This window comes from Streptomyces iranensis (genome assembly GCF_017874715.1).
GTDB lineage: Bacteria > Actinomycetota > Actinomycetes > Streptomycetales > Streptomycetaceae > Streptomyces > Streptomyces iranensis.
On sequence record NZ_JAGGLR010000040.1, the window covers coordinates 1 to 56,317 of the forward strand.

Annotated in this window: 52 protein-coding genes and 3 tRNA genes (1 of these 55 cut by a window edge); 21 read left to right on the forward strand and 34 right to left on the reverse strand. The window is 71.6% G+C overall.

The window, feature by feature from the left end; genetic code table 11:
• Nucleotides 1–640: 640 nt before the first annotated feature.
• Nucleotides 641–1,681, forward strand: a complete 1,041-nt coding sequence (locus tag J2Z30_RS46370; RefSeq protein WP_044572479.1) for a phosphotransferase — start codon at nucleotides 641–643, stop codon at nucleotides 1,679–1,681.
• Nucleotides 1,682–1,915: 234 nt separating this feature from the next.
• Here J2Z30_RS46370 and J2Z30_RS46375 read toward each other — a convergent pair whose 3' ends face one another.
• Nucleotides 1,916–3,499 (reverse strand): protein kinase domain-containing protein, encoded by a 1,584-nt coding sequence (locus tag J2Z30_RS46375; protein ID WP_078956772.1) that lies wholly within the window; start codon nucleotides 3,497–3,499, stop codon nucleotides 1,916–1,918.
• Between the two features lie 314 nt (nucleotides 3,500–3,813).
• Here J2Z30_RS46375 and J2Z30_RS46380 point away from each other — a divergent pair, with 314 nt between their 5' ends.
• Nucleotides 3,814–5,496, forward strand: coding sequence for a protein kinase domain-containing protein (locus J2Z30_RS46380; protein WP_044572484.1), 1,683 nt, complete (start codon nucleotides 3,814–3,816; stop codon nucleotides 5,494–5,496).
• A 168-nt stretch (nucleotides 5,497–5,664) separates the two neighbouring features.
• Here the strand turns inward: J2Z30_RS46380 and J2Z30_RS46385 are convergent, their stop codons facing one another.
• The 9 genes from J2Z30_RS46385 to pdhA all read right to left on the reverse strand — a co-directional run bounded on the left by J2Z30_RS46385 (nucleotide 5,665) and on the right by pdhA (nucleotide 15,643).
• Entirely contained in the window at nucleotides 5,665–6,234 is a 570-nt protein-coding gene (locus tag J2Z30_RS46385) for a bacterial proteasome activator family protein (RefSeq protein WP_044572485.1), read from the reverse strand.
• 108 nt (nucleotides 6,235–6,342) lie between these two features.
• The gene (locus J2Z30_RS46390) at nucleotides 6,343–6,810 is read right to left on the reverse strand and encodes a hypothetical protein (RefSeq protein ID WP_209469138.1); all 468 of its coding nucleotides are present in this window, start codon (nucleotides 6,808–6,810) and stop codon (nucleotides 6,343–6,345) included.
• A 314-nt stretch (nucleotides 6,811–7,124) separates the two neighbouring features.
• Nucleotides 7,125–8,102, reverse strand: coding sequence for an NAD(P)H-quinone oxidoreductase (locus tag J2Z30_RS46395; RefSeq protein ID WP_044572487.1), 978 nt, complete (start codon nucleotides 8,100–8,102; stop codon nucleotides 7,125–7,127).
• Nucleotides 8,103–8,112: 10 nt separating this feature from the next.
• Nucleotides 8,113–9,168, reverse strand: a complete 1,056-nt coding sequence (locus J2Z30_RS46400; protein ID WP_044572489.1) for a potassium channel family protein — start codon at nucleotides 9,166–9,168, stop codon at nucleotides 8,113–8,115.
• Entirely contained in the window at nucleotides 9,165–10,601 is a 1,437-nt protein-coding gene (locus J2Z30_RS46405; protein WP_078957348.1) for a molybdopterin molybdotransferase MoeA, read from the reverse strand. Before J2Z30_RS46405 ends, J2Z30_RS46400 begins: the two co-directional genes overlap by 4 nt.
• A 572-nt stretch (nucleotides 10,602–11,173) precedes the next feature.
• Nucleotides 11,174–12,001, reverse strand: a complete 828-nt coding sequence (locus J2Z30_RS46410) for an NTP transferase domain-containing protein (RefSeq protein WP_078956773.1) — start codon at nucleotides 11,999–12,001, stop codon at nucleotides 11,174–11,176.
• A gap of 29 nt (nucleotides 12,002–12,030) precedes the next feature.
• On the reverse strand, nucleotides 12,031–13,452 hold the full coding sequence (locus J2Z30_RS46415; RefSeq protein ID WP_044581674.1) for a dihydrolipoamide acetyltransferase family protein: 1,422 nt from the start codon (nucleotides 13,450–13,452) through the stop codon (nucleotides 12,031–12,033).
• A complete protein-coding gene (locus J2Z30_RS46420) occupies nucleotides 13,452–14,501 on the reverse strand; it encodes an alpha-ketoacid dehydrogenase subunit beta (RefSeq protein WP_044572494.1) in 1,050 nt (349 codons plus the stop codon). The genes J2Z30_RS46415 and J2Z30_RS46420 overlap by 1 nt, the downstream gene beginning before the upstream one ends.
• Nucleotides 14,501–15,643: a pyruvate dehydrogenase (acetyl-transferring) E1 component subunit alpha gene (gene pdhA, locus J2Z30_RS46425; protein ID WP_044572496.1), complete on the reverse strand. Its 1,143-nt coding sequence runs from the start codon at nucleotides 15,641–15,643 to the stop codon at nucleotides 14,501–14,503. Before pdhA ends, J2Z30_RS46420 begins: the two co-directional genes overlap by 1 nt.
• A 182-nt stretch (nucleotides 15,644–15,825) precedes the next feature.
• Here pdhA and J2Z30_RS46430 point away from each other — a divergent pair, with 182 nt between their 5' ends.
• The gene (locus tag J2Z30_RS46430) at nucleotides 15,826–16,314 is read left to right on the forward strand and encodes an Lrp/AsnC family transcriptional regulator (RefSeq protein ID WP_044572499.1); all 489 of its coding nucleotides are present in this window, start codon (nucleotides 15,826–15,828) and stop codon (nucleotides 16,312–16,314) included.
• 52 nt (nucleotides 16,315–16,366) lie between these two features.
• Here J2Z30_RS46430 and J2Z30_RS46435 read toward each other — a convergent pair whose 3' ends face one another.
• Nucleotides 16,367–16,960 (reverse strand): TetR/AcrR family transcriptional regulator, encoded by a 594-nt coding sequence (locus J2Z30_RS46435; protein WP_044572502.1) that lies wholly within the window; start codon nucleotides 16,958–16,960, stop codon nucleotides 16,367–16,369.
• 2 nt (nucleotides 16,961–16,962) lie between these two features.
• On the reverse strand, nucleotides 16,963–18,516 hold the full coding sequence (locus J2Z30_RS46440) for a 3-hydroxyacyl-CoA dehydrogenase (protein ID WP_044572505.1): 1,554 nt from the start codon (nucleotides 18,514–18,516) through the stop codon (nucleotides 16,963–16,965).
• Nucleotides 18,517–18,645: 129 nt separating this feature from the next.
• On the opposite strand from J2Z30_RS46440, the gene paaN reads away from it, so the two are divergent.
• Entirely contained in the window at nucleotides 18,646–20,370 is a 1,725-nt protein-coding gene (paaN, locus tag J2Z30_RS46445) for a phenylacetic acid degradation protein PaaN (protein WP_044572506.1), read from the forward strand.
• Between the two features lie 290 nt (nucleotides 20,371–20,660).
• Here the strand turns inward: paaN and J2Z30_RS46450 are convergent, their stop codons facing one another.
• From J2Z30_RS46450 to J2Z30_RS46460, 3 genes are read right to left on the reverse strand one after another with little or no spacing between them, the layout of a single operon-like run.
• Nucleotides 20,661–21,422, reverse strand: coding sequence for a TrmH family RNA methyltransferase (locus J2Z30_RS46450; protein ID WP_044572508.1), 762 nt, complete (start codon nucleotides 21,420–21,422; stop codon nucleotides 20,661–20,663).
• Nucleotides 21,423–21,426: 4 nt separating this feature from the next.
• A complete protein-coding gene (locus J2Z30_RS46455; RefSeq protein ID WP_044572510.1) occupies nucleotides 21,427–22,659 on the reverse strand; it encodes an HTTM domain-containing protein in 1,233 nt (410 codons plus the stop codon).
• Nucleotides 22,656–23,393, reverse strand: coding sequence for a DUF5819 family protein (locus tag J2Z30_RS46460; protein ID WP_078956774.1), 738 nt, complete (start codon nucleotides 23,391–23,393; stop codon nucleotides 22,656–22,658). Before J2Z30_RS46460 ends, J2Z30_RS46455 begins: the two co-directional genes overlap by 4 nt.
• Nucleotides 23,394–23,616: 223 nt before the next feature.
• Between J2Z30_RS46460 and paaA the strand changes: the two genes are divergently transcribed.
• The 6 genes from paaA to J2Z30_RS46490 all read left to right on the forward strand — a co-directional run bounded on the left by paaA (nucleotide 23,617) and on the right by J2Z30_RS46490 (nucleotide 28,445).
• Nucleotides 23,617–24,567 (forward strand): 1,2-phenylacetyl-CoA epoxidase subunit PaaA, encoded by a 951-nt coding sequence (gene paaA / locus J2Z30_RS46465; RefSeq protein WP_044572512.1) that lies wholly within the window; start codon nucleotides 23,617–23,619, stop codon nucleotides 24,565–24,567.
• Nucleotides 24,564–24,860, forward strand: a complete 297-nt coding sequence (gene paaB / locus J2Z30_RS46470) for a 1,2-phenylacetyl-CoA epoxidase subunit PaaB (protein ID WP_044572514.1) — start codon at nucleotides 24,564–24,566, stop codon at nucleotides 24,858–24,860. Before paaA ends, paaB begins: the two co-directional genes overlap by 4 nt.
• Nucleotides 24,857–25,558: a 1,2-phenylacetyl-CoA epoxidase subunit PaaC gene (gene paaC, locus J2Z30_RS46475; RefSeq protein ID WP_044572516.1), complete on the forward strand. Its 702-nt coding sequence runs from the start codon at nucleotides 24,857–24,859 to the stop codon at nucleotides 25,556–25,558. The genes paaB and paaC overlap by 4 nt, the downstream gene beginning before the upstream one ends.
• Nucleotides 25,552–26,097 (forward strand): 1,2-phenylacetyl-CoA epoxidase subunit PaaD, encoded by a 546-nt coding sequence (gene paaD, locus J2Z30_RS46480; RefSeq protein WP_044572518.1) that lies wholly within the window; start codon nucleotides 25,552–25,554, stop codon nucleotides 26,095–26,097. Before paaC ends, paaD begins: the two co-directional genes overlap by 7 nt.
• On the forward strand, nucleotides 26,097–27,203 hold the full coding sequence (locus J2Z30_RS46485; RefSeq protein ID WP_044572519.1) for a 2Fe-2S iron-sulfur cluster-binding protein: 1,107 nt from the start codon (nucleotides 26,097–26,099) through the stop codon (nucleotides 27,201–27,203). Before paaD ends, J2Z30_RS46485 begins: the two co-directional genes overlap by 1 nt.
• Nucleotides 27,204–27,296: 93 nt before the next feature.
• Nucleotides 27,297–28,445, forward strand: coding sequence for an acyl-CoA dehydrogenase family protein (locus tag J2Z30_RS46490; RefSeq protein ID WP_044572521.1), 1,149 nt, complete (start codon nucleotides 27,297–27,299; stop codon nucleotides 28,443–28,445).
• 97 nt (nucleotides 28,446–28,542) lie between these two features.
• On the opposite strand, the gene J2Z30_RS46495 is transcribed toward J2Z30_RS46490, so the two are convergent.
• The 4 genes from J2Z30_RS46495 to J2Z30_RS46510 all read right to left on the reverse strand — a co-directional run bounded on the left by J2Z30_RS46495 (nucleotide 28,543) and on the right by J2Z30_RS46510 (nucleotide 32,025).
• Nucleotides 28,543–28,896: a rhodanese-like domain-containing protein gene (locus tag J2Z30_RS46495; protein ID WP_044572524.1), complete on the reverse strand. Its 354-nt coding sequence runs from the start codon at nucleotides 28,894–28,896 to the stop codon at nucleotides 28,543–28,545.
• A 49-nt stretch (nucleotides 28,897–28,945) separates the two neighbouring features.
• On the reverse strand, nucleotides 28,946–29,770 hold the full coding sequence (locus J2Z30_RS46500) for a hypothetical protein (protein WP_044572527.1): 825 nt from the start codon (nucleotides 29,768–29,770) through the stop codon (nucleotides 28,946–28,948).
• A gap of 96 nt (nucleotides 29,771–29,866) precedes the next feature.
• Nucleotides 29,867–31,402: a DUF2252 domain-containing protein gene (locus J2Z30_RS46505; RefSeq protein WP_078956775.1), complete on the reverse strand. Its 1,536-nt coding sequence runs from the start codon at nucleotides 31,400–31,402 to the stop codon at nucleotides 29,867–29,869.
• A 245-nt stretch (nucleotides 31,403–31,647) separates the two neighbouring features.
• Entirely contained in the window at nucleotides 31,648–32,025 is a 378-nt protein-coding gene (locus tag J2Z30_RS46510) for a winged helix-turn-helix transcriptional regulator (protein ID WP_044572528.1), read from the reverse strand.
• 114 nt (nucleotides 32,026–32,139) lie between these two features.
• On the opposite strand from J2Z30_RS46510, the gene J2Z30_RS46515 reads away from it, so the two are divergent.
• Entirely contained in the window at nucleotides 32,140–32,796 is a 657-nt protein-coding gene (locus J2Z30_RS46515) for an FMN-dependent NADH-azoreductase (RefSeq protein WP_044572531.1), read from the forward strand.
• Between the two features lie 265 nt (nucleotides 32,797–33,061).
• On the opposite strand, the gene J2Z30_RS46520 is transcribed toward J2Z30_RS46515, so the two are convergent.
• Nucleotides 33,062–33,148, reverse strand: a tRNA-Leu gene (locus J2Z30_RS46520).
• A gap of 326 nt (nucleotides 33,149–33,474) precedes the next feature.
• Here J2Z30_RS46520 and J2Z30_RS46525 point away from each other — a divergent pair.
• From J2Z30_RS46525 to pknB, 6 genes are all read left to right on the forward strand, one after another.
• Complete coding sequence (locus J2Z30_RS46525; protein WP_044572533.1) at nucleotides 33,475–34,326, forward strand: FHA domain-containing protein; 852 nt, start codon at nucleotides 33,475–33,477, stop codon at nucleotides 34,324–34,326.
• Between the two features lie 10 nt (nucleotides 34,327–34,336).
• Entirely contained in the window at nucleotides 34,337–34,867 is a 531-nt protein-coding gene (locus tag J2Z30_RS46530) for an FHA domain-containing protein FhaB/FipA (protein ID WP_044572536.1), read from the forward strand.
• Between the two features lie 75 nt (nucleotides 34,868–34,942).
• Entirely contained in the window at nucleotides 34,943–36,538 is a 1,596-nt protein-coding gene (locus J2Z30_RS46535) for a PP2C family protein-serine/threonine phosphatase (protein WP_044581677.1), read from the forward strand.
• A 22-nt stretch (nucleotides 36,539–36,560) separates the two neighbouring features.
• Nucleotides 36,561–37,973, forward strand: a complete 1,413-nt coding sequence (locus J2Z30_RS46540; RefSeq protein ID WP_044572539.1) for an FtsW/RodA/SpoVE family cell cycle protein — start codon at nucleotides 36,561–36,563, stop codon at nucleotides 37,971–37,973.
• Nucleotides 37,970–39,442 carry a peptidoglycan D,D-transpeptidase FtsI family protein gene (locus J2Z30_RS46545; RefSeq protein ID WP_044572540.1) on the forward strand — a complete coding sequence of 491 codons (1,473 nt, stop codon included), beginning with the start codon at nucleotides 37,970–37,972 and terminating at the stop codon, nucleotides 39,440–39,442. Before J2Z30_RS46540 ends, J2Z30_RS46545 begins: the two co-directional genes overlap by 4 nt.
• A gap of 165 nt (nucleotides 39,443–39,607) precedes the next feature.
• Entirely contained in the window at nucleotides 39,608–41,626 is a 2,019-nt protein-coding gene (gene pknB / locus J2Z30_RS46550) for a Stk1 family PASTA domain-containing Ser/Thr kinase (protein ID WP_044572543.1), read from the forward strand.
• A 115-nt stretch (nucleotides 41,627–41,741) separates the two neighbouring features.
• On the opposite strand, the gene J2Z30_RS46555 is transcribed toward pknB, so the two are convergent.
• The 6 genes from J2Z30_RS46555 to J2Z30_RS46580 form a co-directional block, all read right to left on the reverse strand.
• A complete protein-coding gene (locus J2Z30_RS46555) occupies nucleotides 41,742–42,536 on the reverse strand; it encodes a class E sortase (RefSeq protein ID WP_044572546.1) in 795 nt (264 codons plus the stop codon).
• Nucleotides 42,533–44,179, reverse strand: a complete 1,647-nt coding sequence (locus J2Z30_RS46560) for a class E sortase (protein ID WP_044572548.1) — start codon at nucleotides 44,177–44,179, stop codon at nucleotides 42,533–42,535. Before J2Z30_RS46560 ends, J2Z30_RS46555 begins: the two co-directional genes overlap by 4 nt.
• Complete coding sequence (locus tag J2Z30_RS46565; protein WP_044572549.1) at nucleotides 44,176–44,826, reverse strand: aminodeoxychorismate/anthranilate synthase component II; 651 nt, start codon at nucleotides 44,824–44,826, stop codon at nucleotides 44,176–44,178. The genes J2Z30_RS46560 and J2Z30_RS46565 overlap by 4 nt, the downstream gene beginning before the upstream one ends.
• The gene (locus tag J2Z30_RS46570; protein WP_044572551.1) at nucleotides 44,823–44,999 is read right to left on the reverse strand and encodes a hypothetical protein; all 177 of its coding nucleotides are present in this window, start codon (nucleotides 44,997–44,999) and stop codon (nucleotides 44,823–44,825) included. Before J2Z30_RS46570 ends, J2Z30_RS46565 begins: the two co-directional genes overlap by 4 nt.
• An 84-nt stretch (nucleotides 45,000–45,083) precedes the next feature.
• Nucleotides 45,084–45,761 (reverse strand): class E sortase, encoded by a 678-nt coding sequence (locus J2Z30_RS46575; RefSeq protein ID WP_044572553.1) that lies wholly within the window; start codon nucleotides 45,759–45,761, stop codon nucleotides 45,084–45,086.
• 53 nt (nucleotides 45,762–45,814) lie between these two features.
• A complete protein-coding gene (locus J2Z30_RS46580; protein ID WP_044572554.1) occupies nucleotides 45,815–46,585 on the reverse strand; it encodes a DUF881 domain-containing protein in 771 nt (256 codons plus the stop codon).
• 145 nt (nucleotides 46,586–46,730) lie between these two features.
• Between J2Z30_RS46580 and crgA the strand changes: the two genes are divergently transcribed.
• Nucleotides 46,731–46,988: a cell division protein CrgA gene (gene crgA, locus J2Z30_RS46585; RefSeq protein ID WP_044572556.1), complete on the forward strand. Its 258-nt coding sequence runs from the start codon at nucleotides 46,731–46,733 to the stop codon at nucleotides 46,986–46,988.
• A gap of 318 nt (nucleotides 46,989–47,306) precedes the next feature.
• Here the strand turns inward: crgA and J2Z30_RS46590 are convergent, their stop codons facing one another.
• Nucleotides 47,307–48,191, reverse strand: coding sequence for a rhomboid family intramembrane serine protease (locus tag J2Z30_RS46590; RefSeq protein ID WP_044572558.1), 885 nt, complete (start codon nucleotides 48,189–48,191; stop codon nucleotides 47,307–47,309).
• 111 nt (nucleotides 48,192–48,302) lie between these two features.
• Nucleotides 48,303–48,836, reverse strand: coding sequence for a peptidylprolyl isomerase (locus J2Z30_RS46595; RefSeq protein WP_044581678.1), 534 nt, complete (start codon nucleotides 48,834–48,836; stop codon nucleotides 48,303–48,305).
• A gap of 296 nt (nucleotides 48,837–49,132) precedes the next feature.
• Here J2Z30_RS46595 and J2Z30_RS46600 point away from each other — a divergent pair, with 296 nt between their 5' ends.
• A complete protein-coding gene (locus tag J2Z30_RS46600; RefSeq protein ID WP_044572561.1) occupies nucleotides 49,133–49,855 on the forward strand; it encodes a DUF5324 family protein in 723 nt (240 codons plus the stop codon).
• A gap of 102 nt (nucleotides 49,856–49,957) precedes the next feature.
• On the opposite strand, the gene J2Z30_RS46605 is transcribed toward J2Z30_RS46600, so the two are convergent.
• A complete protein-coding gene (locus J2Z30_RS46605; RefSeq protein ID WP_044572564.1) occupies nucleotides 49,958–51,109 on the reverse strand; it encodes a response regulator in 1,152 nt (383 codons plus the stop codon).
• A 184-nt stretch (nucleotides 51,110–51,293) separates the two neighbouring features.
• Nucleotides 51,294–51,369 (reverse strand) — tRNA-Ala (locus J2Z30_RS46610).
• Between the two features lie 118 nt (nucleotides 51,370–51,487).
• Here J2Z30_RS46610 and J2Z30_RS46615 point away from each other — a divergent pair.
• Nucleotides 51,488–52,033 (forward strand): helix-turn-helix domain-containing protein, encoded by a 546-nt coding sequence (locus tag J2Z30_RS46615; RefSeq protein ID WP_044572566.1) that lies wholly within the window; start codon nucleotides 51,488–51,490, stop codon nucleotides 52,031–52,033.
• A 45-nt stretch (nucleotides 52,034–52,078) separates the two neighbouring features.
• Nucleotides 52,079–53,800 (forward strand): serine/threonine-protein kinase, encoded by a 1,722-nt coding sequence (locus J2Z30_RS46620; RefSeq protein ID WP_044572568.1) that lies wholly within the window; start codon nucleotides 52,079–52,081, stop codon nucleotides 53,798–53,800.
• A gap of 43 nt (nucleotides 53,801–53,843) precedes the next feature.
• Here the strand turns inward: J2Z30_RS46620 and J2Z30_RS46625 are convergent, their stop codons facing one another.
• From J2Z30_RS46625 to J2Z30_RS46640, 4 genes are all read right to left on the reverse strand, one after another.
• On the reverse strand, nucleotides 53,844–55,196 hold the full coding sequence (locus J2Z30_RS46625) for a hypothetical protein (protein ID WP_044572571.1): 1,353 nt from the start codon (nucleotides 55,194–55,196) through the stop codon (nucleotides 53,844–53,846).
• Between the two features lie 300 nt (nucleotides 55,197–55,496).
• Nucleotides 55,497–55,631, reverse strand: coding sequence for a DLW-39 family protein (locus J2Z30_RS46630; protein ID WP_003958712.1), 135 nt, complete (start codon nucleotides 55,629–55,631; stop codon nucleotides 55,497–55,499).
• Between the two features lie 191 nt (nucleotides 55,632–55,822).
• Nucleotides 55,823–55,896, reverse strand: a tRNA-Ile gene (locus tag J2Z30_RS46635).
• 62 nt (nucleotides 55,897–55,958) lie between these two features.
• Nucleotides 55,959–56,317, reverse strand: partial view of a DUF3566 domain-containing protein gene (locus J2Z30_RS46640; protein ID WP_044572572.1) — the 3' end only. It continues 412 nt past the right edge of the window; the window shows 359 of its 771 coding nt (coding positions 413–771); its start codon lies beyond the right edge, outside the window; it ends in the stop codon at nucleotides 55,959–55,961.

The following is a 56,317-nucleotide window of genomic DNA, read 5'->3' on the forward strand; positions in this document are numbered from 1 at the left end:
GGAGACGCGCAAGCCGAGACGCGTTGTCCCCTGGCGGAGGCACGGCGCAGGCCGAGACGCACTGCCCCCCGGCGGAGACGCGCAAGCCGAGACGCGCTACCCCCCGGCGGAAGCGCGCAAGCCGGGACGCGCTACCCCCCGGCGGAGACGCAGCGCAAGCCGAGACGCACTGCCCCCCGGCGGAGACGCGCAAGCCGAGACGCGTTGTCCCCTGGCGGAGGCACGGCGCAGGCCGAGACGCACTGCCCCCCGGCGGAGACGCGCAAGCCGAGACGCACTGCCCCCGGCGGAGGCACGGCGCAAGCCGAGACGCGCTACCCCCCGGCGGAGACGCGCAAGCCGAGACGCACTGCCCCCCGGCGGAGGCGCGGCGCAGGCTCGGAAGCGTTACGGGGTGCCCGGTGGGCCGCGCGGCGGAGCCGCATATCGCGACTCCTCCTGGCACCCCGCCACCCCGGCGTGCCAGGGCGGCGGGGTCTGGGGCGGAGCCCCAGTCGTGGGAAGGGGCGGGGAGGGGAACGGCCCGCCGCAGGCGCCGAGACGCCCCGCCCCCGTCCCGGTCAACCGGCCGTACCCCAGGGCGCCGTGCTCCGTCTTCGCGGGCCGTGGCGGTGATGTCCGGTGATCTAACATCTGGCAGGTGCCGCGCTCACATGTACACTCCGCCGAGGCCGCTCCCGACGGGGAAACCCTGAGCGCCCTGCTCCGCCGCTATGACACCGCCGGTGAAGCCGTCTCCTGCGAACCGCTCACCCAGGGACTGCTCAACCGGGGCTACCGCCTCGCCACCACCCGCGGCTGGTTCTTCCTCAAACACCACCTCGACGGCGACCGCACCGCCATCGCCCGCCAGCACCGCGTCACCCAGCGGCTGGAGGCGCTCGGGGTGCCCGTCGCCCCGCCGGTTCCCGACGCCGACGGCCGTACGGTCGCCGTCATCGGCGGCCGCTGCTACGCGTTACATCCCTGGATCGACGGGCGGCACCGCGACGGCGGTGAGCTGACCGCCCCGCAGTGCTGGCGGCTGGGCGGGCTGCTCGGGCTCGTCCACACCTGTCTGGAGCGCGTCATGCGGGCCCGTACGGGCGACCGCAGGCCGCCCGTGGAGGCCGCCGCCAACCCCGAGGACACCTTCGCCGTCATCGACGAACTGCTCACGCTGATCCGGGGGCGCCGGAACCGCGACTCCTTCGACGAGCTCGCCGAGCACCGGCTGGTCGAGCGGCGGACGCTCGTGGAGCGGCACGCCCACCGCCGCCCGGAGGCGGACGCCGTCCCGGTCGCCGGCTGGGTGCACGGCGACTTCCACCCGCTGAACCTGCTCTACCGCGACACCGAACCGGCCGCCATCGTCGACTGGGACCGGCTCGGGGTGCAGCCGCGCGCCGAGGAGGCGGTCCGCGCCGCCGCGATCTTCTTCGTACGGCCCGACGGCACCCTGGAGCTCACCAAGGTTCGGTCCTACGCGCGGGCGTACCGCTGCGCGGCGGGGGCCGGGACCTCGGAGATGGCCGCGGCCGTGCACCGGGTGTGGTGGGAGCGGCTCAACGACTTCTGGATGCTGCGCTGGCGCTACCAGCGCGGGGACCGGCGCGCCGATCCGCAGTTCCCGGCGGCCGCCGCACTGGTGGTGTGGTGGACCCGGGAGTACGACGCGGTCCGCGACGCCTTCTGCGGGTGACGGGGGCGCTTCCCGTGGCCGGAGCGGGCCTTCCCGCGGCGACCGGAGCGGGCGTTCCCGCGACGGCGGAGCAGGCGTTCCCGCGACGGCGGAGCAGGCGTTCCCGCGCCGCCGGAGCAGGCGTTCCCGCAACTACCCGAGCGGGCCTTCCTACGACTGAAGGGCCGCCTTCCGCGGGGAAGGGGCCCTTCTTACGGCTGAGGCCGAGGGGGTACCGTGGGGCGCCCCCGGCCGTCAGGGGGTGCCGGCGCCGCCGTCCGTGGCGCCCGCCGTGCCACCGGTGGGCTCGGTGGTGCCCGGGTCCGTCTCCGGGTCCGTCGGCGCGGTGGTCTCCTCGCCGCCGCCCGGGGTGGTCTCCTCGCCGGTCGGCTCGCCGGTGCCGGGGTCCGTCTCCGGGTCCGTCGGCTCGCCCGTGGGGTCGTCCTGGTACGTCGGCGTCGGGTTCGCGGTCGGGGTGTAGTCGCTGCCCGTGTCCCCGGAGGTGTTCTCGTCGTCGCTCGGGACCGTCTCGTCGCCCGAGTCGTCGCTCGGCTTGTCGGTCGGCTTCTCCGTCTTCTCCTGGGTGACCGACGTCTGGTGCTTGCCCGGCTGCTTCCCGCCGCCCTTGTCGCCCATCTGGAGGGCGAAGGCGACCCCCGTCGCGACCGCGATCACCGCGAGCACCGCGATCAGCCACATCCTGCCGCGGCCCTTACGGCGGCCGGAACCGCCGTGGTGGCCGCCGCCACCGCCGCCGGGGCCGGTGACGATCGGCTGCTGGGAGGTCTCGCCGTGGCCCGGGTGCGGCAGCGCGGTGGTGGCCCCGACGCCGGGCATGCCCATGGCGGGGGTGGCGGCGCCCAGGTGCTGGGTGACCGGGCCGGTGTTCCACATGCCGGTGTGGCCGCCGGCCTCGTGGAGCATCTGGAGCCCGTACTGGACCAGTCCGCGCATCTCCTCGGCGCTCTGGAACCGGTCGTCCGGGTCCTTGGCGAGGGAGCGCATGACCAGGCCGTCCAGCTCCGGCGGCACGGTGCCGGAGGTCTCCGACGGGGGCACCGGGGTGTCCTGGACGTGCTGGTACACCACCGACAGCGGGGTCTCCCCGGTGAACGGCGGGCGCAGCGCCAGCAGCTCGTAGAGCAGACAGCCGGTGGCGTACAGGTCGGAGCGGTGGTCCACGGCCTTGCCGAGGGCCTGCTCCGGCGAGAGGTACTGCGGGGTGCCCATGACCATGCCGGTCTGGGTCATGGTGGACTGCGCGCCGTGCAGGGCGCGGGCGATGCCGAAGTCCATGACCTTGACCGCGCCACTGTGGGTGATGATCACGTTGGCGGGCTTGATGTCACGGTGCACGATGCCGTGCTGATGGCTGTAGGCGAGCGCTTCCAGCACCCCGGAGACGATGATCAGCGCCTGGTCGGGCGGCGGGGCCTCGGCGTTGAGCAGCAGATCACGGATGGTCCGGCCCTCGACCAGCTCCATGACGATGTACGGCACGGTGTTCTGGCCGACCGTGTCCTCGCCGGAGTCGTAGACCGCCACCACGGCGTGGTGGTTCAGCCCGGCCACGGACTGTGCCTCGCGGGTGAAGCGGGCCTTGGACACCGGGTCCTCGGCCAGGTCGGCGCGGAGCAGCTTCACCGCGACCGTACGGCCGAGCCGGAGGTCCTCCGCGGCGAACACCTCCGCCATACCGCCGCGGCCGAGTCGACCGGTAAGCCGATATCGGCCATCGCCGACAAGCCCTCCATTACCCCACACCTCGGGCATATCCGGCATTCCGGACCCGCTGGCGTCAGGTTCGGAGGGCCCCTGAGCGCCCTGGGTCTGTGCCATCGGTCCTCGCCGTCTCGTTCTCGGTGGGGGGGTCGGGTCGAGATCGCCCCGCCCACGGGCGGTACGGTTCCCGCTAGGCACGCTACAGCCTTCGCGCCGTGTATCGGTTGGTGATGGACCGGCCATCAAACCTGTTGACGGTGAAGCGATGCAAATCGCGTGACGGGTTCTTGCGCATCCGGTCACGGAACGGGCAACGCGGCTTGACGTGTCCGTGGCCTGGGGCAGACTTGGCCACGATATCCAGAACATCAAGATCAATGCGTCGAAACGTGCGCGTCAGAGTAGTGAGTGCGCCAAGGGGGAAGTACGAAATGAGCCAGTACGGCGCATCGGGCAGGTATCAAGGCCACTCTCTGGCGAACGGCCGGTATCAGCTGCGCGACCTGCTGGGCGAGGGCGGCATGGCATCCGTTCACCTGGCCTATGACACCGTGCTGGACCGCCAGGTCGCGATCAAGACGCTCCACACCGAACTGGGACGCGAGCAGTCCTTCCGCGAGCGGTTCCGCCGCGAGGCCCAGGCGGTGGCGAAGCTCACGCACACCAATATCGTCTCGGTCTTCGACACCGGCGAGGACGCCATGGACGGCTCCCTGATGCCGTACATCGTCATGGAGTACGTCGAGGGGCAGCCGCTGCGCTCGGTTCTGGACGTCGATGTCCGGCAGTACGGCGCGATGCCGACCGAAAAGGCGCTGAAGATCACCAGCGATGTGCTGGCCGCGCTGGAAATCAGCCATGAGATGGGGCTGGTCCACCGCGACATCAAGCCAGGTAACGTGATGATGACCAAGCGTAATGTGGTCAAAGTCATGGACTTCGGCATCGCCCGCGCCATGCAGTCCGGGGTCACCTCCATGACCCAGACCGGCATGGTCGTCGGCACCCCGCAGTACCTCTCGCCCGAGCAGGCGCTGGGCCGCGGCGTGGACGCCCGCAGCGACCTGTACTCGGTCGGCATCATGCTCTTCGAGCTGCTGACCGGCCGGCTGCCCTTCGACGCGGACTCGCCGCTGGCCATCGCTTACGCGCACGTCCAGGAGGAGCCGGTCGCGCCCTCCTCGATCAACCAGTCCATTCCCCCGGCGGTGGACGCGCTGGTCGCCCGCGCTCTGAAGAAGAACCCGAACGAGCGCTTCCCGAACGCCGAGGCCATGCGCGACGAATGCGCACGAGTCGCCCGTACCGGGCAGACCGGCGCCTCTCCGATCATCATCAGCGGCGGGCCCCCGGCCCGCAGCGGCTCCGGTGTCGGCTCGGCGGTCTTCCCGCCGATCGACCAGCAGACGCCCGCCCCCGGTCCCGGCAGCGTCCAGACGCCGTACCAGCCGCAGCACTCCCCGGGACAGTTCGGCGCCTTCGGCCCGTCCACCCCGCCGCCCCCGGTCGGCCAGGGGCCGTCCACGACACCGCTGGGGCAGCAGGGCTACCAGACCCCGACGCCGTCGTACCAGGGCCCCAGCACCCCGCCGCCGTACAACATCTCGCCCTCGACGCCGTCCGGAAGCGGCGGCGGCAGCGGCAGCGGCAGCGGCAGCGGCAACAAGCGCGTGATCATAGGCTCGGCCGTCGTCGCGGCGATCGCGGTCATCGCCGTGATCCTGGTCATCGCGCTCCAGGGCGGGGGCGAGGACTCCAAGGACGAGAGCAAGGGGGGCGGTGGCGGCAAGTCGGCGTCGCCGACTTCCCCCGACAACGCCGCGGGCTTCCGCATGGGCGACAAGACCAAGACCATCGAGACCAAGAAGTGCACCGACGCGTACGAGGACACCGACGAGAAGGGCACGTACTCGGTGCCCGACTTCCAGAACCTCTACATCGACTCGGTGAAGAAGTGCATCCGCGCGGCGGGCTGGAAGTACCGCGTGGTGCCCCAGGACGAGAATCTGTGGGGCAAGGGCACCGTCCTCAATTACACGTACCGGAACTACGAGCCGTACAACCCCAAGACGGACACCATCGAGCTGACCGTCTCCACCGGCAACCCGGAGTAGGAGCGGCTCCCGCTCGCTCCGCTTCCGGCACGACGACGCCGCGGGCCTCATCGGAAGGTGAGGCCCGCGGCGTCGTTTCGTTGTGTCCGGTGCGTGTCCGGCACGTGTCCAGTGCGTGCGTGTCCGGTCGTGGTGTCCGGTGCGTGGCTCGGGGAGCCGTTCAGCGGCTCAGAGGTACGGCCCCGAGCGGGCGCCGCCCGGCTTGGGCATGTCCTCGTCCTCCTCGCCCCCGCCGATCCCCGGCGGCAGCGCCCTGCGCATCTGCTCCAGCTGGGCGCGCGCCGCCATCTGCTGGGCGAACAGGGTGGTCTGGATGCCGTGGAACAGCCCCTCCAGCCAGCCGACCAACTGCGCCTGGGCGATGCGCAGTTCCGCCTCGGTGGGCACCGCCTCGTCCGTGAAGGGCAGCGACAGCCGCTCCAGCTCCCCGATCAGCTCGGGCGCCAGCCCGTCCTCCAGCTCCTTCACCGAGCTGGAGTGGATCTCCTTGAGCCGGACCCGGCTTGCCTCGTCGAGAGGTGCGGCACGGACCTCCTCCAGCAGCTGCTTGATCATGCTGCCGATCCGCATGACCTTCGCCGGCTGTTCGACCATGTCCGTAACGGGAACCTCGCGCGACTCGTCGTCACCACCGCCCTCGCCGGAAGCAGGAGCGACGCCGCCGAGTGCCATGCCGTCCGGACCGACGACCAGGACGTGCGGGCTCTCCTGCGCTCGTTCGTTCATCGGCTGGTTCATACCCCTATTGTTCCGCACCGGCACCCGGGACGACGGGCGAGGGTCGAGGATTCGGCGGCGATCACCGGCGAGGGCCGTCAGCGGCGGCCATCAGATCAGTGGCGGTGATCAGCGGCGGCGCAGTCGCAGACCGAAGAACGCCAGGCCGAGGCCGAGACCGGTGAGCGCGAGACCGGTGCCAAGCGGCAGCACCCGCATCGCCCGCCCGCTGGGCTCGGTGGCGGTCCGCTGAGCACCGTAAGGCTGTCCGGACGGGAGCGGTTCACGCGCCTGGTGCCGGTCCGGCCGCTGCGGGACGGGGAGGGAGGACGGCGTCCACTCGGGCACCACCGAGAACCGCCCGGTGCCCTCGTCGTCCCCGGTGTCGGCCGAGGGGTCCCCGTCCGGCGACGTGGGGGTCGGCGTCCCGGTGCGGCCGGGGTGCGCACGGCCCTCGCCCGCGCGGGTGCCCGCCAGCCCGCCGCCGTCGTCGGCGGGGGTGGCGGCGGGGGTGGCGGACGCGGCGGGGGCCGCGGCCAGGGCGGTGCCCGCCAGCAGGGCCGCCGCGGGGAGTGTGCGAAGCGTCGCAGGGTTCACGGTGGTCACCCTCCCGTGCCGAACCGTTGCGTAACGGGATCAGCGTCACATGAGGGTAGGAACCGGGCACCCTGAACGCCGCCGTACGGACTCCGGTACGACCGTAAGGACCGCGGCGCGACCGTAAGGACCGCGGCGCCCCGCCGTAACCACCGTAAGGACCACCGTAAGGACCGCGGCGCCCACCGTAAGGACTGCGACAGCGCCATGGGGACCGCGACAGCACCGTAGGGGCCGTGGCGGCGCCGTAGGGATCGCGGCGGCGCCGTAGGGATCGTGGCGGCGCCGCCGTACGGACCCGGGACCCGCGGCGCTCAGGTCGTCAGGAGGATCTTGCCCACATGCGTGCTGGACTCCAGCAGCCGGTGGGCCTCCGGGGCCTCCCGCATCGGGACGGTACTGTCGACGATCGGGCGGACCCGGCCGCCCCCGATCAGCGGCCAGACATGCTCCCGTACCGCCGCGATGATCGCCGACTTCTGCGCCAGCGAGCGGCCCCGCAGCCCGGTGGCCGTCACGGCGGCGCTCTTGGACAGCAGGGTGGCCAGGTTCAGCTCGGCCTTCACCCCGCCCTGGAGTCCGATGATCGCCAGCCGTCCGTTGAGGGCGAGCGTCTCCAGATTCCGGGTGAGGTACTTCGCGCCGACGATGTCCAGGATGACGTCCGCGCCCGCGCCGTCGGTGGCCCGGCGGATCTCCTCGACGAAGTCCTGCTCGCGGTAGTCGATCAGGATGTCGGCGCCCAGCTCCTGGCAGGCGGCCAGCTTGTCCGGGCCCCCCGCGGTCACCGCGACCCGCGCCCCGACCGCCTTCGCCAGCTGGATCGCCATGGTGCCGATGCCGCTCGATCCACCGTGCACCAACAGCGTCTCGCCCGGCCGGAGATGGGAGATCATGAAGACGTTGGACCATACGGTGGCGGTCACTTCGGGCAGCGCCGCGGCCGTGACCAGGTCCACGCCCTCGGGAAGGGGCAGCAGCTGGCCCGAGGGAACCGCCACCTTCTCGGCGTATCCACCGCCCGCGAGCAGGGCGCACACCTCGTCGCCCACCGCCCAGCCGGTGACGCCGGGGCCGAGCGCCGAGATCCGGCCCGAGCACTCCAGGCCGGCGTAGGGCGAGGCTCCGGGCGGCGGCGGGTAGTGGCCCTGGCGCTGGAGCACATCCGCGCGGTTGACGCCGGCGGCCGCCACGTCGACCAGGACCTCGCCCTCACCGGGCACGGGATCGGGGACCTCCGCCCATACCAGGGCTTCGGGGCCACCGGGTTCGGGAATCGTGATCGCATGCATGGCCGCGAGGCTACTCCTGGACCATCGGCGCGCGAACGATCGTGATCAAGCGGTCTGCCGCCTGCAGCGGGCTGGCGGCGGGGTCGTCGTACGCGAGGAGGCGATGGCCGCGCAGCACGGACACCACCAGATCCTCCGTGTCCCGCACCGACTTGCCCACCTCGGCCTTCACCACCGTGCGCTCCACCAGGTCCAGGCCCGTGCCCTGCTGGATCAGATCCTCGATCACCGCACCGGCCGTCGGACTCTGCACGCTCATGCCCAGCAGACGGCCCGCCGCGCTGGCGCTGGTGATCACCGCGTCGGCCCCGGACTGGCGCAGCAGCGGCGCGTTCTCCTCCTCGCGCACCGCCGCCACGATGTTGGCGCCCCGGTTGAGCTGCCGGGCCGTCAGCGTCACCAGGACGGCGGTGTCATCGCGCTGGGTGGCGATCACGAACTGGCGGGCGCGCTGCGCCTCCGCCCGCAACAGCACATCGCTGCGGGTCGCGTCGCCGACCACCCCGGCGAACCCTTCCGCGTTGGCCGCCTCGATCACCTCTTGGTTGGGGTCCACCACGACCACCCGGTTCTTGGGCAGCCCCGTCGCGCAAAGGGTCTCCACCGCGGACCGCCCCTTCGTACCGAAGCCCACTACGACGGTGTGATCGCGCAACGCTGACCTCCAGCGGTTCAGGCGGTACTGCTCGCGGGTGCGTTCGGCCAGGACTTCCAGGGTGGTGCCGACCAGGATGATCAGGAAGAGCACGCGCAGCGGCGTGACCAGCAGGATGTTACTGAGCCGCGCGCTGTCGCTGTACGGCACGATGTCGCCGTATCCGGTCGTGGACAGCGTGACGGTCGAGTAGTAGACGGAGTCGAGGAAGTCGACCTGCTCGTCGGCGTTGTCGTGGTAGCCGGCGCGGTCGACGTACACGATGGCCACCGTCAGCACCAGCACCAGCAGCGCCAGCAGCAACCGCCGGGCGACCTGGCGCAGCGGGCCCGCGGGGAAGTGGGGCAGATGGACGCGGTGGCCGCCGTCCCCGGGGGTCCGGGCGGCCGCGTCATGGCTGGGCAGCTTCACGCCGGGCCCTCCTGGGGGGATATGCCCTCGCCGTCGGTCGCCCGGTCGGTGCGTTGGCGCGCTTGGTCCGCATGGCTCGGTTGCTCTGTCGCGCTCGCCGACCACGGGAGATCCAGTACGTCGACCTCCGTGCCGCGCTTCGCCCCGCCGGGCGGGATCACGGCGAGACCGTCGGCCACCGCGATGCCGCGCAGCATCGCCGGGCCGTTGAAGCGCAGCGGCACCGCCGCGTCCTGCCGGAAGGTCACGGGGACCAGCCGGGTGTCCCGCGGATGCCCCTGCACGGCCTCGGCCAGCGGGGCCGGGCCGGGGTCCGGGGCCGGGCGGCCCGTCAGCGTCCGCAACAGGGGCTCCGCGAGGGTCAGCAGACCGGACACCGCCGCGAGCGGATTGCCCGGGAGCCCCACCAGGTGCCGGGCGGGGCGGGATGGGCGTTCGGGGGTTTCGGCGTTTCCAGGGGTTTCGGCGCTTCCGGGGTTTCCGGGGTTTCCGGGGTTCTCACGGTTTGTATGGCTTGCATGGTTTGCGCGGTTTGCGCGGGCGAGACGGGCCAGCAGCATCGGGTGGCCGGGGCGCACCGCCACCCCGTCCACCAGCAGTTCGGCGCCCAGGCGGCGCAGGGTGGGGTGGACATGGTCCACGGGGCCCGCGGCCGTGCCCCCGGTCGTCACGACGACGTCGGCGGACGACTCCGCCACCGCCGCGTACACGGCGTCCGCCTCGTCGGCCAGCCGCCGGGTACCCAAGACCTCGGCGCCGAGCGCCCGCAGCCACGGCCCGACCATCGGCCCCAGCGCGTCCCGGATCCGGCCGTCGTGCGGCAGCCCCTCGGTGAGCAGCTCATCGCCGAGGACCAGCACCTCGACGCGCGGCCTGCGCACCGTCGGCAGCTCGTCGTACCCGGCCGCGGCGGCCAGACCCAGGACGGCGGGGGTGACCAGGGTCCCGGCGGGCAGCAGCTGATCACCGCTGCGGCACTCCTGGCCCCGGGTGCGGATGTCCTGGCCGAGGACGACGGGGTGGGCGGGGGACGCGTGGAGCCAGCCGTCGCCCGCGTCGGTTCCGTACTCGCTGCGCAGTACGGCGGTGGCGCCGGGCGGGACGCGGGCGCCGGTGGCGATGCGGACCGCGTGGCCGTCGGGGAGGGGGGCCGTCTCGCCGTGTCCGGCGAGGATGCCCTGGTGGCCCTGGTCTTCTGTCCCGGCCGGCAGCCGCCAGGGGCCGGGGCCCGAGAGCGCCCAGCCGTCCATCGCGGAGGTGTCGAAGGGCGGCAGATCGGTGAGCGCGGCGAGCGGCGCGGCCAGGACCTGGCCGAGCACCTCGGACAGCGGCCGCAGCACCGGGGCGGCGTGGGCGGCCTCCTTGACGGCGGCGCGGGCGGCGATGGCGCGGGCGTCGGGCCAGGAGGTGGGGCTGCGGTGCGCTGCGTTCATGGAGGGATGTGGGTTGGGCGTCGGTGCACCGGGGGTGCGTTTCGGGTGCGGGGCCGGGGTCTGATGGGCGGGGGCCCTGGACCGCGTGCCGTTGGTGCCAGTGCCCTCCGATGTCGGACTACCCGAAGATCGGCTCCTCGAATACACCTCTGGCCTTCGGCGTACGTGATCCTGGCCATCCAGGACCGCCGCGGGCTCTTCCGCCGCTTCCCGGGCCAGGTCGAGCGCGGTCTCGACCCAGTCGGTCCGGGTCGGGTCGCCGGTGTCGGCGATACCGGCGATGTCGCCCGTGTTGCCCATGCCGCCGATGCCGCCGATGCCGTCGGCGTCGTCGGCGTCGTCGGCGTCGTCGGCGTCGTCGGGCTCGCGGACGCCGTCGGTGTCGTCGGGGCTTCGCTCCCGGGTGGGCTGGGCCGGGCGGCCATTGGCCAGGCTGAGGGCGGCGTCGGCCCAGTCCTCCTCCGATTCCGTTCCGGGTGGCTGCGGGCCCTGCGGCGGCGATTCATTGGCCAGCGCCAGCGCCTCGTCGACCTCGCGGTCGAGCGGGTCCCCGTCCCGGGGGCGGCGAGGTGTCACTGCTCCTCGGCCCAACGCGCCGCCAGCGCCGCGGCCTTCTCGGTGGCGGCGGCCAGCGCCTCGGGGCCACCGCCCTTCTGGGCCGCGGCGTAGCCGACGAGAAAGGTGGTCAGGGGGGCGGCGGGCCGGGCGACGCCATGTGCGGCGTCACGGGCCAGATCCAGTAGGGCCGCGGTGTCGACATCCAGGTCGATCCCGAGCTCGGCCTTGACTGCGGCAATCCATTCGTCCAACACGTGTCCATGCTCCCTGATGCGCGCTCGAGCGGTGGTGATGTCTTCCCAGGTGTCGCAGTCGAACGAAGCGGTTGGGTGCTGGAGGCGGGCCAGGGCCAGCTCGGAGACGAGGAGGCGGAGGGGCAGCCCGCCGAGGCCGCCGTGTTCGGTGGCGAGGAGGGCGATCCCGCGGCGCAGCGGCTCGGCGCGGTAGGCGGCGACAAGGGGCTGCTCACGGCCGTCGGGGTCGATGAGCACGGCCCCTTCGGTGCCCTGGAGACCGGTGAGGAGGGTCTCGACGGTCTCGTCGGTGAGGAAGGGCAGATCGGCGGAGAGGACGAGGACGACCGGAGCCGTGGTCTGCCGGATGCCCGCGTCGACGGCCGCCACCGGGCCGCCGCCGGGGGGCTCCTCCCGGGCCCACCGCACCGGGCGCGCCGTGGGCCTGCGCGGGCCGACGACGACGGTCCGTCCGGCGCCGCGGCATGCGTCCAGCACCCGGTCGAGCAGGGCTCGCCCGCCCACCCGAAGCGCGGGCTTGTCCACCCCGCCGAGCCGCCGAGCGGCGCCCCCGGCCAGGATCACTGCGTCATAGGCACCTGGAGTCACCCCATGAGTATGGCGCCGCCGGGCATCCGCTACAGCCTCCGCAACAACACCATGGGCCCCTCCACGCAGTCGGCCACGAACCGCAGGAATCCGCCGGCGGTACCCCCGTCACACACCCGGTGGTCGAAGGTGAACGACAGCTGCACCACCTGGCGCACCGCCAGCTCACCCTGGTGCACCCAGGGCTTCGGGGAGATCCGCCCGACCCCGAGCATCGCCGCCTCGGGGTGGTTGATGATCGGCGTCGAGCCGTCGACCCCGAACACCCCGTAGTTGTTCAGGGTGAAGGTGGAGCCGGTGAGCTGCGCGGGGGCGAGGGTCCCGGTCCGCGCGGCCTCGGTCAGCCGGGCGATCTCCTCGGAGAGCCCCTCCACGGTCCGCGTGTGGGCGTCGCGCACCACCGGGACCACCAGACCCCGGTCCGTCTGCGCCGCGAAGCCGAGGTGGACGTCGGGGAGCCGGACGATCTCCCGGCCGGCCATGTCCACCGTGGCGTTGAGCTCGGGGAAGCGCGCGAGGGCCGCGGTGCAGATACGGGCCAGGAGGGCGAGCACGGAGACCTTGGGCCCGCCCCCGGCGTTCATCGCCGCGCGGGCGGCGAGCAGTTCGGTCGCGTCGGCGTCCACCCAGCAGGTCGCGTCGGGGATCTCGCGCCGGCTGCGCGTGAGCTTGTCGGCCACGGCGCCCCGCACCCCTCGCAGCGGAACCCGCTCCCCCTCCGGGGCGGGGGCAGCGGAGGCGGACGCGGGCGCGGGCGCTACGGGGCCGGGCGCGGCGGACGCGGGCGCGGGCGCCATGGGCGCGGGCGCCGTGCCCGCGACCGCCCGCTCGACGTCCGCCCGCAGAATCAGCCCCTCGGGGCCCGAGCCCCTGAGCCGCCGCAGATCGACATCGTGCTCCCGGGCCAGCCGCCGCACCAGGGGCGAGATCACCGGAAGGGGCCCGGCGGGGGCCACCACCGTCTCGCGCACCGGCCCGGCGGAGCCTGCCGTCGTCTCGCGCACGGGCGCGGCGGGGGCCGCCGCCGTCTCCGGCAGCGGTCCGCCAGGGGCCGCCGTGGGCAGCTCGCGCAGCGGCCCGGGGGAGGGCCGAACGCGGCGGCGCCGCGCGGCGGGACCGGCAGTGCCATAGCCGACCAGCACATTCCCCGATGCCCCATCGAGCGCGCTCTCGGGGACCGGCGGACCGGATCCGTCGCCCGAGCCCTCCGGCACGGCGACCGTGATCAGCGGCGCCCCGACCGGCACCTCCGCACCCTCCTCGCCGTAACGGGCCGTCACCACACCGCCGTAGGGGCACGGCACATCCACCATCGCCTTGGCCGTCTCGACCTCGACCACCGGCTGGTCGACCGCGACCACATCGCCGACCTGGACCAGCCAGCGCACGATCTCGGCGCCGGTCAGCCCCTCGCCCAGATCGGGCAGGGTGAACTCCCTTACGACAGCCATCAGACCGCGCTCCCCTCGGTCCACTCCGACTCCCACTGGAGCCGGGCGACGGCGTCCAGCACCCGGTCCACCCCGGGCAGATGGTGCCGCTCCAGCATGGGCGGCGGGTAGGGGATGTCGAATCCGGCGACTCGCAGCACGGGCGCCTCCAGATGGTGGAAGCAGCGCTCGGTGACCCGGGCGGCGATCTCCCCGCCGGGCCCGCCGAAGCCCGTGGACTCGTGGACGACGACCGCGCGGCCGGTGCGGCGCACGGAGGCGCACACCGTCTCGTCGTCGAAGGGGACGAGCGAGCGCAGATCGACGACCTCCAGGTCCCAGCCCTCGGCCCGAGCGGCCTCGGCGGCTTCGAGGCACACCGGTACGGAGGGGCCGTAGGAGATCAAGGTGGCGCTGCGCCGGCCGCCGCCGCCGGGCCTCCGCACCACCGCGCGCCCGATGGGCGGCACCTGCTCGGGGGCGTCGGCCGACCAGTCGTCCTTGGACCAGTACAGCCGCTTGGGCTCGAGGAAGATCACGGGGTCGTCGGAGGCGATGGCGGCGCGCAGTAGCCCGTAGGCGTCGGCGACGGTCGCGGGGGCGACGACTTGGAGGCCGGGGGTGGCCATGTAGTAGATCTCGGAGGAGTCGCTGTGGTGCTCGACGCCGCCGATGCCGCCCCCGTAGGGCACCCGGACGGTGATCGGCATCGGCATCGCGCCCCGGGTGCGGTTGCGCATCCGCGAGACATGGCTGATGAGCTGCTCGAAGGACGGGTAGGCGAAGGCGTCGAACTGCATCTCGACCACGGGCCGCAGCCCGTACATCGCCATGCCCACGGCGGTGCCGAGGATGCCCGCCTCGGCCAGCGGCGTATCCGTACAACGGTCCTCGCCGAACTCCTCGGTGAGCCCGTCGGTGATCCGGAAGACGCCGCCCAGGGTGCCCACGTCCTCGCCGAGGACATGGACGGACGGGTCGGCGGCCATGGCGTCGCGCAGCGCGCGGCCGAGGGCCTGGGCCATGGTGGCGGGCTTACGGGCGGTATCGGCCCCGACGGCGGTGGTCATCACTCCCCCTCCCCGGCGTCCGCGGCCTCGGCGTCGAGCTCGGCGCGCAGCTGGGCCGCCTGCTCGCGCAGCTGGCTGGTCCGGTCGGCGTAGACATGCTCGAAGAGCGCCATGGGGTCCAGGACCGGGTCCTGGTGCATCCGCGTCCGCAGATCGGCGGCGAGCCGCTCCGCGGACTCCCGCGCGGCCCGGATCCCCTCGTCGTCCAGCAGATGGCGGTCCCGCATGGCCTCCTCCAGCAGCGCTATCGGGTCGTGGGCGCGCCATGCCTCGACCTCGGAGTCGGGGCGGTAGCGGGTGGCGTCGTCGGCGTTGGTGTGCGCCTCGATGCGGTAGGTGACCGCCTCCACCAGAGTGGGGCCGCCTCCGCCGCGGGCCCGGCGCACCGCCTCGGCCAGGACCTCGTGGACGGCGGCCGCGTCATTGCCGTCGACGAGACGGCCGGGCATCCCGTATCCGACCGCCTTGTGCGCGAGGGAGGGCGCGGCGGTCTGCTTGGCGAGCGGGACGGAGATCGCGAAGCCGTTGTTCTGGACGAGGAAGACGACCGGGGCGTGCCAGACGGCCGCGAAGTTGAGGGCCTCGTGGAAGTCGCCCTCGCTGGTGCCGCCGTCGCCGACCAGGGCGAGGGCCACCACATCGTCGCCCTTGAGACGGGCGGCGTGGGCGAGGCCGACGGCGTGCGGCAGCTGGGTGGCCAGCGGGGTGCACAGCGGGGCGACGCGGTGGATGTGGGGGTCGTACCCGGAGTGCCAGTCGCCGCGCAGCAGGGTCAGGGCGTCGACGGGGTCGAGCCCGCGGACGACGGCGGCCAGGGTGTCGCGGTAGCTGGGGAAGAGCCAGTCGCGGTCCTCCAGCACCAGCCCGGCCGCGACCTGGCAGGCTTCCTGCCCGGTGGAAGAGGGGTAGACGGCCAGCCGGCCCTGCCGGGTGAGTGCGGTGGCCTGCGTGTTGTACCGGCGGCCGCGCACCAGCTCGCGGTGGAGCCGGGTCAGCAGATCGGGGGAGATGTCGGCGGCAGCGGCGGTGCCCAGCAGCCGGTACGGCTCCGCGTCGGGCAGCAGCGGCGCGGCGTCGACGCGGGGCTCCCAGCCGGGCGGGGGAGTGGGCCGGTAGGCACCGGGCTGCTCAAGGACCGTCATGGTGCGACCTCCTGGGCGTGGCGTACGGCGGGAGGGCGGGGCGTGCCGGGCGGCATCGCCCTCCCCTACCGATTGTTCGGTCGTTGACGCATTTTGGCTACAGGCGGCCCGAGCCTGTGGACAAACGGTTCTGCTCCCCCTGAGATGAAGACAGGACGTCCATGAAGGGGAGGCAGGACGATATGCCGGGCGAACAGATGGCCAATCCGGACGGCAAACCCCAGGCGCGCCCGCTGGACGACATCGACCGCGACATCCTGCGTCTGCTCCAAATGGACGGCCGCGCCTCCATACGCTCCGTGGCCGAGCAGGTGCATGTCTCCCGCGCCAACGCCTACGCCCGGATCAACCGGCTGATCGACGACGGAGTGATCCGTGGCTTCAGCGCCCGGGTGGACCAGGAGCGGGCCGGGCAGGGGGCGTCCGCCTACATCACGCTGAAGATCGTCCAGAACTCCTGGCGCACCGTGCGCGAAGAGCTCCGGCAGCTCCCCGGGGCCACCCACATCGCCCTGGTCAGCGGGGACTTCGATGTGCTGCTACTGGTGCACACCGAGGACAACCGCTCACTGCGCGAGCTGGTCCTCACCCGGATCCAGGCCATACCGGAGGTGCTGAGCACCCGGACGCTGCTGGTCTTCGAGGAGACGGACCTGGACTCGGAGCCGTAGCGGGGCGGGGCCGGGGCCGGGGCCGGGCGTACCGCCCCGCGGATGTCGCGCGTCAGGTCTGGGTGCGCAGGCCCGCGAAGGCCGTACGGATCACGGCCTCGGCCACCTCATGGGAGGTGGCGGCCCCGCCGCGACCCGGCCGGTACCACTCCACAATGGAGTTGATCATGCCGAAGAGCAGCCGGGTCGCCAGCCGGGCGTCCACGTCGGACCGCAGGTCTCCATCGGCCGCCGCCCGCTTGAGCAGCTCGGCCACCTGATGGTCGAACTCCCGGCGCCGCTCCATGGCCCACCGCTCGGTGTCCGTATTGCCCCGGACGCGCAGCAGCAGCGTGACGTAGGGCAGCTCCTCCATCAGCACCTCGGCGGTGCGCCGGGCCACGTGCTCCAGCCGCCCGATCGCCCGTCCCTCGCGCGCGGCGGGCTCCTGGAGGATGCCGAACAGCCCGTCCAGGGCGCGGCTTATGGCCAGCCGGAGCAGCTCCTCCTTGCCCTTCACATGGTGGTAGATGGAGGACTTGGAGATCCCGGCGGCCCGGGACAAGTGCTCCATGGAGGTGCCGTCGTAACCGCGCTCGTTGAACACCTCCACGGCGACCGCGAGCAGCGATTCGGGCGTGTAGGTGTCGCGCTTGGCCATGGGCATGATTAGAGCAGCTTCCCATCGGCGGCCGCACGCCGGATCAGCGCCTGGGAAGGGGCGTAGCGGCCGGTCGGACAGGTGTGGTGGAGATTGCGCAGGGTGTCGCACACCCAGCGGACGCCGAGCGCGCGCCCCCAGGCCAGCGGTCCGCGCGGGTAGTTGACGCCGGTCAGCATGGCGGTGTCGATGTCCTCGGGGCTCGCCACCCCGCGGGCGGCGGCGTCCTCGGCGAAGTCCACCAGCATCGCGACCGTGCGGGCCACGACCATGCCGGGGACGTCCTGGACCACGCTGACCTCCTTACCGAGCGCCTGGAACAGGCCGACCGCGGACCGCAGGGACTCCTCGGGGGCGGCTGTGGACGCCGCCAGGGCGACGCGGGTGGCGGTCCGGTAGTCCAGGGCCAGGTCGAAGCGGACCGACGCGGCGAAGGGGTCGTCGGTGGCGGTCGTACCGTCGGCCAGGGACAGACGGGTGCCGTCGGGCAGGGCGAGATGGGCCCCGATGGTCTCGCCGGTCACCGGGATGCCCGCGGTCCCGACCGGCTCGCGGGTCACCGGGATGCCCGCCGCCTCGATGAGGCCGACCAGCCCTTGCGCGGGTCCCAGGTCGCCGTGGAGGGCGACCTTGCCGGGCGGCTCGCACGGCTCGGCGGTGTGCGGGGCGGGCCGCCCGGCGCCCTCGGAATGGTCGTACCAGCCGTGGCCCGTCTTGCGTCCGTGCCGTCCGGAGGCGACGAGCTGCCGCTGGGCGAGGGACGGGGTGAATTTCGGGTCGTGGAACAGCGCTTCCCACACGGATCGGGTGACGGCCTCGTTCACGTCCTGGCCGATCAGGTCGGTGAGCTCGAAGGGGCCCATCCGGAAGCCGCCGGACTCGCGCAGCACGGCGTCCAGGGTGGCGGGGTCGGCTACGCGCTCCTCGTACGCCCGGAACGCCTCGGCGTAGAAGGGGCGGGCGATCCGGTTGACGATGAACCCGGGGGTGTCGGCGCAGCGCACCGGGGTCTTCCCCCAGGCCGCGACGGTCGCCTGGGCACGGTCGGCGGCGGCCTCGTCCGTGGCGGCGCCGCGCACCACCTCCACCAGCGGCATCAGCGGAGCCGGGTTGAAGAAGTGCAGACCGAGGAGGCGGCCGGGGCGGCGCAGGACGCCCGCGACGGCGGTGACGGAGAGGGAGGAGGTGTTGGTGGCGAGCAGACAGCCGTCGGAGACCACCGACTCCAGCGCGGTGAACAACTGCTGCTTGGCGTCGAGTTCCTCCAGGATCGCCTCGACCACCAGCTCCGCCCCGGCCAGGTCCGCGAGGTCGGCGACGGGGGTGAGCCGGCCGAGGGCGGTGTCACGGTCGGCGGCGGTGAGGCGCTCCTTGGCGACCAGCCGGCCGAGCCGGTCCGCGATGGCGTCGGCGGCCCGGGAGGCCCGACCGGGCGCGGCGTCGTAGAGCCGCACCGGATGGCCCGCGGCCAGCGCCACCTGGGCGATCCCCTGGCCCATCGTGCCGGTGCCGACGACGGCGACGAGGCCGACGCGGTCGGTCCCACGGTCGATCGCAGTCATGCCGCAGATCCTTTTCGACGAAGTTGTCCACAGGTTCGCCAGGCCCTCTTGTCCCGACCGATCGTTCGGTTACTCTAACCCTGTCGCCCATTCCAGCCCAGCCCCAGCTCGACGAGGAGTTGGTCAGTCGTGACCGCCGCACTCACCACCGCGCAGTTGACGCAAGAGCACCGCCCCACCCTCGACCAGGCCCTGGAGGCGATCCGTACCCGCGCCTATTGGTCCCCGCACCCCGAGCACCCGAAGGCCTACGGCGGCGAGGGCCAGGGCGGGCGCCCGAGCCTGAGCGTCGCCGAGGGCCAGGCGGCGTTCGAGGCGCTGCGCGGCAAGCGCTTCGAGCTGGACCAGCCGGGCACCGACGGCTGGACGGGCTCCGAGGTCTCTCCGTTCGGAGCGGAGATGGGCATGGAGTATCCGCATCCGGACATCGAGGTGCTCCTCCCGGCGATGCGGGCGGGGATGCCCGCCTGGCGGGATGCCGGCCCCGAGACGCGGGCCATGGTGTGCCTGGAGATCCTGGCCCGGATCGGCGCCCGGTCGCATGAGTTCGCCCAGGCCGTCATGCACACCAGCGGACAGGCGTACATGATGGCGTTCCAGGCCGGCGGCCCCCACGCCCAGGACCGCGGCCTGGAGGCGGTGGCGTACGCGTTCGCCGAGCAGACCCGCACCCCGGGCGCCGCGGACTGGTCCAAGCCGCAGGGCAAGCGCGACCCGCTGCGCCTGCGCAAGACGTTCACGGCCGTCCCGCGCGGTATCGCGCTGCTGATCGGCTGCAACACCTTCCCGACGTGGAACGGCTATCCGGGGCTCTTCGCCTCGCTCGCCACCGGCAATCCGGTGCTGGCCAAGCCGCACCCCCAGGCCGTGCTGCCGCTGGCGCTGACCGTCCAGGTGGCGCGCGAGGTGCTGAAGGAGGCGGGGTTCAGCCCCGATCTGGTGGCGCTGGCCGCCGAGCGGCCGGACGAGGGAATCGCCAAGGTCCTCGCCATCCGCCCCGAGGTCCGCGTCATCGACTACACGGGGTCCACCGCCTTCGGCGACTGGCTGGAGACCCACGCCCGCCAGGCCCAGGTCTTCACGGAGAAGGCGGGGGTCAACACGGTGGTGATCGACTCCACCGACGACTACCAGGGCATGCTCGCCAATCTGGCGTTCTCCCTGTCCCTCTACAGCGGCCAGATGTGCACCACCCCGCAGAATCTGCTGATCCCCCGCGACGGCATCACCACCGACGCCGGTCCCAAGACCTATGACGAGGTGGTGGCCGACCTGGCGGCGGCGGTGGACGGGCTGCTGGGCGACGACGCACGGGCGAGCGCGCTGCTCGGCGCGATCGTGGGCCCCCGGGTCCAGGAGCGGCTGGAGGCCGCCCCCGGCCTGGGCGCGGTCGCCCTGGCCTCCCGCACGGTGACCCACCCCGACTTCCCGGGCGCCACGGTCCGCACACCGCTGATGGTCAAGGCGGACGGCGCGCGGAAGTTCTGGGAAGGGGCGGACGCGGACGCGCCCTATCTGGCCGAGTGCTTCGGCCCGGTCTCCTTCGCCGTCGCCGTCGCCTCCACGGAGGACGCGGTCGCGCTGCTGCGCCGGACCACCCGGGACAAGGGCGCGATGACGGTCGGGGCGTACACCACCTCGCCGGAGGCGGAGCGGCTGATCGAGGAGGCGTGTCTGGAGGAGTGCGCCCAGCTGTCGCTCAATCTGACCGGCGGCGTGTATGTGAACCAGACCGCGGCCTTCTCGGACTTCCACGGCACGGGCGGCAACCCGTCGGCCAACGCCGCGCTGTGCGACGGGGCGTTCGTGGCCGGCCGCTTCCGGATGGTCGAGGTCCGCCGCCCGGCGGAGTAGCGGGCCCAGGGGCGGGGCGGCGCGGGGCGAGTCACCGCACACGCCCCGCCTGGGCACGGCCCCGGACGGGTCGGGCCTGGGCAGGGCGAGCCGGGCCCAAGCGGATCGGCGGGTGCCGGCTGCGGTTCGGTGGCGCCCTGAAGGGGTGCGGACTGAAGGGGCGCGGGCTGAAGGGGCGCGGGCTGAAGGGGCGCGGGGCTGTGCCGATGTGCGGCTCCGCCTCGTGGACGACCGGCCACGACGACGCCGCGGACGATCGACGGCAGGTCAGGGCCCTTCCAGCGGAGCGCTCAGGCCGGGCGGTCGGGGCCGCCCCAGTGGAAGAGGGCCATGGCCACGCTGGTGGCCAGGTTGTAGCTGGACACCTGTGGCCGCATGGGGAGGGCCACCAGCCTCGTGGCCCGCTTCCGCAGCTCCGGCGAGATCCCGTGCCGCTCGGAGCCGAAGGCGAGCAGCGCGTCATCGGGGATGGTCAGGGACCGGATGTCCGCCCCCTCCGGATCCAGGGCGTACAGCGGCCCCTCCGGAAGCGCGTCGCCCGGCAGCCGCTCGACCGCGGTGGCGAAATGCAGCCCGGCGCCCGAGCGCACGGCGTTCGGATGCCAGGGATCGATATCGCCGGTGGTGACCACGCCCGTGACCCCGAACCCGGCGGCGAGCCGGACCACGGCCCCGACATTCCCCAGGTTGCGGGGGTTGTCCAGGACGACCACCGGGGCCTGCCGGGGCCGCCGGGACAGCTCGTCCAGATTCGCCTGACGGCCGCGCCGGACCGCCAGGGCGGCGACCCGGGTGGGATGCACCCTGGGCACCAGATCGCGCAGGGTCCCGGCATCGACCTCCACCAGAAGGTCCGCGATCGCCTCGGTGAGGTCGTCGGCCAGATCCTCGGCGAGTTCCACGGCGGCCGCCTTGTCGCTGGTGACCGCGGCACGCACCGCCGCGCCGAACCGCAGCGCGTGCTTCAGCGCGTGGAAGCCGTCCAGCAGCACGGTGTCGGGGGCCGTCGCGCGCCAGTGCCGTACGGCCCGCGCGGACTCGTCATCGATCATCCCCTCAGCGTACGAGGGTGCCGGCCGGCGATTCCCCGTCGCTCTCCCGCGCTCGCTGCCCCGGCAGCCACACGGCGCGCGCCGCCAGCCGGTCCCGGGCCCGGCCCAGCCGCGCCTCGGCCCAGCGCAGAAAGTTCGTCGGCAGGAAGACCGAGTCCGCGGCGATCACGGCGAGCGAGAAGAAGGGCAGCCCCAGCATCACGGCGATACCGAGGTGCTCCATCATCAGCAGGACGAGCATCGCGTTCTTGGCCCGCCGGTTGAGCAGGGTGAACGGAAAGGCCACCTGGACGATGACCGTGCCGTAGGTCAGCACCATCACCAGTGTGCCGCTGGACGCCATGATGTCGGCCAGCCAGGGCCAGGGTGAGAAGTAGTCCAGATGCAGCGGGTAGTAGAGGGCGGTGCCGTCCTGCCAGCGCGAGCCCTGGATCTTGTACCAGCCGGCCGAGGCGTACAGCAGACACACCTCGGCCATGATCACCAACAGGGCGCCGTTGTGCGCCACGTTGGCGAGCGCGTCCAGGACGGTGCGCGGCTCCCCCGGCGCGTAACGCCTGACGAACCACCATCCGGCCTGGACGAGCCACAGCCCCCACAGGACGGTGGACCAGCCCAGCCCAGGCAGCGGGCCATCGGCGGTCAGGGAGAGCCGGGCCTCGGTGAACAGCTGCGCCCAGAGCAGGGCGGTCCCGGTGACAGCCCACAGCACGATTCCGGTGGTGTCGCGCGGCGGCCATTGGCGGTCCGCGCGCCGGGCCGCCCGGCGCGCGTCCAGGGACCACATCCGACCGCACCGGGTCAGCACCAGGTACATCGACATGAGATGGATGAGGTTGTCGCCGCCGTCCCCCACGAAGATGCTGCGGTTCTGCAGCGACAGCACCCCGATCATGAACAGCACGGACATGGTGCGGGTGCGCCAGCCCACCAGCAGCAGCGCGCTGGAGATGATGGCGAGGGCGTAGACGATCTCGAACCACACCGTGCTGTCGGACCACATGAGCGCGGTGAAGGCGCGGTTGCCGTCGATCAGCCGCGCGGCCATCTCCCAGTTCCACGGGCCGTCCGGCCCGTACAGCTCCCGGCGGTGGGGCCATTCGCGCAGCAGGAAGAGCAGCCAGGTGAAGGAGAAGCCGATGCGTACGACGGCGCTCTGCCGGGGGCCGAGCGCGGACGCGGTGACGCGCGTGTAGCCACGTGCCACGGCGGTCTGGAGGCGGGCGGAGGGGGTCACCGGCGCTTCGCCTCCGGGAGGTCATCGGAGGTCACGGTCCACCACGGCAGCGTGCGGTAGACCGTCTTGGTGTCGATCTTCTCGTCGCTCCAGGACGGCGGGGCCACCGGAGTGGTCGCGGAGCGCACCTGTATTCGCTCCACGGTGCCGCCGTCCTCCTCGCGGCCGAGGCGGAGCATCACGATCCGGCGGATGTACTGCTCGGAGAGGTTGCCGCGCATCCCCTGCGGCCGCTCCCGCACGTCATGCGAGCCGACGTAGAACTCCCAGCCGCGGCGCAGCTCGTTCTGCTGGGTGTGGCTGGGCAGCGGGTTGTGGTGGATGGCCGCGCCGTCCTGGGCCGAGAGGTCGCGCCAGCCGGTGGTCGCGGTGCCGCCGTCGGGGGTGCGGATCTCGGCGCGGGCCTGGACGGCGATGTTCTGCTGGAGCGGGTTGGGGGCGAAGAGCTTCCAGACCCGTTCGAACTCCGGATAGACGTAGTCGTCTATCGCCGCGCCGTGCCGCTTGGTGAGGGTGTTGGGCGGTGAGACGTTCAGGAAGGCCGCCGAGAGATGGATCGCGGCGGCGACCGCGGCCACCGCGATGGCCACCGCGATGATCAGCTGTGCGGGCAGGGAGAGCGCGGTGAGCGGTTCCGCCGCGTCGCCGTCCGGCGCCGGTTCCGCCGGTTCCGATTCCCCGGGCTCCGGTCCCGTCGGCTCCCGTTCCGCCGGTTCCGGCTCCGTGTCCGCCATACCCCGCCCCGCTCCCGATGGTCCAGGTCTTCGCGCACGCCGGTCGGCCGCGCCCCCCGTGGCCCCCACGCCCCCGGCACCGTACCGATGCGGGACCACTCGGCACAGCGTCCTCAGCGTTATCCACAGGGTTGACACCCTACGTTCCTCAGCACACCATTGAACCGAACGATCGGTCGGTCGGCTGGCCGGTCGGCGGAGACGAATGGCGGAGGGGCTTCGCATGACGACGATGGCGGCGGACGCGGGAGCGTACGAGGCGGTGTTCGACGCCGCCCTGGCCGCGGACGAGCGCATCGAGCCGCGTGACTGGATGCCCGACGAGTACCGGGCCACGCTGGTGCGGCAGATGGCCCAGCACGCCCACTCCGAGATCATCGGCATGCAGCCGGAGGCGAACTGGATCACCCGCGCCCCCTCGCTGCGGCGCAAGGCGATCCTGATGGCCAAGGTCCAGGACGAGGCGGGCCACGGCCTGTATCTCTACAGCGCGGCGGAGACCCTGGGCACCAGCCGGGACGAGCTGCTGGACAAGCTCCACAGCGGCCGCCAGAAGTACTCCTCGATCTTCAACTACCCCACGCTGACCTGGGCCGACGTCGGCGCCATCGGCTGGCTGGTGGACGGCGCCGCGATCACCAACCAGGTCCCGCTGTGCCGCTGCTCCTACGGGCCCTACGCGCGGGCCATGGTCCGCATCTGCAAGGAGGAGTCCTTCCACCAGCGCCAGGGGTATGAGCTGCTGCTGGCCCTGAGCCGGGGCACCGAGGCCCAGCACGCCATGGCGCAGGACGCGGTGGACCGCTGGTGGTGGCCGTCGCTGATGATGTTCGGCCCGCCCGACGACGCCTCGGCCCACTCCGCGCAGTCCATGGCCTGGAAGATCAAGCGCCACTCCAATGACGAGCTGCGCCAGCGCTTCGTCGACATCTGCGTTCCCCAGGCCGAATCCCTCGGCCTCACCCTCCCCGACCCCGAGCTGCGGTGGAGCGAGGAGCGGGGGCATTACGACTTCGGCCCGATCGACTGGGACGAGTTCCGCGAGGTGCTGCGGGGAAACGGGCCGTGCAACGCCCAGCGGATCACCCAGCGGCGCCGGGCCCATGAGGAAGGCGCCTGGGTGCGCGAGGCGGCCGCGGCGTACGCGGCCAAGCACGGGAAGGCACAGGCATGAGCGGCAGCCCGACCACCGAGTGGCCGCTGTGGGAGGTGTTCGTCCGCAGCAGGCGCGGACTGTCGCACACCCACGCCGGATCCCTCCACGCCCCGGACGCGGAGATGGCCCTGCGGAACGCACGGGATCTGTACACCCGCCGCTCCGAGGGCGTCTCGATCTGGGTGGTGCCGTCCGCCGAGATCACCGCCTCCTCCCCGGACGAGCGGGATCCGTTCTTCGAGCCGGCCGCCGACAAGCCCTACCGCCACCCCACCTTCTACGCGATCCCGGAAGGGGTGCGGCACCTATGACCGCGGCCCTCGCCCTGGGCGACGACGCGCTGGTGCTCTCCCACCGGCTGGGGGAGTGGGCCGGGCAGGCGCCCGTGCTGGAGGAGGAGGTCGCGCTCGCCAATATCGCCCTCGACCTGCTCGGCCAGGCCCGGGTGCTGCTCTCGCTCGCCGGCGACGAGGACGAGCTGGCGTATCTGCGCGAGGAGCGGGCGTTCCGCAACGTCCAGCTGGTAGAGCAGCCCAACGGGGACTTCGCCCGGACCATCGCCCGCCAGCTCTACTTCTCCACCTACCAGGAGCTGCTGTACGAGCGGCTGGCGCGTGGCTCCGGCCCCTTCGCCCCGCTCGCCGCCAAGGCGGTCAAGGAGGTGGCCTACCACCGCGACCACGCCGAGCACTGGACCCTGCGGCTCGGCGACGGCACGGACGAGAGCCATGAGCGGATGCGGCACGGGCTGGACGCGCTCTGGCGGTTCACCGGTGAGCTCTTCGAGCCGGTCGAGGGGTGCGAGGTGGAGTGGAGCACCCTGCACGACGCCTGGCTGACCCGGATCACCTCGGTCCTGGAGCGCGCCACCCTGACGGTGCCCGAGGGGCCGCGGCGCGGCGGCTGGGCGGCCGGCGCGGGGCGGCAGGGCATCCACAGCGAGCCGTTCGGCCGGATGCTCGCCGAGATGCAGCATCTGCACCGCAGCCACCCGGGGGCGACATGGTGACGCCCACGCCCCCCGCTGCGTCCACTCCCCCCGCGCCCGGCGCCACCCTCACCCCGCTCGAGGAGGAGTTGCTTCGGCTGGCCGGATCCGTGCCGGACCCGGAGCTGCCCATGGTGTCCCTGGCCGAGCTGGGGGTGATGCGCGGGCTGCGGCTGCTGGGGCCGGGCCGGGTCGAGGTCGAGCTGACCCCCACCTACACCGGCTGCCCGGCGCTGGAGTCGATGGCCACCGATATCGAGCGGTTGCTCCATGACCATGGCGTGCCCGAGGTCGCCGTGCGCACGGTCCTCTCCCCGCCCTGGACCACGGACGCGATCAGCGCCGAGGGCCGCCGCAAGCTGGCGGAGTCCGGCATAGCGCCGCCCGCACCGCTCGACGCGACGGCGGGCGGTCCGGTTCCGGTCGCCCTGGCGGTGCGCTGTCCGCACTGCGGCTCGACCGAGACCGAGCTGCTCAGCCGCTTCTCCTCCACCGCCTGCAAGGCGCTGCGCCGCTGCGCGGCCTGCGGCGAACCGTTCGACCACTTCAAGGAGTTGTGATGGCCGCGGAGGCGGTGAAGCGGGTCACGTCCCGCCACGGCGCGTTCCACCCGCTGCGGGTGGCCGCGGTCGACCGGCTCACCGATGACGCGGTGGCGGTCACCCTCCTGGTGCCGCCCGCGCTGCGGGAGACGTTCCGCTTCGCGGCGGGGCAGCACATCGCGGTGCGCCGGTCCGCCGAGGGCGCGGAGATCCGCCGGACGTACTCGATCTGCACCCCGGCCCCGGGCGCGGAGGGCCCGGAGTTCCTGCGGATCGGGGTGCGGCTGGTCGAGGGCGGTGAGTTCTCGACCTATGCCCTCAAGGAGCTGGCGGTGGGCGAGGTCATGGAGGTGATGGCTCCGGCCGGCCGTTTCGCCCTGGAGCCCCGCCCCGGTCACTTCGCGGCGGTCGTCGGCGGCAGCGGAATCACCCCCGTGCTGTCCATCGCCGCCACACTGCTCAGCCGGCAGCCCGAGGCGCGTTTCTGCCTGATCCGCAGCGACCGCACCGCGGCCTCGACGATGTTCCTGGAGGAGGTCGCCGACCTCAAGGACCGCTGGCCCGACCGGTTCCAGCTGGTGTGCGCGCTCTCCCGCGAGGAGCAGCAGGCCGGGCTGGTCTCCGGGCGGCTCGACGAGGAGCGGCTGACCGGGCTGCTGCCGGCGCTGCTGCCGGTCGCCTCGGTGGACGGCTGGTTCCTGTGCGGGCCCTACGGTCTGGTGCGCGCCGCCGAGCGGGCGCTGCGGGGCCTCGGGGTCTCCCGCGACCGGGTCCACCAGGAGATCTTCCATGTGGACGCCGCCCCCGCCGAGGGCGTCCCCATAGCGGGCGCGGCCCTGGCCGCCTCGCACAGCTCGGTCACGGCGACCCTGGACGGCCGCTCGGGCACCTGGCCGGTCCAGGACGGGGAGCCGCTGCTGGAGACCGTGCTGCGCAATCGGTCCGACGCGCCGTACGCGTGCAAGGGCGGGGTCTGCGGCACCTGCCGGGCCTTCCTGGTCTCCGGCCAGGTGCGGATGGACCGGAACTTCGCGCTGGAGCCCGACGAGCTGGAGGCGGGCTATGTGCTGGCCTGTCAGTCCCACCCGGTGGGCGAGCGGGTGGAGCTGGACTTCGACCGCTGACGGGCCCGGCGCGGCACCGGCGTTCCCTTCTTGTAGAACCTGTTCTATCTTGACGGGCCGTCAGACATAGCCGCGGCGCGGGAGGTACGGACAGTGGACTTCACCTTCACCGAGGAGCAGCAGGCGGCCGTCGAGGCGGCGAAGGCCGTCCTCTCCTCCGTCACGCCGGACAGCGTGCCCAGCCCCGCGCTGACCGCGGGCGCCGTCGCCGACGACCTAGACCGCACGCTGTGGCGGAAGCTCGCCGAGGGCGATCTGCTGGGCCTGACCCTCGACCCCCGGCACGGCGGCTCGGGGCTGGACCCGCTCGCCCTCTGCCTGGTGCTGCGGGAATGCGGCCGGGTGCTGGCCCGGGTGCCGCTGCTGGAGTCCAGCGCCGCCGCACTGGCCGTGCAGCGCTACGGCGGGGACGAGCTGTGTGCCGATGTGCTGCCCCGGGCCGCCCGCGGCGAGCTGGTCCTCACCGCGGCCTCCAGCGGCCGCACCGGCCATGGCCCGGCCGAACTCGCCGTCCAGGCACGGCGGAACGGCGAGGGCTGGGTGCTGGACGGCGCCCAGACCGCGGTCCCCTGGGCCCATGGCGCCGATCGCGTGCTGATCCCGGCCCACACCGGTGAGGGCGGTACGGTCCTCGCCCTGGTCCCCCGCGACCATGAGGGCGTCGCCCTCGAGGAGCAGATCTCCACCAGCGGTGAGCGACAGGCCGAGGTCCGGCTGGACGGGGTGCGGCTCGCCGACCGCGAAGTGCTGACCGCGGACGGCGCCTGGGAGTGGCTGCGCGATCTCCTCACCACCGGCACCTGCGCCCTCGCCCTGGGCATCGGCTCGGCGGTGCTGGACCTCACCAGCTCGTATGTGAGCAAGCGCGAGCAGTTCGGCTTCCCGCTCGCCACCTTCCAGGCGGTCGCCGTGCAGACCGCCGACCGCTATATCGATCTGCGGGCCATGGAGGCCACACTGTGGCAGGCGGCCTGGCGGCTGTCCCTGGACGAGGAGCGGCCCACGGTGAGCGGGCCGCTGCCCATCACGGGGGACGTCGCCGTGGCCAAGATCTGGGCCGCCGAGGGCGTGCGCCGCGTCGTCCAGACCGCCCAGCATCTGCACGGCGGCTTCGGCGCGGTCACCGACTACCCCCTGCACCGCTATCACGCCTGGGGCAAGCAGCTGGAGCTCTCGCTGGGGTCCGCCGCCGCCCATGAGGAGGCACTGGGCGAACTCCTCGCCGCCCACCCCCTCGGCTGATCGCCCGCCGCTCGGCCGGCCGCCCAGCCCTCGGCCGAGCGGCGCGCCCCGCCGATCAGCAGGGAAAGATCAGCGGGGAAGATCAGTAGGGAATCTTCTAGAGCACAAAGGCCCCTTCGGCGGTGCCGTCGGGGCCGCTCACCATCGGACGGCCCGCCGCGTCCCAGGCGAGCATCCCGCCGTCCACATTCACCGCGTCCAGCCCCTGCGCGACCAGATACTGCGTCACCTGCGCGGAGCGGCCGCCGACCCGGCACATCACATGCACCCGGTGTTCCTCGCCGGCCGCCGCGGTCAGCTCGTCGAACCGCGCCACGACCTGGCCCATCGGGATGTGCAGCGCGCCCTCGACATGCCCGGCCGCCCACTCGTCGTCCTCCCGGACGTCCAGCAGAAGGCCATCGGCCGGTACCGCCGCCGCCTCCACCTGAGGAAGCTGGGCAAAATGCATCGAACACACCTCTCACACGACATCGGCAGCTGCGGCAAACCTACTACCGCTACCGCGCCAGCTCCGCGAGCCGGGCCTCCTTCTCCGAGGCCTGGGCCAACAGCTGCTCGGCGATCTCGTCCAGCAGCGCATCGGGGTCCTCGGGCGCCATCTTGATCATCGCACCGATCGCGCTCGACTCCAGCTCCGCGGCGACCGCGGCCAGCATCTCCTTGCGCTCGGCCAGCCACTCCAGCCGGGCGTACAGCTCCTCGCTGCGGCTCGCCCGCCGCTCCGGCGGCGGCGGACCGGCCTCCCACTCCTCGGCCAGCGCCCGCAGCGCCTCCTCGTCCCCGGCCGCGTACGCCGCGTTGACCCGCACGATGAAGGCACCGCGCCGCTCCCGCTCGGCCTCCTCCTCGGCCAGATCCGGATGGGCCTTACGGGCCAGCTCCCGGTAGATCCGGCGGGCCTCCTCGCTCGGCCGTACCCGCGGCGGCGGCTGCACGGGCCGCTCGGTGAGCATCGCCGCCGCCTCCGGCGAGAGCCCCTCCGAGTCCATCCAGCCGTGGAACAGCTCCTCCACGCCCGGCATCGGCTGCACCAGCCCCCGGGCCTCACGGGCCTTGCGGAGGTCCTCCGGATCGCCGGTACGGGCCGCGAGCGCCTCGGCGATCAGCGCGTCCAACTCGTCGAGGCGCGAGTACATCGGCCCGAGCCGCTGGTGGTGCAACCGGGAGAAGTTCTCCACCTCCACCCGGAAGGTCTCCACCGCTATCTCGAACTCGATCAGCGCCTGCTCGGCCGCGCGCACCGCCCGCTCCAGCCGCTCGGCGGCCTGAGTCTCCTCCTGCGACCGGTCGTGCGACTCCGCCTGGGGCTCCGCGTCCGACATCGACTGCCGTGCCTGCTGCTGCGCTTCCGGATTCGTCACCCGCTCAGACTACGTCCGGCGCTGATCGGCGACGGAGGTCACACCCCCACCCGCGCCTCACACCCCCATCTCGGCCGCTATCCGTCCATTGCGCACCGCCATGACCAGTGCGGAGTGATCCGCTTCCGTGCGATCCGCGTATGCCACCGCGAAGGCGGCCACCGCCTCGTCCAGCTCCTCCCCCTTGCCGCAGTAACCGGCCAGCATCCGGGGGTCCGCGCTGTGGGAGTGCGCCCGAGCCAGCAGGGCACCGGTCATCCGCCCGTAGTCGTCCATCTGGTCCGCGGCCAGGGCCGCCGGGTCCACGCTTCCCTTGCGATTGCGGAACTGCCGCACCTGGTAATGCCGCCCCCGCACCGTGGTCCACCCCAGCAGGATGTCGCTGACCACCTGCATCCGCTTCTGGCCGAGCACCACCCGCCGCCCCTCGTGTGTGACATCCGGCACCTCGAAGCCGGCCTTCGCCAGATGCGGCAGCAGCGCGGAGGGGCGCGCCTCCTTCACCTGGAGCACCAGCGGCTCGCCCCGGTGGTCGAGCAGCAGCACCACATAGGAGCGGGTGCCCACACTGCCCGTGCCGACGACCCGGAACGCCACATCGTGCACCTCGTACCGCGAGAGCAGCGGCAGCCGGTCCTCCGGCAGCGTGCCCAGATACCCGGCGAGCGACGAGGCCACCGCCGCCGCCTCCTCGTCCGGCACCCTCCGCAGCACCGGCGGCGCGTCCACGAAGCGCCTGGCCTCCGGCCGGCCGGATGACCCCTCCTCGCCCGGCACGGGCTCGGTGGACCGGGCGGCGTACCGCGCGCTGGTGTTCCGCCGGGCCTTCTCGGAGATCCGCTCCAGCGTGCCCACCAGGTCCTTGGCGTCCGTGTGGGAGACCAGCTCCTCGTCCGCGATCGCGTTCCACGCCTCCGTCGACGGGAGCTTGGCCAGCAGCCGCACCGTGCGCCGATAGGCGCCCACCGCGTCCCGGGCGGCCGCCCGGCAGGTGTCCTCGTCGGCGCCCGCCTCCCGGCCGGCCAGCACCAGCGAGACCGCGAGCCGTTTCACATCCCACTCCCACGGACCGTGGACGGTCTCGTCGAAGTCATTGAGGTCGATGGTCAAGCCACCGCGCGCATCCCCGTAGATCCCGAAGTTGGCGGCATGGGCATCGCCACACAGCTGGGCCCCGATACCCGTCACCGGCGTGGTCGTGAGGTCGTGCGCCATCAGCCCGGCGGCCCCGCGCAGAAAGGAGAAGGGGTTCGCGGCCATCCGCCCGACCCGGATCGGGGTGAGCTCCGGCAGCCGCCCGGCGTTGGACCGCTCGACCGCCGCCACCGGATCCGGCCGCCCGGTGCCCCTCGGCGGCTCGGCATGCGCCGAGCGCGGCACGCTCTTGCGCAGCGCCTTGCCCTGCTGCCGGGGAGAGGGGCCCTCACCGTGCCACACGGCGAAGCCCGGAACCGACGGCAGCCGCCGGGCCGCCCCGCCCGCTCCACCCCCGCCGCTCGGCCCCCGCTCGCCGCCGCCGTCACCCCGGCCGCTCGCTCCGGCTCGGCCGCCCTCGCCGCTTCCGTCGCCCTCAACGCTCCGGTCGTCCGTCATCGCGCCCCCGCCCTTCTCGCACACGACATCGACTGAATCGACTGAGCCGACCGTACCCCCTGTCGCCCCACCCCGTCAGAGCCTGTGGAAAACCTTGACGATCATGGCGAAACCCCAGATCAGAAGGCGGGCCCCAGACCGGAAGGCGGGCCCCAGACCGCAGGCCGGGCCCAGACCGGAAGCCGGCCCAGACCGGAAGCGAACGCCCGGTCAGAATCCGGGCCCGATTCAGAACGTGATCCGGCTCAGCCCCGGAACTGCTCCGGGCAGTCCTCGCCGCCCGAGGGCAGGTGGTTCTCCGCCCACCGCGACAGCTCCTTCAGCGCGGGCTCCAGCGCGTTCCCCGCGTCCGTCAGCCGGTAGGCCACCCGCAGCGGCGGCCCGGCGTCGACCTCCCGCACCACCAGGCCCGCCGTGGTGAGCTCGGTGAGCCGGTCCGACAGCATCCGTTCGCTGATCCCTGGAATGGCCCGCCGCAGGTCGGCGAAGTACGCCCCCTGCTCCGTCAGCACGGCCACGATCAACCCCGTCCATCGCTTGCCGAACAGCTCGAAGAACCGCGTCATCTCGCCGTCGACCTGCTTGCAGGCCTGCTCGTTGTGGTCCCCACGATCCTTCGCCATGGAATACAGACTACTGCGTTCTGGTTCGGGACTACGAAAAAGTAAGCTACTGTGCCTTCTGTAGGTACGTAGGTATTACTGGCTCCTTCCCGAGCCTTGTCATTGGAGGCATCCATGCCGACTCTTCTGCACCTCGACACCTCCGTCTTCCCCGGCGAAGCCTCCGCTTCCCGCTCGGTCACGGCCACCTTCCGCAAGGAATGGGAAGCCCAGCACCCGAACGGCACGGTGATCTATCGCGACCTGGCCGCCGAGCCGCTGCCGCACCTGGACGGCCTCGCGGCCGCCGCCGGTTTCGCCGCTCCCGACCAGCGCTCCCCCGAGCAGCACACCGCCTTCGCCCTGCGGGAGACCCTTGCGGGCGAGCTCGAGCAGGCCGATGTGGTCCTGATCGGCGCCCCCATGTACAACTTCACGATTCCCTCCACCCTCAAGGCGTGGCTGGACCACGTGATCATCATGGGCCGCACCGCGGGCGCCGAGCAGACCACCACCTCGGGCACCCCGACGATCGTCGTCGCCAGCCGTGGCGGCGGTTACGGCCCGGGTACCCCGCGGGAGAGCTTCGAGTTCGTGACGAACTACCTCGGGAAGGCCCTGGGCGACGGCCTCGGCCTCGATGTCACCTTCGTTGTGCCGGAACTCACGTTGGCCCGCAGCAATCCGGCCATGGCCGACCTGGTCGAGCTCTCGGACGCCTCCAAGGCGAAGGCCCACGAGGACGTCGCGGCCAAGGCCAAGGAGCTCGCCACGCGCTTCGCCGCCGCCTGATCCGGCCGATCAGCCCGACCCGCCTGATCCGGTCCCACCGGACATCCGGTCCCACCGGACATCAGACCGCAGGGGCCTCCTCTTCCCGGGAGGCCCCTGCCACTTGCCCGGGAGGCCCTGCCGCTCGGACACCCGGGAGGCCGTCCGGGAGACCCCGGAGGCCCCCGCCGCGAACGCGAAGCCGCCCCGCACGCGCGAAGCCGCCACAAACGCGAAGCGGGCCCCTCCGAGCGACTTTCGTCACTCCGGAGAGACCCGCTCCGACTGGTGCGCGAGGGGGGAGTTGAACCCCCACGCCCTTTCGGGCACTGGAACCTGAATCCAGCGCGTCTGCCTATTCCGCCACCCGCGCATGGGTGCTGCCGTCCGGCCACTCTCCCCGCTCCCCGGCCCGATCTTCTTGATCCATCCGGTTCGTGTGGAGCGCCTTTCGACATCCAGAACATTAGCACGCCCCTCGGGGTGCAATCACACCCGTTACCGAGGCCCCCGCCCCCACCCGTCCGTAGAGCGTCACGGTTGCGGGACACTGTCGTCAGGGCACCTCTACGATCCCTGTGAGAGGTGACACTGCTCCACAGGGCCAGGAAGGGGAACCACCCGATTTCCCTACGCGTGGATACGATCAGTAAGCAGTACCAGGACGACCCAGAGCACGACTGAGGAAGGAGGTGCCCGGTGGGAGTACTGAAACGCTTCGAGCAGCGTCTCGAGGGCCTCGTGAACGGCACCTTCGCCAAGGTGTTCAAGTCCGAGGTCCAGCCGGTGGAGATCGCCGGCGCGCTCCAGCGCGAGTGCGACAACAACGCCACGATCTGGAACCGCGACCGGACGGTCGTCCCCAACGACTTCATCGTCGAGCTGAGCGCGCCCGACTACGAGCGGCTCAGCCCGTATTCCGGGCAGCTCGGCGACGAGCTGGCCGGTATGGTCCGCGACTACGCCAAGCAGCAGCGATACACCTTCATGGGCGCCATCAAGGTGCATCTGCAGAAGGCCGAGGACCTCGACACCGGCCTGTACCGGGTGCGCAGCCGGACCCTGGCCTCCAGCGAGTCCCAGAGCCCGGAGCAGGCGCCGGGCCGCGCCGGTGCCGGAGCCGGAGCGGCCCCGCAGCAGCGCCCCGGCGGTTACGGCTACCCCGCCCAGCCCGCCGGTGCCCCGCCGATGCCGTCCGCGCCCCCCGGCGCCCGTCCGGCGCCCCGCGGCGGCGGAGCGGCGGCCGGGGGCGGAGCCCAGCCGCAGGGTCAGACCCGCCGCTGGATCGAGATCAACGGCACCCGCCACCAGATCTCCCGGCCCACGCTCGTCCTGGGCCGCTCCACCGACGCTGACGTGCGGATCGACGATCCCGGTGTCTCCCGCAGACACTGCGAGATCCGGGTCGGAACCCCACCGACCGTCCAGGATCTCGGGTCGACGAACGGCATCGTGGTGGACGGACAGCACACCACGCGCGCTACGCTCCGCGACGGCTCGCGGATCGTCGTGGGCAGCACCACCATCGTTTACCGGCAAGCCGAAGGGTGAAGCGGGGGCAATGTCAGAGCTGACCCTCACGGTCATGCGGTTGGGTTTCCTCGCCGTACTGTGGCTGTTCGTCATCGTGGCCGTCCAGGTCATCCGCAGCGACCTGTTCGGGACCCGCGTGACCCAGCGCGGTTCGGCGCGGCGCGGCGCCCCCGACCGGCCGCAAGCGCAGCAACAGCAGCAGCAGCGGCAGCAGAGCGCGCCGCCGCCGCAGCGCCAGCAGTCCGGGGGCCGCGGCCGCCGCGGTGCCCCCACCAAGCTGGTGGTCTCCGAGGGCACGCTCACCGGGACCACGGTCGCCCTGCAGGGACAGACCATCACCCTCGGCCGTGCGCACGATTCAACAATCGTGCTGGACGACGACTACGCCTCCAGCCGGCATGCCAGGATCTACCCGGACCGTGACGGCCAGTGGATCGTCGAGGATCTCGGGTCCACCAACGGCACCTATCTCGACCGGACCCGGCTCACCACACCGACACCGATTCCGCTGGGTGCGCCGATCCGTATCGGCAAGACCGTCATCGAGCTGCGGAAGTAGTAGGACCATGACGACCGGAGGGTGGGCAGCGTGGTTGGCAAGGGGCTGTACCCGGAGCCGACGGGCGAGGTGCGCATGAGTCTGTCACTGCGTTTCGCGGCCGGATCGCACAAGGGCATGATCCGGGAGGGCAACGAGGACTCCGGCTATGCCGGTCCCCGGCTGCTCGCGATCGCCGACGGCATGGGTGGCCAGGCCGCCGGCGAGGTCGCCAGCTCCGAGGTGATCTCCACCCTCGTCCAGCTCGACGACGACGTCCCGGGCTCGGACATCCTGACGTCCCTCGGCACTGCCGTGCAGCGGGCCAATGATCAGCTGCGCGTCATGGTCGAGGAGGACCCGCAGCTGGAGGGCATGGGCACCACGCTCACCGCCCTGCTGTGGACCGGCCAGCGGCTCGGTCTGGTGCATGTCGGCGACTCTCGCGCGTATCTGCTGCGCGACGGGGTGCTCACCCAGATCACCCAGGACCACACCTGGGTGCAGCGCCTGGTCGACGAGGGCCGGATCACCGAGGAGGAGGCGGGCACCCACCCGCAGCGCTCCCTGCTGATGCGCGCGCTGGGCAGCGGCGACCACGTCGAGCCCGATCTGTCCATCCGCGAGGTCCGGGCCGGTGACCGCTATCTGATCTGCTCCGACGGCCTGTCCGGCGTCGTGAGCCACCAGACCCTCGAGGACACCCTCGCCAACTACCAGGGCCCGCACGAGACCGTGCAGGACCTGATCCAGCTCGCGCTGCGCGGCGGCGGCCCCGACAACATCACCTGCATCGTCGCCGACGTCCTGGACGTCGACGGCGCCGACACCCTCGCCGCCCAGCTCAACGACACCCCCGTGATCGTGGGCGCGGTCGCCGAGAACCAGATCCCGCTCGGGGACGGCGGCGCCGCGCACACCCCCGCGGGCCGGGCCGCCGAGCTCGGCCGGTCCGTACCGCCGCAGCAGGGCGACGCGCACGGCGGCTTCGGACCGCCCGGCAGCGGCGATCCGGCCATCGGCGGTATGCCGCAGGGCAGTTACGGCGACTACGCCGACGGCAACCTCACCAAGAAGGGCGGCCGCAAGACATGGGCCAAGCGGTCGCTCTTCATCGTGCTCGGCCTCGCCGTGATCGGTGGCGGCCTCTACGGCGGCTATCGCTGGACCCAGACGCAGTACTACGTGAGCTCCAACGGCGGCCATGTCGCGATCTACCAGGGCATCAGCCAGGATCTGGCCTGGATCAAGCTCAACAAGGTCCATGAGGACCACCCCGAGATCGAACTCAAGTACCTCCCGGCCGACCAGCGCGACCGTGTGGAGGACACCATCACGGTCAGCGGACTGGGCCAGGCCCAGGACAAGACCAAGGACCTCGCCACCCTCGCCGGCGCCTGCAAGAAGGCCGATGCCCAGGAGAAGGCCGAGGAGAGCCAGAAGGACCTCACCGGCGGCGACAAGGGCAAGGGCGACAAGTCGCCCAGCGGCGGTGGATCCAGCAGCGCCGACCCGTCCGGGAGCAGCAGCGGCAAGCCCGGGGACCAGAAGAACGAGAACCAGCTCGGGGCGCAAGCCGCCAAGGCCACCACCAAGCCCACGCCGACGACGTCTCCCACTCCGAAGCCCGGCCCCACCCTCTCGGAGGAGGAGAAGAAGTTGGTCCCGCAGTGCAGCAGCACCCAGCAGTGAAGCCGTAAGGGGCCGTCCACCCATGAGCAGTAGTACGACCAACACGACGACGATCAGTACGGCCGGGCCGCCGAGCAGGCGGAACACCGAGCTGGCCATGCTCGTCTTCGCGGTGATCATTCCGGTCTTCGCCTACGCCAACGCGGGCCTGGCGCTCAGCGACGAGATGCCCTCCGGCATGCTCAGCTACGGCCTCGGGCTCGGTCTGCTGGCCGCCGTCGGCCATCTGGTGGTCCGGAAGTTCGCGCCGTACGCGGACCCGCTGCTGCTGCCGATCGCCACGCTCCTCAACGGGCTGGGTCTGGTGCTGATCTGGCGGCTGGACCAGTCCCGGCGGCTGGCCCAGCGGGCGAAGGACGCGGGCATGGCCTTCGCACCCTCGGCCCCCAACCAGCTGATCTACTCGGCACTGGGCGTCGCCCTCTTCGTCGGCGTCCTGATCCTGCTCAAGGACCACCGCATCCTCCAGCGCTACACCTACATCTCCATGGTGGTGGCGCTGATCCTGCTGATCCTTCCGATGTTCTTCCCGGCGCGTTTCGGCGCCCGCATCTGGATCACCCTGGGCAGCTTCTCGATCCAGCCCGGTGAGTTCGCCAAGATCATCATCGCCGTGTTCTTCTCCGGCTATCTGATGGTCAAGCGGGACGCGCTCGCCCTGGCCAGCCGCCGCTTCATGGGGCTGTACCTGCCGCGCGGCCGCGACCTCGGCCCGATCCTGGTGGTCTGGGGGATGAGCATCCTCATCCTGGTGTTCGAGACCGACCTGGGCACCTCGCTGCTGTTCTTCGGCCTCTTCGTCGTGATGCTGTACGTCGCCACCGAGCGGACCAGCTGGATCGTCTTCGGTCTGCTGATGTCCGCGGCCGGCGCGGTCGGCGTCGCCACCTTCGAGCCGCACGTCCAGTCGCGTGTGGACGCCTGGCTCCAGCCCTTCGAGGTGGCCAAGAACGGAGGCAGTGACCAGATCGCCCAGGCGCTGATGGCCTTCGGCTCCGGCGGCGTCTTCGGCACCGGCCTCGGCCAGGGCAACTCCGACCTCATCGGCTTCGCCGCCAACTCCGACTTCATCCTGGCCACCGTCGGCGAGGAGCTCGGGCTCGCGGGCACGATGGGGCTCCTGCTGCTGTACGGCCTGATCGTGGAGCGCGGTGTGCGCACCGCCCTCGCCGCCCGTGACCCCTTCGGCAAGCTGCTGGCCATCGGCCTGTCCGCGGCCTTCGCCATCCAGGTCTTCGTCGTCGCGGGCGGTGTGATGGGCCTCATCCCGCTGACCGGTATGACCATGCCGTTCATCGCGCAGGGTGGTTCGTCCGTCATCGCCAACTGGGCACTCGTCGCCATTCTGATCAAGGTCAGCGACACCGCGCGCCGCCCGGCGCCGGCGCCCGCCCCCACCACTGACGCCGAGATGACCCAGGTGGTCCGACCGTGAACAAGCCCCTGCGCCGAATCGCGATCTTCTGCGGACTCCTCGTCCTCGCCCTGCTGGTGCGGGACAACTGGATCCAGTACGTCCAGGCCGACGAGCTGAAGAACCGCGACGGAAACCACCGGGTTCTGATCGCCCGTTACAGCCAGCCGCGCGGCAACATCATCGTCGACGGCCAGCCGATCACCGGATCCGCCGAGACCAACGGCATCGACTTCAAGTACAAGCGCACCTACAAGGACGGCCCCATGTGGGCGCCGGTCACGGGTTACGCCTCGCAGGCGTACGACGCCAACCAGATCGAGAAGATCGAGGACGGCATCCTTACGGGCAACGACGACCGCCTCTTCTTCAACCGGACGATCGACATGATCACTGGCAAGAAGCAGAAGGGCGGCGACGTCATCACCACCCTGAACCGCAAGGCCCAGGAGGCCGCGTTCAAGGGCCTCGGTGACAAGAAGGGCGCCGTCGCCGCGCTCGACCCGCGCACCGGCAAGATCCTCGCCCTCGCCTCCACCCCGAGCTACGACCCGTCGAAGATCGCGGGCGCCACCTCCAAGGACAAGGAGGCGTGGATCGGGCTCCAGCCGAAGAAGGCCAAGGACGACCCGATGCTCAACCGGGCGCTCCGTCAGACCTACCCGCCCGGCTCGACCTTCAAGGTCGTCACCGCCGCGGCCGCGCTGGAGAACGGCAAGTACGCCGACATCGACGGGCCGACCAACTCGCCGGACCCCTGGAAGCTCCCGCTGTCCACCCAGCCCCTGCCCAACGAGGGGGACATCCCCTGCAAGAACGCCTCGCTGCGGCAGGCGCTCCGCTACTCCTGCAACACGGTCTTCGGCAAGCTCGGTGACGACCTCGGCAAGGAGGAGATGCGGAAGGAGGCGGAGAAGTTCGGCTTCAACGAGACGATCGACACCCCCGTCCGCGCCTACTCCAGCGTCTACCCCGAGGACATGGACCGGCCGGGCAACGCGATGTCGGCCATCGGCCAGTTCGACAACCGGGCCACCCCGCTCCAGATGGCGATGGTCGCCGCCGCGGTCGCCAACGACGGCAAGCTGATGAAGCCGTACATGGTCGACTCGCTGCGCGCCCCCAACCTCAACACCATCGAGCAGACCGACCCGGAGCAGATGAGCCAGCCGCTCAGCTCGGAGAACGCCCAGAAGCTGCAGAGCATGATGGAGACCGTGGTCAAGGAGGGCACCGGCACCAGCGCCCAGATCCCGGACGTCACGGTGGGTGGCAAGACCGGCACCGCACAGCACGGCGTCGCCAACAGCAAGAACCCCTATGCGTGGTTCATCTCCTACGCCAAGGGGGACGACGGCTCCCCGGTCGCGGTCGCGGTCGTCATCGAAGGGTCCAACACCCTCCGCGGCGACATCGCCGGTGGCAGGCTGGCCGCGCCGATCGCCAAGGGCGTGATGCAGGCCGTACTGGAAACCGAGCGCGACAAGTGACCCCCATCACGTCCGGATACCAATCCCGCACGTCGCCGTACCGGTCCGGTATCAGATAGCCACTGTGGCCGGGTCCCGTAAGACGTGCCGGGTACGGTATGCGCGAGCAGCACTTCGCCGGCCCACAGGTGCGGCCGGGAACCACGGAAGAGGGCTGGAGTAGCTATGGAAGAGCCGCGTCGCCTCGGCGGCCGGTATGAGCTGGGCTCAGTGCTCGGCCGCGGTGGCATGGCGGAGGTCTACCTCGCGCACGACACCCGCCTCGGCCGTACTGTCGCTGTGAAGACGCTCCGGGCGGACCTCGCTCGCGATCCGTCCTTCCAGGCCCGGTTCCGCCGAGAGGCCCAGTCGGCCGCCTCGCTCAACCATCCCGCGATCGTCGCGGTCTACGACACCGGCGAGGACTACGTCGACGGCGTCTCGATCCCGTACATCGTGATGGAGTACGTCGACGGTTCCACGCTGCGTGAGCTCCTTCACTCGGGCAGAAAGCTGCTCCCCGAGCGCTCGCTGGAGATGACCACCGGCATCCTCCAGGCCCTCGAGTACTCACACCGCAACAACATCGTCCACCGGGACATCAAGCCCGCCAACGTCATGCTCACGCGGGACGGCCAGGTCAAGGTGATGGACTTCGGCATCGCCCGCGCCATGGGCGATGCCGGTATGACCATGACGCAGACGGCCGCCGTCATCGGCACCGCCCAGTACCTCTCCCCCGAGCAGGCCAAGGGCGAGACCGTCGACGCGCGCAGCGACCTGTACTCCACCGGCTGTCTGCTCTACGAGCTGCTGACCGTAAGGCCGCCGTTCGTGGGCGACTCCCCGGTGGCCGTCGCCTATCAGCACGTGCGGGAGGAACCGCAGCCGCCGAGCACGTACGACCCCGAGATCACCCCGGAGATGGACGCCATCGTCCTGCGGGCGCTGGTCAAGGACCCCGACTACCGCTACCAGTCGGCCGACGAGATGCGCGCCGACATCGAGGCGGCCCTGGAGGGCCAGCCGGTGGCCGCCACCGCCGCCCTGGGCGCGGTCGGCTACGGCTCCGACGACCAGCCGACCGCGATGCTGCGGCCGCAGAACTCCGGCGCCGGGGCGCAGACCTCGATGCTTCCGCCGATGCGCGATGACGACGGCGGCTTCGGCTACGACGAGCGGCCGGATCGCGGCCGGGGGCGCGGGGGCCCCGGCAAGAAGAGCAACCTCTCCACGATCCTGCTGATCATCGCCGGGATACTGGTGCTGGTCGGTGCGATCTTCATCGGGAAGTCACTGTTCGCCGGCGGTAAGAACGACGACATGGTCCGGGTCCCCAACCTCGTCGGCAAGACGCTCGAGGACGCCAAGAGCCAAGGGGAGAACGGCGACTTCAAGGTCAAGAACGTCGGCTCCAAGTTCTGCGAGAACGCCGACAAGAACACCGTCTGTGAACAGACCCCCAAGGGCGGCGACGAGGTCAAGCGGTACGGCACGGTCGAGCTGACCATGTCCAAGGGCCCCAAGCCCGCGGCCAGGGTCGAGGTTCCCGACGTCCTGAACGTGCAGTACGAGTCGGCCAAGCAACAGCTCGAGGCCAAGGGCTTCAACGTCGATCAGAAGACCGAGCAGTCGGACCAGACCGCCGGCAAGGTGATCGACCAGGACCCGAAGGGCGGCAAGAAGGTCGCGAAGGGCGCCACGATCACCCTGACCGTCGCCGAGGCCCAGCAGAAGGTCGTCGTCCCGGACGTGACCACGCAGAAGGTCGAGGACGCCACGAAGTCGCTCCAGGGCAAGGGCCTCAAGGTCCAGACCCAGGAGGTCGAGAGCGGCGACGTCGAGGCCGGCACGGTCACCGACCAGACGCCCAAGGGCGGCCAGGAGGTCCTGCCCGGTTCGACGGTCACGCTGACCGTCGCCAAGGAGCCCGCGCAGGGCGAGAACGTGCCGGTGCCCAACCTGGGCGGCCAGAAGCTCAAGGACGCCAAGAAGGCGCTCCAGGACCTGGGGCTCAACGTGGGCAACATCGCCGGTCCGCAGGACGACAACGCCTCCGTGGTGGCCAGCCAGCCCGGCGCGGGCACCCAGGTGCCCAAGGGCCAGTCCGTAAACCTCATCACGGTCGCCGGCCAGGGCGGCAACGGCGGAAACGGCGGCGGTGACAACGGCGGAGGCATCTTCGGCGGCCAGAACGGCTTCTAGCCGGGCCGACCTCCGGGCACCGTGACACGGGAAGCCCCCGGCACCCTCTCAGGGTGCCGGGGGCTTCTCCGTGCCGGGGGCTTCTCCGTGCCCGGGGCTTCCAGGGGGCCGTGCGCTAGCGCAGTTCCTCGGGGGGCGTGCGGTCCGCGTCGACCTTCTCGGTGCGCTCCAGCTCGCCCCACACGACGTAGCGGTGGCGGGAGGTGTAGACGGGGGTACAGGTCGAGAGCGTGATGTAGCGGCCCGGCCGCTTCCGGCCCGACTCCTTCGGGACCGCGTCCAGCACGTCCACGTTGTACTTCGAGGTCTCCGGCAGCGTCGCGTAGACCTTGTAGACGTACCAGGTGTCGCGGGTCTCGAAGACCACCGGGTCGCCCTCGTGGACCTTGTCGATGTTGTGGAACTTCGCGCCGTGCCCGTCCCGGTGCGCGGCCAGGCTGAAGTTGCCCTTCTTGGCCCACGGCATCGCGGACTTGACCGGCTTGGTGTAGTAGCCGGCCACGCCGTCGTTGAGGGTCTCGGTTGCGGTGCCCTTCTTGACCAGCACCTCGCCGTTGTGCATGGACGGCACATGCAGGAAGCCGATGCCGCTCTTGGTGTCCAGCTTGCCCGGCCCCTGCTGCGCCCAGTGCTTGCGCACCCGGTCGCCCTGCTTCTTCGCCTCACGATCGGCCAGGACGTTGGTCCACCACAGCGAGTAGACGACGAACAGGGCGAGGATGATCCCCGCGGTGATCAGCAGCTCGCCGAAGACGGCGATGGCCGCGGCCACCCGTCCACGGCCGGGACGGCGGCTGGGCGTTGCGGGCGGGCCGGGGTGCCGGTCCTGCCGCCCGTCGTGGTCGGTCCGTGCCACCGCGTCGTACCCCTTTTTTCTGGTTACCCGGCTGTTCCCGCTGTTCCCGTTCATTCGACCAGCGCGTCCGGCTTTCCCTCGCTACGCGGCCGCTCGTCGACCATCTTGCCCCAGACGATCATCCGGTAGGTGCTGGTGAACTCCGGGGTGCAGGTGGTCAGCGTGATGTACCGCCCCGGTTCGGTGAAGCCGGAGCCGGGCGGCACCGGCTTGATGACGCCCGTGTTGGACGGCGGCGTCTGCGGCAGGATGCTGCTCATCTCATAGGTGTAGTACCGGCTCTGCGTCTCGACAACGATCTCGTCGCCGGGCTTGAGGCGGTTGATGTAGCGGAACGGCTCGCCGTGGGTGTTGCGGTGCCCGGCGAGCGCGAAGTTGCCCTTCTTGTCCCACGGCATGGCGGTCTTCAGCGGGCTCTTGCCGTAGTGGCCGACCATGCCGCGGTCGAGGACCTTGTGCTTGTCGATGCCCTCCGCGATCGGGGCCTTCACATCCAGCTTGGGGATGTAGATGATCGCGAACCCCTGTCCGGGGGAGAAGGTGCCCGGGTCCCGCTCGTCGCCGCTCTCGTCCCACTTCTTCTGCAGACTGTTCGCGGCGCCGTTGGCCTGCTGATGGGCAAGGATGTTCGTCCACCACAGCTGATAGGTGACGAAGAGCAGCATCACCACGCCGAGCGTGATGAACAGCTCGCCGACCACCCGGCTGGCCACCACCCCGGGGCTGTCCTTGCGCGCCCGCGCGGCGCGCCTGGCCTCCATACGGGTGCGGGGCCGGGCGTCCCCGGCGCTCCCCGCGCCCTCCGCGGCCCGTGTGGCGTCCGCTTCCGCCGTGCCGCGCCGGGCGCGGGAGCCATGCTTTCCGGCGCGCTTCCCGGCCCCCTGGGCGGCCTTACGGCGGGCGGCCCGGCCGCCGGGCGCGGGATCGGGATCGCCGTCCCGGTCCGCCTCGACCTTGCGCAGCAACATGGTCCGGTCGGCCGGCGGCGCCTCCACCGCGCGAAGGGCGACCGTCTCGTCGTCGCCCCGGGGCGGCACCGGGGGCAGGACGGCCGTCTCCCCGGCCTCCGGGGCGCGTGCGGACGCCCCGGCGGACCGCGGGGACGCCTCGTCGGAGCGTGAAGACGTCTCGCCGGAGCGTGGGGACGGCCCCGGGTTGCGGGTGGGCGGCTGAGCGGCGTATGCGGCCCCTGAGGGCCCCGTGAGGGCCGCACGGGCGCGGCGGCGCCCGGTGGGCGGCCCGGCCGCCTCAGTGGCCCCCTCCGACCCCGAGGGGACCGTACGGGCGCGTCTGCGCCCCGTGGGCGGCCCGGCCGCCTCAGCCGCCTCCTCCGACCCCGAGGGGACGGTACGAGCGCGGCGACGCCCCGTGGGCGACCCGGCAGCCTCAGCCGCCTCCTCCTGCCCCGCGGCGGCGGCCGGGTGGGCGCGCCGCCTGCGGCCGGTGGGCGGCGGCACGGAGAGCGACGCGGTGCCCACGGCGCGCCCCGTCGGCCCGGCCGGGGCGGAGTCCGGCAGCGGGTCGGTCAGCGGATCCCGCAGGCCCTCCGCAGCCGCTGCCGGGAACGCGTCCGGGTCCCCATGGACGCCATGCGCGTCAGGGGCCGCGTGCTGCTCATGAGACCCGTACGGCGCGTACGGGGCGGGCTCCCGGGCGCCCTGGGCGGCGCCCTCGCGCTCGGGGCGCGGTCCGGTCACTCGCCGGCCTTACCGCCGACCGCCCCGACCACCGGGGCGAGCCCCGCGGACCGCCCCACGGCATCCGTGTCCCCACACTCCACCAGCCAGTTGGCGAGCATCCGGTGGCCCCATTCGGTGAGGACCGACTCGGGGTGGAACTGGACGCCCTCGACCCGCAGTTCACGGTGGCGCAGACCCATGGCGATGCCGCTCTCCGTCCAGGCCGTGATCTCCAGCTCGGGGGGTACCGTCCCCCGTTCCACGGCCAGCGAGTGGTAGCGGGTGGCGGTGAAGGGGGTGGGCAGCCCGCTGAAGACGCCGGCTCCCTCATGGGTCACCAGCGAGGTCTTGCCGTGCAGCAGCTCCGGGGCCCGTCCGACGACTCCGCCGTACGCGACGGCCATGGACTGCATCCCCAGGCAGACGCCGAACACCGGTACGCCGGTGCCCGCGCAGTGCCGCACCATGTCGACGCAGACCCCGGCCTCCTCCGGAGTGCCGGGCCCGGGGGACAGCAGGACCCCGTCGAAGCCGTCCTGCGCGTGGCCGAGGGAGACCTCGTCGTTCCGCACCACCTCGCACTCGGCGCCGAGCTGGTAGAGGTACTGGACGAGGTTGAAGACGAAGCTGTCGTAGTTGTCGACGACCAGGATGCGCGCGCTCATCGCGGACCCGCCATTCCCTCGTCGACCGTCACGTCGTTGAACGGCAGCAGGGGCTCCGCCCAGGGGAAGACGTACTGGAAGAGCACGAAGACGATCGCCAGCACGAGCACGAGCGAAATCAGCGCTCGCACCCATGCGTTACCCGGCAGATGCCGCCAGATCCAGCCGTACATGCCATCCCTACTCACCGATGACGAAGTCGATTGCAGCACCGGAGTGCAGCACCAGAGTAAGGGGCGAGGGGTGGGGCCGGAGGGTCAGCTGTACAAAGCCTTGGGCTTGCCTTGGGCTACGGATTGGGTGGCGTCGAGGTGTGCCCAGGTGATCAGCCGGTGGCTGTGGCCCCACTCCGGCTCGCAGGTCGTCAGCGTGAGATAGCGGCCGGGGCGCCGGAAGCCGGACGCGCGCGGCACCGGATCGATCACCCCGGTGTCGGTCGGCAGGGTGCGGTAGGGCCGCCGGTCGACGCGGTAGGTGAACCAGGTGGTGCCGTCGGTCAGCACCACCGCGTCACCGGGGCGCAGCTCGGGGAAGTCCTTGAAGGGGTCGCCGTAGGTCCGGCGGTGCCCGGCGACCGCGAAGTTGCCGAGGGCGCCGAGGCGGGCGGTGCGGGAGTAGTGGCCGAGCCCCTTCTTCAGGGTGCCGGTGGCGGTGCCCTCGAGGACGGGCTTGGCCCAGTCGGCGCCGAACCGCGGGATGTACATGATCGAGAAGGAGGCGCCGGGCTCGTAGCGGCGGGGCCGCGACGAGGGCTCGGCGCCCGCGCTGACCGTGCCGGTGGCCCAGCGGTCCTGGAGGTGGTCGATCTCGCCGTCCATGGCGCGGTCGGCCCGTACGGAGGTCCAGTACAGGACGTAGACCACCAAAAGGATGATCAGGGCTCCGACGGTGACGCAGATCTCACTGAGCGTCCTGACGATCAGCCGCGTTCTCATCGGCCCCCACTGTCCGCCCCGCTGACCCGGTGCCGCGCGCCGGTCCGCCGGTGCTATCCGATGGGCTGTGCCTGGTGCAGATCCACTGTGCCGGAGTAGCCGGGAAGAGTCACCGTGTCGTGCTGGTCGACTTTCCAGCCGAGGCCGTACGCGTCGACATAGCTGCGGTAGTTCTGGATCGCGGGCGAGGCGGCGAGGGCGGCGCCCAGCTTGTCCCGGTCACCCACGGCGGTGACCTTGTAGGGCGGCGAGTAGACCTGGCCCTGGAGGATCAGGGTGTTGCCGACGCAGCGCACCGCGCTGGTGGAGATCAGCCGCTGGTCCATGACCTTGATCCCCTCGGCGCCGCCCTGCCACAGCGCGTTGACCACGGCCTGGAGATCCTGCTGGTGGATGACGAGATCGTTGGGCTGGGGATCCGGGACGCCGGGGATCTGCGGGGTGGCGTTCGGCGGGGCGTCGGTGAGGGTGACGGTGAGCCCGCGGCCGGTGAGCTTCTTGGTGCCGGCGGTCTCCTCCAGCTCGGCCAGCTTGCGGCGCTCGGCCCGGGTGCTGCCGTTGTCCCGCCGGGCGAGGGCGTCGACCTCGGAGCGTATTTTGGCGGTGCTGTCGTCCAGGGTGCCGTTCTTACGGCTGCGCTCCTGGATGAGGTCGGAGAGCCGCAGCATCGATTCATCACTGCGGAGATTGGTGCCCTGGGCCGTGTTGAAACTGGTCCAGAAGATCACTCCGGCCAGTGCGAAGACCGCTCCGGTCAGCAGCCGTACGGGGCGGAACCGGGGGCGGCGGGACGCCGGGGTGGGGGAGTCAGCGGAATTGCTCAACGTACCCTTACTCCTTACGACGCCGCGGAAGGACTACGCTAACGGACGTGTGGGGGAGGGACGGGGTCCCCGTCGCTGTCCCGCCCCGGCGCCATCCGTACACATCCCCGCGCGGTCACGCAGCGCATCGACAGGAGAGTTCCTCGTGCCGAAGTCACGGATCCGCAAGAAGGACGACTTCACGCCGCCGCCGGCGAAGCAGGCAACCAGCATCAGTCTGAACAGCGGCCGCCGGTGGGTGGCACCGCTGATGCTGGCCATGTTCCTGATCGGGCTCGCGTGGATCGTCATCTTCTACGTGACCACGGGGGACATGCCGGTCGAATCGCTGGGCAACTGGAACATCGTGGTCGGCTTCGGCTTCATCGCCGCGGGGTTCGTCGTCTCCACCCAGTGGAAGTGACCCGGCGGTCCCCACGCCCGTCCCCAGGTTGTCCACAGAGTTATCCACAGCCGGGGAAAACTCAGAAGATCTGTGGATAACCTCTGCCGTGTTGACGCCGGTGTGACCGGTGACGGGCACCTGTTCGATCGTTCATACCCCCGCCTTCCTGCGAAAACGCAGGTCAGTCGGGGGGCGTACGCAAGTTCTCCACAGGTTGCGTAAAATCCGCCACGCGCTGTGGACAACTGACCGGGTCCAGCTCGTCCCAGGTGGCCTATGGCCGGCCGCTCATCGGTCGGCCGCTCCGCTCAGCCGATGAGCTTCAGCCAGCGGCCTTCAGCCAGTGAGCTGCACCGTCCGGATCCACACCATCGCGACGATCGCGAGCAGCACCAGGACGCAGGTCCCCCGCTGCACCAGCGCCCGCTTCTCCCGGGGCGCGTGCACCATCCCGTACGCCACCACCGTGCCCGCGACCAGGCCGCCGACATGGGCCTGCCAGGCGATGCCGGACCAGGTGAAGGTGAAGAGCAGGTTCAGCGCCAGCAGCGCGATGACCGGGCGCATGTCGTAGTTCAGCCGGCGCATCAGCACGGCGGTGGCGCCGAGCAGGCCGAAGATCGCGCCGGATGCGCCCAGCGACGGCTGGTTCTGCGCGGCCAGGAGATACGACAGCGCGCTGCCGCCCAGCCCCGACAGCATGTAGAGCACGATGAAGCGGACGCGGCCGAGCGCGGCCTCCAGCGGGCCGCCGATCCACCACAGCGAGAGCATGTTGAAGGCGATGTGCATCAGCTGCTGGTGGAGGAAGACCGAGGTCACCAGCCGCCACCACTGGCCCTCGGCGACGCCGACGACCTGCACCGTGCCGGGGTCGTAGGCCCGGCCGACCAGGTCGAGATCGTTCACCAGCCGGTCGCCCACGGACAGCGCGGCGAGCCATACCGCGATGTTGACGGCCACCAGGATCTTGGTGATCAGCCGGGGGTCCGAGGCCATCGTGCCGCCGGCCAGGGTGCGCGGCTGGGATGCGCGCGGCGGGGGACCGGCGGCCGAGGCCCCGGACCCGGCGGACGCCCGTCCGCTCACACACTCGGGGCACTGGAACCCCACAGACGCGCTGATCATGCACTCGGGGCAGATCGGGCGCTCACAGCGGGTGCAGCTGATGCCGGTCTCCCGCTGGGGGTGCCGGTAGCAACAGACCGCCTGGTCCTCCATGGTGTCCCCTCGCCCCTTGTCCACTTCTGATCGGGCGTTCCCCCGCCCCGCTTGTTCACACGGATACTTGTTCACACGGACAAGCGGGGCATGAAAGTTCCCCGTACGGGTTCAGCCCTCGCGCGTCTCCACCACGACCGACTCGATGACGACGTCCTGGAGCGGACGGTCGGTGCGCGGGTTGGTCGCGGTGCCCGCGATCGCGTCGATGACCTTCTTGCTGCCCTCGTCGACGACCTCGCCGAAGATGGTGTGCTTACCGGTCAGCCACGCGGTCGGGGAGACCGTGATGAAGAACTGCGAGCCGTTGGTTCCCGGGCCGGCGTTGGCCATCGCCAGCAGGTACGGCTTGTTGAAGGCCAGGTCCGGGTGGAACTCGTCGCCGAACTCATAGCCGGGGCCACCGGTCCCGTTGCCCAGTGGGTCACCGCCCTGGATCATGAAGCCACTGATCACCCGGTGGAAGACGGTGCCGTCGTAGAGCTTCTCCTTGGCCTTCTTGCCGGTGGCTGGGTGAGTCCACTCGCGACTGCCTTCGGCCAGTTCGACAAAGTTCTTGACCGTCTTGGGCGCGTGATTCGGCAGCAGCCGGACCACGATGTCGCCGTTGTTCGTCTTCAGGGTGGCGTATAGCTGCTCGGCCACGATCAACCTTCCATCGTTTTCACTTACGTCTCCTGATCCTCGCACGGACGCAAGGGGGACGAGTAGCCGCTGAGGCGGCGCCGGGCGTGCCGATCCGCGCGGTTTCCCCGATAATCCTCCCTATGACCCAGATGCCCGATCACACATGCCGGCCATGGATTGAACGGGCATGATCTCCATAAACAGGCATGATCTTTCTTGGGATGGAAACACGAAACTGGGCAAATAGAGCGCGCACCAAGAACGCACGACTCTGAACCCCGGAGCTTGACCACGCCACCGAGGAGGAGGATCCCGTGACCCGCATTGACAGCGTGCGAGCCGCGACCGGCACAGCCAAGGGCAGCGTCCTGCACGCCGCGGAGGCGGTGGCGCCCTATGCCGGCACGGCCAAGGACACCGCGACGCGCTACGCGCACGAGGCTCGCGTCCGGATGGCGCCGAAGGTCTCGACCGCGGCGCACCAGGCCCGGTGCACGGCCGGTGCCCAGTACCACGCCCATATCGCGCCACGGCTCGACCAGGCCCGCGGCACTCTGCCGCCGAAGGTGGACCAGGCCGCCACACGGGCCGCCAAGCGGACGCGTAAGGCGGCACGCCATGCCGCCGAGTACACCGCACCGCGGGTGGAGCAAGCGATGGCCGGGGTGCGCGCCGCCGCAGGACCGGCACGCGAGGAGGCGACCGTCCGCACGGCGGCGGCCATCGCGGCGCTGCGCACCCATGTGACGGCCGCGGAGATCGAGAAGCTCGCCCGGAAGCACCGCCGCCGGGCCCGCGCCGCCCGCTTCGCCAAGCGGGCGACCTTCATCGGGCTGGTCGGCGCGGGCGTCTACGCCGCTTGGAAGTGGTGGGACAAGCAGGCCAACCCGGACTGGCTGGTCGAGCCCCCGGCGGCGACCGAGGTGGGCGATCGCGAGCGGCTCTCGGCGGTGGACGGCAGCGACCAGAACGCCCTCGACCCCGAGGTGCAGGCCAAGCAGGCCGAGGCCGAGGCCCGCAGGGACGACGAGCGCTGACGGCGCCGCTCACGGCGTCCGGCGCAAGCCCTCCACGAGGGGCGGGAGATCAGTCGATCTCCCGCCCCTCGTCTTTCCAACGGCTCGACCTCACGGCTCGGCTCAGTCCGCCGGGTCCTCCCCCTGGGAGCGGCGCTGCCGCCGCTCCAGGAAGATCTCGGTGAAGACCGAGACCTTGGCCCGCAGCGCCCAGGGGTCGAACGGCTTGGCCATGTAGTCCACCGCACCGGCCGCATAGCCCCGCGAGGAGTGCTCGGGGTCGGAGCCCATCGCGGTGAGGAAGATGATCGGGATGTCGCGGTTACGGGGGCGCCGCTTGATGTGGGCCGCCGTCTCATAGCCGTCCATCTCGGGCATCTGCACATCCAGCAGGATCACCGCGAAGTCGTCGTGGTCGAGCAGCGCCTTGAGGGCCTCCTGCCCGGAGGTCGCGGTCACCAGCTCCTGGTCGAGCGTGGCCAGCACGGCCTCCATGGCCAGCAGATTGTTCTGCTGGTCGTCCACCACGAGGATCTTCGGCCGCGGCCCCATGGCCCGCTGGGGCGCCGCGGGCCCCTCCCGCCCCATGGGCTCCTCCTCCTGCTGTGGCACCGCGGCCGGGCGCTGGGACTCCACCATGGCCAGCTGCCGCTCCAGGACCAGACAGCGGTCCTCCGCCAGCCGCCCCCGCAGCCGTACCTCGTCCAGCTCCTCGGTGAGCCGCCGCACCTCCTGCTGGAGCAGATCCCGCTCCTTGATCAGCTCCTCCCGGTCCGGGATGTCCCGCTCCAGCGCGTCCGCCCGAGCACGCTCTGTCGCCCATGCCGCCTCGGCCTGGTTCAGCCGCACCTCGAGATCGGCGATGCGGTGCTTGAGGTCCAGCAGCGCCTCGCCCAGCACGTCCTGGTGCGCCATGGAGACCCGCGCGTCCCGGTCGGCGTCGGCCAGCTGGATCTGCAGGATCTCCATGGCATGCCCGGGGGAGCGGCTGGTGCGGACCGCGGCCCGGTGCAGCTCCCGCACCAGCTCGATGGCGGCCGGGGTGGGGGCGACGCCCCGCCGCTCGGCGAGATCGGTGAACAGATCGAAGACGAACTCCCACGGCGGGATGCGGGTGCCGTTCAGGAACCGCGAGATGGTGCTCGGATCCCGGTGCCGCCGCACCGCGTATCTGCGCACCGAGACCCCGATCCCCAGGAACAGCTTCCTCAGCTCCACAGCGAACACCCGGCACTCCTCGGGCAAGTTCTCGCCCAGCGGATGCAGCTCACTCATCGTGTCCCCCTGTACGGCGCACCGCGCCGATCAGACGACTCCCGGGCGATCTGCCCGAGTTATGGAAAACACCCTGGAGCATCCCGCGGGTGTTGCGCCGGGCAATGACAAGAGTGGCAACACCGATATCAGGGGCGAAAACGGATCAGCCAGGACACCGTTCCGGCGTCCTGGCTGGTGATGGTGGTGGAGCCTAGGAGAGTCGAACTCCTGACATCCGCCATGCAAAGACGGCGCTCTACCAACTGAGCTAAGGCCCCTTCGCCGATCAGGATACCTGGTACCGACCACCATTCCCGACCGGGTATCGCTCGCACGTAGCGCTCTCCGTAGGATGCCACGCAAGATTCGCGGCAGCGAAGCGAAGGGGAGAGCGAGATGGACGCAACACAGCAGGATGCCACCGCGCGCGCACGGGAGCTTCAGCGCAGCTGGTACGGGGAGCCGCTGGGGGCGCTCTTCCGCCGTCTCATCGACGATCTCGGTCTGAACCAAGCACGTCTCGCCGCCGTCCTCGGTTTGTCCGCGCCCATGCTCTCGCAGCTCATGAGCGGCCAGCGCGCCAAAATCGGCAACCCCGCCGTGGTCCAGCGGGTGCAGGCGCTGCAGGAGCTGTCCAGTCAGGCGGCCGACGGCAGGGTCAGCGCCGCCGAGGCCGCCGAGCGCATGGAGGAGATCAAGAAGTCCGCGGGGGGCTCGGTCCTCAACTCCACCCAGGCCACGGCGAGCACGGGGGCCCCGACCGTACGGCGAGTGGTGCGCGAGATCCAGTCGCTGCTGCGGTCCGTGGCGGCCGCGGGGGACATCATCGATGCCGCCGAGTCCCTCGCCCCCGCCCACCCCGAGCTGGCAGAGTTTCTCCGTGTGTACGGCGCCGGGCGGACCGCCGAGGCGGTCGCCCACTATGAGGCGCACCAGAGCTGACGGGCTGAACTGCTGACGAGTCGATGACGGGGCGGGCACGGCGCGATGGGTGAGATCTTCGCGGGCCGGTACGAGCTGGTGGACCCGATCGGGCGCGGGGGCGTGGGCGCGGTATGGCGCGTCTGGGACCACCGCCGCCGACGGTACGTGGCAGCGAAGGTGCTCCAGCAACGTGACGCCCATACGCTGCTGCGCTTCGTCCGGGAACAGGCCCTGCGGATCGATCACCCCCATGTGCTGGCACCGGCCAGCTGGGCGGCCGACGACGACAAGGTGCTGTTCACCATGGACCTGGTGGGCGGCGGCTCGTTCGCCCATCTGATCGGGGACTACGGCCCACTGCCGCCCCGCTATGTGTGCACCCTGATCGACCAGCTGCTCTCCGGACTGGCCGCGGTGCACGCCGAGGGCGTGGTGCACCGGGACATCAAACCCGCGAACATCCTGCTGGAATCCACCGGGACCGGGCGGCCGCACGTCCGGCTGTCCGACTTCGGCATCGCGCTGACCAAGGGCGAGCCGCGCCTCACCGAGGCCAACTACGTGATGGGCACGCCCGGCTACTTCGCGCCCGAGCAGATGATGGGCGACGACCCCGACTTCCCGGCCGACCTCTTCGCCGTCGGGCTGGTGACGCTCTATCTGATCACCGGACACAAGCCGGACGGGGAGGCGCTCGTCAAGCTCTTCGAGCAAGGGGTGCCGAACGCCCCCACCGGGATGCCCGAACCGCTGTGGCAGGTGATCGCCGGACTGCTGCAGCCGGACCCCGAGAACCGCTACCGCACCGCCACCGGCGCGCGGAAGGCGCTGGCGACCGCGGTCGACCTGCTGCCCGAGGCCGACCTGGACGACGATGCCATCGAGGTCTTCGACCAACTCGGGCCACTGCCCTCCGGATTCGGCCCCGACGGCCCCACCCGGCCGCGCCGCCGCCACGCGAAGGCCGACCCACCCCAGGGCAGCGGCACGGCGCCACCCCGGGCCCAGGCCACTGCCGACTCGGGCCCCGCCGACGAGGCAGCCCCCGGCCCCGACACCGCCGCTCCCCAGCAGCCGGCCGCCCCACGGCCGTCCATGTCCGACACCGGAAGCTTCACCCTCCCACCCCCGCTCCCCCGCAACGATCAGTCGCGCGCCCCGCATACCGAGGCCCCCGGGTCTCCTGGGACTCCGTCCTCCGGTGCTCCGCCCGCCGAAGTCCGGCACCCCGAACCCCCGCCCGCCCAGACGCCCCTGAACCGGACCCCACCGCACCGGACCCCACCGCCGCGGCCCGCGGGCCCACCGACGCCGATGCCCCCGCCGCCGAGCGCACAGCCCGCGACTCCGCCCCCGCCGGTCCAGCGGCCGTCGATACCCCACCCGCTGACCCCGCCGACCCCTTCGACGGCGGCCCCGATCCCACCGGCCCCACAGCCGCCCGTGCGCCATCCGCACCACGCACAACAGCAGCCTCCACACCCCGTACAGCCGGTGCAGCACCCGCACCCGCATACGCCCACCCCCGCTCCCGCTCCCGCTCCGAACGCGGCTCACACGCCGACACCGACGCCAACGCCGACACCCACGCCGACCCCGACACCGACACCGACACCGCCCCCGCGTGACTTTCCTTCTACTCGTCCATACACCGCGGAGCGGCCGCGGGTTCCCTCAGCGGCACGGCGGCGCCCCGGACCGTCCCGGAAAGCCACGCTCTCGATCCTGATCGTGGCGGCGCTGTGCTTCGCCATCGGCGCATGGGCCCTGGTGGCAGCGGGCTGACACGGCCCCAGGCCACAGCGACGAAGCAGGCCCCAGACCCCAACTACCAAGCAGGCGGCGGCCCGTACCGCTGCCGCGCCGAGGCCTGCCGCCGGGCGGTGAGCGTCCACGCCCCGAGCCCGAGCACCAGCACCGTCCCGGTGCCGATCCCCGCGTACCCCACCACCCGCAGCGCGTCCTTCGAGTCGGCGCCGGAGCCGGAACGCCCCATCCGGTCGCCTTCCGCCGCGAGCGGATGGCGCTTGGCCGCCCGCCGGTCGGCCGCCGTGAGGCCGAACCCCGCCTTGACCGGATCCTTGTCGTACGTGGGCCCGCCGCGCGCGTCGCCCGCGACCCGTACCCGCAGCACGACCGGCACCGGGCTGTTCAGATGCGGTGCCACCTGCGGCGGGTTGAGAGTGACCGCCAGGAAGTACCCGCCGCTGAAGCTCATCGCGCGGACCGTGGAGCCGGTGTTCGCATACCGGTTTCCGTAGGCCACCGGCGCGGTGGCGACCTGGGTGCGGGGCGACTCGCCGTCCTGCGCGGCGGGGGTGCCGCGCTTCGCGAGCCCGCGCGCCGGGTTGTAGGCGTGCAGCGCCAGGGCGCGGTCGAGCAGACGGGTGCTCTGGTCCTTGCCGTCGGCGGACAGTTCGGCGACGGCGGAGAGGCGCTGCCCCCAGTCCACGGGCACCCGGTAGAAGTGCGTCTCCCCCGGCGTGATCTGGTCGCTCCACACCCCCGTCCCCAGGGTCGGCGCGTCGGTGAAACCGCGCCCGCCGGGCCTCGGCAACGCAGTGCCGTCCGGTGCCTCGGGCGACGGCGAGCTCGAACTCCCCTCCGGGGCCGCCCCCGTGGCCCCGCCCTTCACCGGTGGCTCCACCATCAACCGGAGCTCCACGGGCCAGCGGTCCGGGTCCGGTGACCCGTCCTGGCGCTCCACCGTCACCACATAGCGCCCCGCCTGGTGGCAGGAGGCCGGGCCGGAGTTGATCTGGCGGGAGGCGTAGTCGGCCAGGGGATAGGCCACGCCGCTCGTCTCGATCTTCGGGGAGGCGGTGCCGCAGATGCCCCCGTCAGGGCTCTCCAGGGTCACCTTCACGCCATCGCGGTACGAGGTCACCTCCGCGCCCGGCCGCGGTGCCGCGACCGCCGAGACATAGGCGGCTGACTTCGTGTCGAGCGTCACGCCGTAGTACCGCTTCTCGCCCGGCCCGACGCTGTCGACATAGGTGCGGCCGACCGCCAGGGAAGGGGCGCCCGCGTCACCGCCGGAGCCGGATATCCGGGTGCCGTGGGTCTCGTACGCCCGAGCCCCGGCGGCGCCGTCGGCGAGGGACGTGCCCGGTGCCGCGGCCACCGCGCACAGCGCCGCCGCCGCGGCGAGACCGGCCCTGACCTTGCGACGGTCCTTCATCGCGCGTCACCCCTCGTCGTACCGGCCGGTCGGCCCGCTCAACCCCGGCCCGGTCGGGCTCGTTCGCCCCGGCCCGGCCGGCCCGCTCAACTTTGCCTGTGCAAGCTATTCGTTTGCGAGAGTGAAACACGAAGGCCCCCGTCATCCCATCCCCCCGGCCCCCTGTCATCCCATTGCCCCGACACCCCCGTCATCCCATCCCCCGACGCCCCACCGCTTCCCCGCCACGGCGCCAGTAAAGCCGACGGGGCCCCGACCGCTCCAGCGGTCGGGGCCCCGTACCGGGACTGTAGTAGGAGCTCACACACCCGAACCTGCGGGTACGGAGTCGGTCGCCTCCGTCCACAGATCCTGCTCGGCGCGATCCGCCTGGATCTGGCGGTACACGAGGAGCCCGCCGATGGCGGCCAGTGCGACCAGGAGCAGCTTCTTCACTGCGCTACCTCGTCTCTTTCTTGACGTAGGGGACCTCTGGCGCCCGATGATACACACCGACCGATACCGATCGGTGACCTATGACCGGCATTGGCCGACAAGAATCCGGGAAGGAAGCGGGGATCAACTCCCTGCCTCCATACGACATCAGCCTGGACGGAGAAGATCTCCACCCAGGCTGATCGCGTCGGTGGGGCTAACAGGACTTGAACCTGTGGCCTCTTCCTTATCAGGGAAGCGCTCTAACCGTCTGAGCTATAGCCCCGCGCTGCACCGAAAGATTAGCGCACCACCTGCCCTGTCCCAAAATCGGTAACGGGCGGCCCGCTACTCGTCCTCGGCCAGGGTCAGCTCGACACCGCCGACGAAGCCCGCCGACAGGTTGTAGATGAAGGCCCCGAGCGTGGCCAGCGCCGTCGCCAGCACCACATTGATCACGGCGATGATCCCGGTGAACCCCAGGACACGCGGAAGCGACAGGAAGGACTCCAGGTCGAACCCGCTGCCCTCCTGCGACTCCGTGGCGTCGCTGATGGTGCCGCCCACCGCGCTGAAGACGCCCATGGCGTCCATGACCATCCACAGCACCGCCACCGCGATCACGGTGCAGATCCCCAGCGCGATCGCCAGCAGGAAGCTGACCTTCATGACCGACCACGGATCGACCCTGGCGACCCGCAGCCGCG

Coding starts and splice junctions, on each gene's coding strand:
- J2Z30_RS46375 (WP_078956772.1), bottom strand. CDS start 3,499: ATGGCACAGACCCAGGGCGCTCAGGGGCCCTCCGAACCTGACGCCAGC.
- J2Z30_RS46380 (WP_044572484.1), top strand. CDS start 3,814: ATGAGCCAGTACGGCGCATCGGGCAGGTATCAAGGCCACTCTCTGGCG.
- J2Z30_RS46385 (WP_044572485.1), bottom strand. CDS start 6,234: ATGAACCAGCCGATGAACGAACGAGCGCAGGAGAGCCCGCACGTCCTG.
- J2Z30_RS46395 (WP_044572487.1), bottom strand. CDS start 8,102: ATGCATGCGATCACGATTCCCGAACCCGGTGGCCCCGAAGCCCTGGTA.
- J2Z30_RS46405 (WP_078957348.1), bottom strand. CDS start 10,601: ATGAACGCAGCGCACCGCAGCCCCACCTCCTGGCCCGACGCCCGCGCC.
- J2Z30_RS46415 (WP_044581674.1), bottom strand. CDS start 13,452: ATGGCTGTCGTAAGGGAGTTCACCCTGCCCGATCTGGGCGAGGGGCTG.
- J2Z30_RS46420 (WP_044572494.1), bottom strand. CDS start 14,501: ATGACCACCGCCGTCGGGGCCGATACCGCCCGTAAGCCCGCCACCATG.
- pdhA (WP_044572496.1), bottom strand. CDS start 15,643: ATGACGGTCCTTGAGCAGCCCGGTGCCTACCGGCCCACTCCCCCGCCC.
- J2Z30_RS46430 (WP_044572499.1), top strand. CDS start 15,826: ATGCCGGGCGAACAGATGGCCAATCCGGACGGCAAACCCCAGGCGCGC.
- J2Z30_RS46435 (WP_044572502.1), bottom strand. CDS start 16,960: ATGCCCATGGCCAAGCGCGACACCTACACGCCCGAATCGCTGCTCGCG.
- J2Z30_RS46440 (WP_044572505.1), bottom strand. CDS start 18,516: ATGACTGCGATCGACCGTGGGACCGACCGCGTCGGCCTCGTCGCCGTC.
- J2Z30_RS46450 (WP_044572508.1), bottom strand. CDS start 21,422: ATGATCGATGACGAGTCCGCGCGGGCCGTACGGCACTGGCGCGCGACG.
- J2Z30_RS46460 (WP_078956774.1), bottom strand. CDS start 23,393: ATGGCGGACACGGAGCCGGAACCGGCGGAACGGGAGCCGACGGGACCG.
- paaA (WP_044572512.1), top strand. CDS start 23,617: ATGACGACGATGGCGGCGGACGCGGGAGCGTACGAGGCGGTGTTCGAC.
- paaB (WP_044572514.1), top strand. CDS start 24,564: ATGAGCGGCAGCCCGACCACCGAGTGGCCGCTGTGGGAGGTGTTCGTC.
- paaC (WP_044572516.1), top strand. CDS start 24,857: ATGACCGCGGCCCTCGCCCTGGGCGACGACGCGCTGGTGCTCTCCCAC.
- paaD (WP_044572518.1), top strand. CDS start 25,552: ATGGTGACGCCCACGCCCCCCGCTGCGTCCACTCCCCCCGCGCCCGGC.
- J2Z30_RS46485 (WP_044572519.1), top strand. CDS start 26,097: ATGGCCGCGGAGGCGGTGAAGCGGGTCACGTCCCGCCACGGCGCGTTC.
- J2Z30_RS46495 (WP_044572524.1), bottom strand. CDS start 28,896: ATGCATTTTGCCCAGCTTCCTCAGGTGGAGGCGGCGGCGGTACCGGCC.
- J2Z30_RS46500 (WP_044572527.1), bottom strand. CDS start 29,770: ATGTCGGACGCGGAGCCCCAGGCGGAGTCGCACGACCGGTCGCAGGAG.
- J2Z30_RS46505 (WP_078956775.1), bottom strand. CDS start 31,402: ATGACGGACGACCGGAGCGTTGAGGGCGACGGAAGCGGCGAGGGCGGC.
- J2Z30_RS46510 (WP_044572528.1), bottom strand. CDS start 32,025: ATGGCGAAGGATCGTGGGGACCACAACGAGCAGGCCTGCAAGCAGGTC.
- J2Z30_RS46515 (WP_044572531.1), top strand. CDS start 32,140: ATGCCGACTCTTCTGCACCTCGACACCTCCGTCTTCCCCGGCGAAGCC.
- J2Z30_RS46530 (WP_044572536.1), top strand. CDS start 34,337: ATGTCAGAGCTGACCCTCACGGTCATGCGGTTGGGTTTCCTCGCCGTA.
- J2Z30_RS46535 (WP_044581677.1), top strand. CDS start 34,943: ATGAGTCTGTCACTGCGTTTCGCGGCCGGATCGCACAAGGGCATGATC.
- J2Z30_RS46540 (WP_044572539.1), top strand. CDS start 36,561: ATGAGCAGTAGTACGACCAACACGACGACGATCAGTACGGCCGGGCCG.
- pknB (WP_044572543.1), top strand. CDS start 39,608: ATGGAAGAGCCGCGTCGCCTCGGCGGCCGGTATGAGCTGGGCTCAGTG.
- J2Z30_RS46555 (WP_044572546.1), bottom strand. CDS start 42,536: ATGAACGGGAACAGCGGGAACAGCCGGGTAACCAGAAAAAAGGGGTAC.
- J2Z30_RS46565 (WP_044572549.1), bottom strand. CDS start 44,826: ATGAGCGCGCGCATCCTGGTCGTCGACAACTACGACAGCTTCGTCTTC.
- J2Z30_RS46570 (WP_044572551.1), bottom strand. CDS start 44,999: ATGTACGGCTGGATCTGGCGGCATCTGCCGGGTAACGCATGGGTGCGA.
- J2Z30_RS46575 (WP_044572553.1), bottom strand. CDS start 45,761: ATGAGAACGCGGCTGATCGTCAGGACGCTCAGTGAGATCTGCGTCACC.
- J2Z30_RS46590 (WP_044572558.1), bottom strand. CDS start 48,191: ATGGAGGACCAGGCGGTCTGTTGCTACCGGCACCCCCAGCGGGAGACC.
- J2Z30_RS46605 (WP_044572564.1), bottom strand. CDS start 51,109: ATGAGTGAGCTGCATCCGCTGGGCGAGAACTTGCCCGAGGAGTGCCGG.
- J2Z30_RS46615 (WP_044572566.1), top strand. CDS start 51,488: ATGGACGCAACACAGCAGGATGCCACCGCGCGCGCACGGGAGCTTCAG.
- J2Z30_RS46620 (WP_044572568.1), top strand. CDS start 52,079: ATGGGTGAGATCTTCGCGGGCCGGTACGAGCTGGTGGACCCGATCGGG.
- J2Z30_RS46625 (WP_044572571.1), bottom strand. CDS start 55,196: ATGAAGGACCGTCGCAAGGTCAGGGCCGGTCTCGCCGCGGCGGCGGCG.